General features: G+C 48.2%; 44 protein-coding genes (2 of these 44 cut by a window edge). 14 read left to right on the top strand and 30 right to left on the bottom strand.

Annotation, left to right across the window (positions count from 1 at the left end; translation table 11 throughout):
• The 4 genes from G8759_RS04715 to G8759_RS04700 form a co-directional block, all read right to left on the bottom strand.
• A protein-coding gene (locus G8759_RS04715) for a 3-hydroxyacyl-CoA dehydrogenase/enoyl-CoA hydratase family protein (protein WP_167205691.1) crosses the window boundary here: on the bottom strand, window positions 1-1,462 show its 5' portion. Its footprint begins 989 nt before the window's first position; 1,462 of the gene's 2,451 nt are visible here — the first part of the coding sequence; the start codon lies at window positions 1,460-1,462; its stop codon lies off the left edge, out of view.
• Window positions 1,463-1,523: 61 nt separating this feature from the next.
• Window positions 1,524-2,102 carry a nucleotidyltransferase gene (locus G8759_RS04710; RefSeq protein WP_232074130.1) on the bottom strand — a complete coding sequence of 193 codons (579 nt, stop codon included), beginning with the start codon at window positions 2,100-2,102 and terminating at the stop codon, window positions 1,524-1,526.
• Between the two features lie 23 nt (window positions 2,103-2,125).
• The gene (locus G8759_RS04705) at window positions 2,126-2,596 is read right to left on the bottom strand and encodes a MarR family winged helix-turn-helix transcriptional regulator (RefSeq protein ID WP_167205689.1); all 471 of its coding nucleotides are present in this window, start codon (window positions 2,594-2,596) and stop codon (window positions 2,126-2,128) included.
• A gap of 106 nt (window positions 2,597-2,702) precedes the next feature.
• A complete protein-coding gene (locus G8759_RS04700) occupies window positions 2,703-3,956 on the bottom strand; it encodes a TlpA disulfide reductase family protein (RefSeq protein ID WP_167205687.1) in 1,254 nt (417 codons plus the stop codon).
• Window positions 3,957-4,083: 127 nt separating this feature from the next.
• Between G8759_RS04700 and rsmH the strand changes: the two genes are divergently transcribed.
• Window positions 4,084-4,989 (top strand): 16S rRNA (cytosine(1402)-N(4))-methyltransferase RsmH, encoded by a 906-nt coding sequence (gene rsmH, locus G8759_RS04695; RefSeq protein ID WP_167205685.1) that lies wholly within the window; start codon window positions 4,084-4,086, stop codon window positions 4,987-4,989.
• Window positions 4,990-5,003: 14 nt separating this feature from the next.
• Here rsmH and G8759_RS04690 read toward each other — a convergent pair whose 3' ends face one another.
• The gene (locus G8759_RS04690; RefSeq protein WP_167205683.1) at window positions 5,004-6,359 is read right to left on the bottom strand and encodes a PrsW family glutamic-type intramembrane protease; all 1,356 of its coding nucleotides are present in this window, start codon (window positions 6,357-6,359) and stop codon (window positions 5,004-5,006) included.
• Window positions 6,360-6,606: 247 nt separating this feature from the next.
• Here G8759_RS04690 and G8759_RS04685 point away from each other — a divergent pair, with 247 nt between their 5' ends.
• Entirely contained in the window at window positions 6,607-8,148 is a 1,542-nt protein-coding gene (locus G8759_RS04685; RefSeq protein ID WP_167205681.1) for a YifB family Mg chelatase-like AAA ATPase, read from the top strand.
• A 140-nt stretch (window positions 8,149-8,288) separates the two neighbouring features.
• Window positions 8,289-9,197 (top strand): Nif3-like dinuclear metal center hexameric protein, encoded by a 909-nt coding sequence (locus G8759_RS04680; protein ID WP_167205679.1) that lies wholly within the window; start codon window positions 8,289-8,291, stop codon window positions 9,195-9,197.
• A gap of 149 nt (window positions 9,198-9,346) precedes the next feature.
• On the opposite strand, the gene G8759_RS04675 is transcribed toward G8759_RS04680, so the two are convergent.
• Entirely contained in the window at window positions 9,347-10,990 is a 1,644-nt protein-coding gene (locus tag G8759_RS04675; RefSeq protein ID WP_167205677.1) for an amidohydrolase family protein, read from the bottom strand.
• Between the two features lie 157 nt (window positions 10,991-11,147).
• On the opposite strand from G8759_RS04675, the gene G8759_RS04670 reads away from it, so the two are divergent.
• Window positions 11,148-11,624, top strand: coding sequence for a group II truncated hemoglobin (locus G8759_RS04670; RefSeq protein ID WP_167205674.1), 477 nt, complete (start codon window positions 11,148-11,150; stop codon window positions 11,622-11,624).
• A gap of 90 nt (window positions 11,625-11,714) precedes the next feature.
• Here G8759_RS04670 and G8759_RS04665 read toward each other — a convergent pair whose 3' ends face one another.
• The 14 genes from G8759_RS04665 to G8759_RS04600 all read right to left on the bottom strand — a co-directional run bounded on the left by G8759_RS04665 (window position 11,715) and on the right by G8759_RS04600 (window position 35,585).
• On the bottom strand, window positions 11,715-15,269 hold the full coding sequence (locus tag G8759_RS04665; RefSeq protein ID WP_167205672.1) for a ThuA domain-containing protein: 3,555 nt from the start codon (window positions 15,267-15,269) through the stop codon (window positions 11,715-11,717).
• A gap of 252 nt (window positions 15,270-15,521) precedes the next feature.
• Window positions 15,522-17,816 (bottom strand): DUF7133 domain-containing protein, encoded by a 2,295-nt coding sequence (locus G8759_RS04660; RefSeq protein WP_167205670.1) that lies wholly within the window; start codon window positions 17,814-17,816, stop codon window positions 15,522-15,524.
• 95 nt (window positions 17,817-17,911) lie between these two features.
• Complete coding sequence (locus G8759_RS04655) at window positions 17,912-18,550, bottom strand: 3-keto-disaccharide hydrolase (protein WP_167205668.1); 639 nt, start codon at window positions 18,548-18,550, stop codon at window positions 17,912-17,914.
• A 66-nt stretch (window positions 18,551-18,616) separates the two neighbouring features.
• Window positions 18,617-20,125 carry a RagB/SusD family nutrient uptake outer membrane protein gene (locus G8759_RS04650; protein ID WP_167205666.1) on the bottom strand — a complete coding sequence of 503 codons (1,509 nt, stop codon included), beginning with the start codon at window positions 20,123-20,125 and terminating at the stop codon, window positions 18,617-18,619.
• Window positions 20,126-20,138: 13 nt separating this feature from the next.
• Window positions 20,139-23,540, bottom strand: coding sequence for a TonB-dependent receptor (locus tag G8759_RS04645; protein WP_232074129.1), 3,402 nt, complete (start codon window positions 23,538-23,540; stop codon window positions 20,139-20,141).
• 130 nt (window positions 23,541-23,670) lie between these two features.
• Complete coding sequence (locus G8759_RS04640) at window positions 23,671-24,792, bottom strand: FecR family protein (RefSeq protein ID WP_167205664.1); 1,122 nt, start codon at window positions 24,790-24,792, stop codon at window positions 23,671-23,673.
• A 68-nt stretch (window positions 24,793-24,860) separates the two neighbouring features.
• Window positions 24,861-25,499, bottom strand: coding sequence for an RNA polymerase sigma factor (locus tag G8759_RS04635; protein ID WP_167205662.1), 639 nt, complete (start codon window positions 25,497-25,499; stop codon window positions 24,861-24,863).
• Between the two features lie 637 nt (window positions 25,500-26,136).
• Window positions 26,137-27,300 (bottom strand): aldose epimerase family protein, encoded by a 1,164-nt coding sequence (locus G8759_RS04630; RefSeq protein ID WP_167205660.1) that lies wholly within the window; start codon window positions 27,298-27,300, stop codon window positions 26,137-26,139.
• Window positions 27,301-27,386: 86 nt separating this feature from the next.
• Window positions 27,387-29,042 carry a sodium/sugar symporter gene (locus G8759_RS04625; RefSeq protein WP_167205658.1) on the bottom strand — a complete coding sequence of 552 codons (1,656 nt, stop codon included), beginning with the start codon at window positions 29,040-29,042 and terminating at the stop codon, window positions 27,387-27,389.
• Between the two features lie 77 nt (window positions 29,043-29,119).
• Window positions 29,120-29,818, bottom strand: a complete 699-nt coding sequence (locus G8759_RS04620; protein ID WP_167205656.1) for an L-ribulose-5-phosphate 4-epimerase — start codon at window positions 29,816-29,818, stop codon at window positions 29,120-29,122.
• Window positions 29,819-29,911: 93 nt separating this feature from the next.
• Window positions 29,912-31,453, bottom strand: coding sequence for an alpha-N-arabinofuranosidase (locus G8759_RS04615; RefSeq protein ID WP_167205654.1), 1,542 nt, complete (start codon window positions 31,451-31,453; stop codon window positions 29,912-29,914).
• Window positions 31,454-31,516: 63 nt separating this feature from the next.
• On the bottom strand, window positions 31,517-33,007 hold the full coding sequence (gene araA / locus G8759_RS04610; protein WP_167205652.1) for an L-arabinose isomerase: 1,491 nt from the start codon (window positions 33,005-33,007) through the stop codon (window positions 31,517-31,519).
• Entirely contained in the window at window positions 32,985-34,670 is a 1,686-nt protein-coding gene (locus tag G8759_RS04605; RefSeq protein WP_167205650.1) for a ribulokinase, read from the bottom strand. The genes araA and G8759_RS04605 overlap by 23 nt, the downstream gene beginning before the upstream one ends.
• A gap of 213 nt (window positions 34,671-34,883) precedes the next feature.
• On the bottom strand, window positions 34,884-35,585 hold the full coding sequence (locus G8759_RS04600; protein ID WP_167205648.1) for an NUDIX hydrolase: 702 nt from the start codon (window positions 35,583-35,585) through the stop codon (window positions 34,884-34,886).
• A 289-nt stretch (window positions 35,586-35,874) separates the two neighbouring features.
• Here G8759_RS04600 and G8759_RS04595 point away from each other — a divergent pair, with 289 nt between their 5' ends.
• The 3 genes from G8759_RS04595 to G8759_RS04585 all read left to right on the top strand — a co-directional run bounded on the left by G8759_RS04595 (window position 35,875) and on the right by G8759_RS04585 (window position 38,329).
• Window positions 35,875-37,308, top strand: a complete 1,434-nt coding sequence (locus tag G8759_RS04595; RefSeq protein ID WP_167205646.1) for a glycoside hydrolase family 125 protein — start codon at window positions 35,875-35,877, stop codon at window positions 37,306-37,308.
• Between the two features lie 63 nt (window positions 37,309-37,371).
• Entirely contained in the window at window positions 37,372-37,716 is a 345-nt protein-coding gene (locus G8759_RS04590; RefSeq protein ID WP_167205644.1) for a hypothetical protein, read from the top strand.
• Window positions 37,717-37,801: 85 nt separating this feature from the next.
• On the top strand, window positions 37,802-38,329 hold the full coding sequence (locus G8759_RS04585) for an ABC transporter permease (protein WP_162391478.1): 528 nt from the start codon (window positions 37,802-37,804) through the stop codon (window positions 38,327-38,329).
• 80 nt (window positions 38,330-38,409) lie between these two features.
• Here the strand turns inward: G8759_RS04585 and G8759_RS04580 are convergent, their stop codons facing one another.
• The 5 genes from G8759_RS04580 to G8759_RS04560 all read right to left on the bottom strand — a co-directional run bounded on the left by G8759_RS04580 (window position 38,410) and on the right by G8759_RS04560 (window position 43,585).
• Complete coding sequence (locus G8759_RS04580) at window positions 38,410-38,781, bottom strand: hypothetical protein (RefSeq protein WP_232074128.1); 372 nt, start codon at window positions 38,779-38,781, stop codon at window positions 38,410-38,412.
• A gap of 118 nt (window positions 38,782-38,899) precedes the next feature.
• The gene (locus G8759_RS04575; RefSeq protein WP_167205642.1) at window positions 38,900-40,177 is read right to left on the bottom strand and encodes a hypothetical protein; all 1,278 of its coding nucleotides are present in this window, start codon (window positions 40,175-40,177) and stop codon (window positions 38,900-38,902) included.
• A 501-nt stretch (window positions 40,178-40,678) separates the two neighbouring features.
• On the bottom strand, window positions 40,679-41,617 hold the full coding sequence (locus G8759_RS04570; protein WP_167205640.1) for a sugar phosphate isomerase/epimerase family protein: 939 nt from the start codon (window positions 41,615-41,617) through the stop codon (window positions 40,679-40,681).
• Between the two features lie 43 nt (window positions 41,618-41,660).
• Window positions 41,661-42,413, bottom strand: coding sequence for a LytR/AlgR family response regulator transcription factor (locus G8759_RS04565; RefSeq protein WP_167218693.1), 753 nt, complete (start codon window positions 42,411-42,413; stop codon window positions 41,661-41,663).
• 11 nt (window positions 42,414-42,424) lie between these two features.
• A complete protein-coding gene (locus tag G8759_RS04560) occupies window positions 42,425-43,585 on the bottom strand; it encodes a sensor histidine kinase (protein ID WP_167205638.1) in 1,161 nt (386 codons plus the stop codon).
• 305 nt (window positions 43,586-43,890) lie between these two features.
• Between G8759_RS04560 and G8759_RS04555 the strand changes: the two genes are divergently transcribed.
• Together G8759_RS04555 and G8759_RS04550 are read left to right on the top strand one after the other, a co-directional pair.
• On the top strand, window positions 43,891-44,232 hold the full coding sequence (locus G8759_RS04555; protein WP_167205636.1) for a hypothetical protein: 342 nt from the start codon (window positions 43,891-43,893) through the stop codon (window positions 44,230-44,232).
• Between the two features lie 120 nt (window positions 44,233-44,352).
• The gene (locus G8759_RS04550; RefSeq protein ID WP_167205634.1) at window positions 44,353-45,804 is read left to right on the top strand and encodes a Gfo/Idh/MocA family protein; all 1,452 of its coding nucleotides are present in this window, start codon (window positions 44,353-44,355) and stop codon (window positions 45,802-45,804) included.
• Between the two features lie 214 nt (window positions 45,805-46,018).
• On the opposite strand, the gene G8759_RS04545 is transcribed toward G8759_RS04550, so the two are convergent.
• Window positions 46,019-47,551 (bottom strand): capsule assembly Wzi family protein, encoded by a 1,533-nt coding sequence (locus G8759_RS04545; RefSeq protein ID WP_167205632.1) that lies wholly within the window; start codon window positions 47,549-47,551, stop codon window positions 46,019-46,021.
• A 212-nt stretch (window positions 47,552-47,763) separates the two neighbouring features.
• On the opposite strand from G8759_RS04545, the gene G8759_RS04540 reads away from it, so the two are divergent.
• The 4 genes from G8759_RS04540 to G8759_RS04525 all read left to right on the top strand — a co-directional run bounded on the left by G8759_RS04540 (window position 47,764) and on the right by G8759_RS04525 (window position 50,830).
• Entirely contained in the window at window positions 47,764-48,810 is a 1,047-nt protein-coding gene (locus G8759_RS04540; protein ID WP_167205630.1) for a class I SAM-dependent methyltransferase, read from the top strand.
• Window positions 48,811-48,908: 98 nt separating this feature from the next.
• Window positions 48,909-49,214: a (2Fe-2S) ferredoxin domain-containing protein gene (locus G8759_RS04535; protein WP_162388727.1), complete on the top strand. Its 306-nt coding sequence runs from the start codon at window positions 48,909-48,911 to the stop codon at window positions 49,212-49,214.
• Between the two features lie 54 nt (window positions 49,215-49,268).
• Entirely contained in the window at window positions 49,269-49,958 is a 690-nt protein-coding gene (locus tag G8759_RS04530; RefSeq protein ID WP_167205628.1) for a YjjG family noncanonical pyrimidine nucleotidase, read from the top strand.
• 80 nt (window positions 49,959-50,038) lie between these two features.
• Window positions 50,039-50,830 carry a 3-hydroxyacyl-CoA dehydrogenase gene (locus tag G8759_RS04525; protein WP_167205626.1) on the top strand — a complete coding sequence of 264 codons (792 nt, stop codon included), beginning with the start codon at window positions 50,039-50,041 and terminating at the stop codon, window positions 50,828-50,830.
• A 143-nt stretch (window positions 50,831-50,973) separates the two neighbouring features.
• Here G8759_RS04525 and G8759_RS04520 read toward each other — a convergent pair whose 3' ends face one another.
• From G8759_RS04520 to G8759_RS04505, 4 genes are all read right to left on the bottom strand, one after another.
• Window positions 50,974-54,048 (bottom strand): TonB-dependent receptor, encoded by a 3,075-nt coding sequence (locus tag G8759_RS04520; protein ID WP_167205624.1) that lies wholly within the window; start codon window positions 54,046-54,048, stop codon window positions 50,974-50,976.
• Window positions 54,049-54,282: 234 nt separating this feature from the next.
• Complete coding sequence (locus G8759_RS04515; protein WP_167205622.1) at window positions 54,283-55,167, bottom strand: FKBP-type peptidyl-prolyl cis-trans isomerase; 885 nt, start codon at window positions 55,165-55,167, stop codon at window positions 54,283-54,285.
• A gap of 86 nt (window positions 55,168-55,253) precedes the next feature.
• On the bottom strand, window positions 55,254-56,309 hold the full coding sequence (locus G8759_RS04510; protein WP_167205620.1) for an MBL fold metallo-hydrolase: 1,056 nt from the start codon (window positions 56,307-56,309) through the stop codon (window positions 55,254-55,256).
• A gap of 38 nt (window positions 56,310-56,347) precedes the next feature.
• Complete coding sequence (locus tag G8759_RS04505) at window positions 56,348-57,304, bottom strand: fasciclin domain-containing protein (RefSeq protein WP_167205618.1); 957 nt, start codon at window positions 57,302-57,304, stop codon at window positions 56,348-56,350.
• A 266-nt stretch (window positions 57,305-57,570) separates the two neighbouring features.
• Between G8759_RS04505 and G8759_RS04500 the strand changes: the two genes are divergently transcribed.
• On the top strand, window positions 57,571-57,671 hold the 5' portion of the coding sequence (locus G8759_RS04500; protein WP_167205616.1) for an isoprenyl transferase. The gene runs 637 nt beyond the window's last position; the window shows 101 of its 738 coding nt (coding positions 1-101); its start codon is at window positions 57,571-57,573; its stop codon lies off the right edge, out of view.

The raw sequence follows: 57,671 nt of genomic DNA, 5'->3' as shown, positions 1-57,671 counted from the left end.
TCGTGAACGCTTCAGTACCCGGGATCGCTTTGTAGCTTTTTGTTAGAATGTCGTAGTATTTCCGCTTCCCGCCTTCAATTTTATAAAAACTATCGAAGCCAGCATCGAGCAGGTCATATACCCATTGCGCGGGTTTCTGACCGAACGATTCAATAAGTTCGACGCCTTTTTTAACGCCAATGGCATCCCAGGTTTCAAACAAGCCCAATTGCCAGCCAAAACCAGCCGTGATGGCCGCATCGATCCGATAGAGTTCATCCGAAATTTCGGGAATACGATAGCTCGCATACCGGAATCCATCGGCAAACGTCTGGCGATAAAATTCACCCGCTTTGTCTTTGCCAGCGATCAGCACAGGGAAGCGTTTTTTCAGGTTGTCGATTGCCTTCGTGCTTTCCAGTGTTGCAAATTTGACCTTTTCCGACGGCTTATACTCAAACGTTTTCAGATCCAGCGCCAGAATCAGCGTCTGACCTTTCTCATCCTTTGTTTTCTTGTAATAACCCTGACCCGTTTTGTCGCCAAGCCACTTATTTTCCATTAGCTTCTGCACCGAAGCGGGCAGCGCAAACGACGACCGGGATTCGTCATGTTCCATTTTGACTAGGTTACTGGCTACGTTTACCGTCGTATCCAGACCCACTACGTCCGACAGTCGGAACGTTCCCGATTTCGGACGTCCAACGACGGGGCCAGTCAGTTTATCAACTTCCTCGACCGTCAAGCCGAGTTCTTCAGCAACCCGGATGGTCTGAATCAGGGATTGAATACCAAGTCGGTTCGCAATAAAACCCGGTGTGTCTTTGCACAATACCGTCGTTTTGCCGAGGTATAAATCGCCGTAGTTCATCAGGAAGTCAACAACGGCCAGGTCCGTATCATGGCCGGGTATGATTTCCAGTAACCGCAGGTAACGGGGCGGGTTAAAGAAGTGGGTTCCGCAGAAATTACGACGAAAATCCTCACTCCGGCCTTCAGTAAGCAGGTGCATTGGAATTCCTGACGTGTTCGACGTAATCAGCGTTCCGGGCTTGCGAAACTGCTCCACCCGTTCATAAACCGACCGTTTTATATCTAACCGTTCAACAACGACCTCAATCACCCAATCGTAGGTAGCAATCTCTTTCAGGTTGTCATCAAAATTACCCAGTTTGATCCGGTCGGCAAATTTTGGGCTGTAAAGCGATGCCGGACTGGCTTTCAGCATCGTCTGGAACGCATCGTTAACAATACGGTTACGAACCGCTGGATTGTCGGTGGTCAGGCCCTTTGCTTTTTCGGCATCAGTTGGCTCCTTCGGAACAATATCTAACAACAATACATCCACTCCGATATTGGCAAAGTGGGCCGCAATCCGCGACCCCATAATGCCCGAGCCTAATACGGCCACCCGTCGGATGGTGCGATTTTTTGTTTGATGAGGGCGACTCTCCGATTTGTTTTTTTCCAGGGTTGCTTCCATGGTTTTGTGGTAATTAGGAATACGTATTGAACAGGTTTAAACAGTCGAATGAATTCGTCATTCAATCCGCATTCCTGTCTTTTAGTTTAATTAACTCTTCTACATCACCGATATCTTTTGCCCGACCAGTAGCCAGCTTTTCGGTGATCAGATCATTCAATTGAATTACTTTAAACGACACCCCATCAAACGTTACATCAATAGCTCGTTGATAGCACGTATCGAAATCAACATCCCGGAAGGCTTTAAGGCTATAGCCCATATCCAGCGTAAAGCCATATTTACCAACCGAAACAGATGTCCATCCAAAAATGAGTGGAACGCCCTTCAAGTAAGCAGCACCAGCAACCTCGTTTTCCTCCAGGGCCAGAATCAGATTCACTTTATTCTGTTCATCTGATTTCAACCACAAATCCATATCCTGCGTTGTGCGAACATGGCCGTGAATGACACCCGCCATACCACCTACCAATAAAAACTGAACGTTATGCCGATTAAAACTTTCCAGCAAGGACTGCACATCGTCGTCGGCAATATCCATATTCTTTGGTGGGTTCTTTGGATTAGCGTGATACAGTTTTGACGCCGTTCTCATCAGCCGAGTAAATGCCTTCAGTCGATTCTCAGCGGTGTTGATCATAACGGACATCGAAGTCAACGAGATTAATCCAATGGCAATTCTTCTGGTTCAGCAGCTTTGATTTTCGCGTTCTCCTCCTCAACAATCCGGTTGATATCCTTAATCACATCAAAGAAGACGACCAGTTTATCGAGGGGAATTTTTTCGCGAATCATGTTATTGAACTGAATAACCCCTTCACGAGCCATCTCCCGCTTGGCTTTCCCTTCTTCGGTCAGGTAAATCCGGACAAATCGCTTGTCGTTATCGTCAACTTCCCGGCGAATCAGACCGCGTTCTTCCAGGCTTTTTAGCATACGAACCAGCGAACGGGGTTCCATGCCGAGCAATGGGCCAATTTTAGTAGCGGGCGTGCCTTCTTCGAGGTCAATATTCAGCAATACGTATCCAATCGCCATCGTAATGTCGAATCGGGATGCGTAGGCGTTATACATTCGAGAAATAGCATGCCACCCCCACTTTATATGGAAATCTACAGTTTTCTCTTTCTTCATAGCAGGTATCGCACGGTCCAATTTCTGGCCGTAAATCTACTATTTTTTTTGAAAATAGTATGCATGCATAATGTTCGAATAAGCCGAGTCGGTTTGATAGTTCAGTTTATTCAGACACCAGCTTATCAATCAGGCGGTTGAACTCATCAACATACTGATCGTAGTATTTGCCCGTGCCAGGGCCAGAGAAACCGGTATGAATGTGGCGCACCTTGCCTTTTTTATCGATGATGATTGTAGTTGGAAAAGCGACTACAGCATTCAGATCTGGCAATGCTTTCGAAGCCTGTGCCTTATCATTCGTACCCGCCAACGCAATAGGATAGTCGATTTTAAAACGTTGCTTCATCCGTTCGATCTTTGGGCCCGACACGGCCATTTCGGGCGAACGCTCAAAGGCCAGTCCCAGCACCTCAATCCCACGCTGTTTGTTACGCTTGTACCACGGGCTCAGAAAATTAGTCTCATCCATGCAGTTAGGGCACCATGAACCCAGAATCTGCACAATTGTCACCTTATCCTTAAAGCGGGGATCTGTCAGCGAAACAACTTTACCATTAGGTTCAGGAAAAGCGACATTGAGCGTTTTCGATTCCGGCTTCAGGTAGGTCAATTTGGCCGGATCGGGCAGGTCAGCTTTCGGATCAAACCGAGCCGCCCATGATTCATAGCCCGACACACCGGCCCATAAACCACCCGTTAACGTTTTAGTTGCCGGGTTATGTTTCGCTTTAAACAAATACACGTGTGAACCGTCGAAACAGGACAGAAATAAACTGTCGCCATCTACATTCCCATCCAGATAACGGTAGTCGCCGGTGGGTGTCAGGAACGTACCGGCTAGATGATTTCCTTTCTGATCAAATATGCCAACGGCATTAACTGTATCAACTTTTCCGGTTTTGCTACCGAGTTCAGTAGCCCACTTACCGCTTAGGTTGCCTGTAGCGGGTTTATCGCTCACCTTAAACCGATAGGTCAGGCCGTGGGTAGCTTCAAAAGGCAAGCTTTGCACCTGCTGACCGACACGACGCCGACGCCAGACGCCACGGAGCGTTTTATCCTCTATCTTTGCAACTAATTCTGACTCAAACAAGGCCATCGGAATTCGGATCGAGTCGTCCTGTACAGTAGACGGGTCCATGGGTAGCCGTTCGTTGCCATTAAGCACAAAAACGGTATACCCTTTGGAATCGCCTGCTGTGGGCTGAATATCTAATCCGAAGGGTAATTCACCACCTCGGGTTTTCAGGAAAGCCCGATAAATACCCGGTTTAACGGAGGCAGGGGCCGATTGGCCGGAGCAGGCAACTGGCAACGACAGCAGCAGGATGGCTGCGATAGGAAGGAGTTTTTTCATCTTTTTTGATAATTCAGGATGCAGGTTGTAGATACTAGACAAAAGTACATCATAGACTTACTTATAACGTCCAGTAACTGAGCTTCAACGTCCGAAATAACGACCTCTAGTGAAGGTTAGTTTCTGAATGACAAATTACCACGAACCCGTTTTATTACAAGCCTGTATTGACGGCCTGAATCTACAACCCGGCGGTACCTACGTCGATATAACGTTTGGCGGTGGCGGTCACAGCCGTGCGATCCTCGATCAACTGGAAGGCGGACGGCTTTTCGGCTTCGATCAGGATGCCGACGCCCGCGCCAATGCACAGGCGATTGGCGATTCGCGGCTGACCTTCGTTGCGTCTAATTTCCGGAACATCAAACGCTATTTACGGCTGTATAAAGCCGAACAGGCAGATGGGATCCTGGCCGACCTGGGTATTTCGTCGCACCAGATCGACACGCCCGAACGTGGTTTCTCAACCCGATTCGATGCTGACCTCGACATGCGCATGAACCAGCAGGCCGAGCGAACTGCCCGACAGGTTGTGAATGAATACGCAGAAGCAGACTTGCACCGGATTCTGGGCATGTATGGCGAGATTACCAATGCCCGAACGGCAGCTGGCGCCATTGTATCGGCCCGGTCAAACCGGCCGCTCAAAACGGTAAATGATCTGAAAGCAGCCTTACAGCGCTATGCACCACGCGGCAAGGAGAATAAATACTTTGCACAGGTATTTCAGGCGCTTCGTATTGAAGTGAATGAGGAACTACAGGCGCTGGAAGAGTTTTTGGAGCAGGTGCCGGACATCCTGAAACCAGGTGGTCGACTCGTTGTTATGTCCTATCATTCGCTCGAAGATCGGTTGGTCAAGAACTTCATTAACAAAGGCAAATTTCAGGGCGAGGTAGAGAAAGATTTGTTCGGCAATGAAATCAAACCCCTGCGATCCATCACCCGCAAGCCAATTGAAGCCACACCCGACGAGATTGCCCGCAACCCCCGAGCCCGAAGCGCAAAGTTGCGAATTGCGGAGAAATTGTAGGAAGCTTTCTGTTTTTATACTGCGGGCTGTAATACAGCCTGTTGTGCCTTTTTTATCTGCTTTAGTCCACTTTGAATGATACCCAGTACCATAATCCAGGCAATTGTTCCCAATATTAGTTGCTTGGTCGGCAAAAACCAGATATACGGCAGAATGGGCACTTCAAAAGGCGCATTCCAAATCATGTGGATCAGCACAACAGCGATAAACGTTCGTAAAAACCCTTTATCTTTTAGCATATCCCACTCAAATGATTGCTTTCCTTTGACCCGCCAAATGGCAGCGGCCGCGATGGCAGTCCAGACGACATGGCTAAAAGGAGCCAAAACGCCCCGCAAAAAAATGTTACTGATGGCCTGACTGAATCCACCCTGCATTAGAACAACAAACGCATAGCCCGACGATTCAAACGCTGCGAATCCGGTTCCGACGGCTGCGCCAAATAACAGTCCATTCAATATCCAGTGATACTGGTTTTTGTTGCGCATGAGTATCAGAACGGCGAGTAATTTACCTGATTCCTCCACAATTCCTGCGCTCGAAGCGCCTAGAAAAGTACCCAGAAACGCTGTATTGCTAAAGAAAAAGAGGGAAATCAGCAGCGAAGCCATTCCTCCCGAAAAGACCAGTTTGATCGTTTGGTATAACGAGACATTTTGCGGAGCATTCATTTCCCAGAAAAAGATCAGGCTACCAAAAGGCACCGCAAACGAGCCAACAAACAGCAATCCAGGAATCAATAATTCATTTTGAAACTGCGTTACGGCCAGAAAAAGACTGATGAAAAGTAATAAAGCACTTCCTCCAAAACGAACAAAGAGCCAGGGCTGGGGCCAATGAGAAGCAATGGTGCCAATGACCGGCGTCGTCTGGCGGGTTCCGACGGTAAAGGCACTTTCAATATCCTCATCGGATCGTTTTTCGCCCACTTTGGCAAAAATGGTTTTCAAACTGAAATCGCTGTCCAGCGTATCAACACCGGTCAGGGTTGAAATTCGATTTACTGAGTTCGAAAAATCGATACCAGCAAATGGGTTCACGGGAATGGGGCCGGTTGAGACAGGCTTACTAAGAAGTCGCCAGTGCGATGAGCCAATCAGCAGATCTGCAGCAGGGCTTAATTCGCCCGTAGTAACGGCTCTGCCATTTAATTCGACCAATTGCACACCGATGGTTTGGAAATACACGTGCTGACCATCGAAAACCATGGCCAGATGCTCATCGGCAACCTGGGGGTCACTGAGCGGAATTGTTGACTGAGGATTACGCCCGACCACTACGCGAACATGCGGCATTAGTACCGCAGACCGGCCCGTATCAGGTCCGCTTATACACTCAAAAACGGTTTGATGAGTCAAAAAAGAGGTCATGGGGTGCAGGCTTTCATTTCTGATTCTAAAATAAGCACATTACCGAAATACCTTTATCCACAATTTGTATTCTGCCTTTGAAAGCACCACTATCTGCCAATGTGCCGACAAAAATTTAGTTACAATTTATATATTTGATTGTTTAGTCTTTGCTCCATTGTTTCATACCGCTTAATTGGAGGCTTTTAATTCTCCATTCGTTCGTAGTTTTGACAACTAATTTCCAATCTGTTTACCGTAACGTTCTATGTTATCCAAGACCTTTGGGGCGGCCGTTTATGGCGTCAATGCCAGTTTGATTACGATTGAAGTGGTTGTCGCACAGGGCTTACATTTCCATCTGGTTGGCTTACCCGACAGTGCTGTTAAGGAAAGCGAACAGCGTGTTGAAGCGTCGCTGAAGTTTTTTGGTTATCGAATGCCCCGCCAGAAAATTGTGGTAAATCTGGCGCCCGCCGATGTCCGGAAAGAAGGGTCGGCCTATGACCTGCCTATCGCCCTCTGCGTGCTTCAGGCGTCTGAACAAATCACGACACAACGCAATCTCGAAGAGTATGTCATTATGGGCGAATTAGCCCTTGATGGGATGTTAAGACCCATAAAGGGTGTTTTGCCCATCGCTATTGAAGCCAGGAAACGAGGCTACAAAGGATTCGTCCTTCCGGTCGAAAATGCCCAGGAAGCATCCATTGTCAATAATCTGGATGTTATTGGCGTCGCTACCATGCAGGAAGCCGTCGAGTTTTTTGAAGGAAAGAAAGATATTGAACCCGTGGTGAGCGATACCCGCGATTTGTTCATGAGCCAGCTCAATGCCTATGAGGTCGATTTTTCGCACGTGCAGGGGCAGGAAAACATCAAACGGGCAATGGAAATTGCGGCCGCTGGTGGTCATAATGTGATCATGATTGGGCCTCCCGGAGCCGGTAAAACCATGCTGGCCAAACGATTACCCAGCATTTTGCCTCCATTGACGTTACAGGAAGCGCTGGAAACAACGAAAATCCATTCTGTAGCCGGTAAGCTCGGAAGCCGCGCCAACCTGATTGCCACCCGCCCCTATCGCTCACCACATCACACCATTTCCGACGCGGCCCTTGTTGGCGGAGGCAGTTTCCCGCAGCCGGGAGAAATCTCGCTCGCGCATAATGGCGTCTTGTTTCTGGACGAATTGCCTGAATTTAAACGCTCAGCCCTGGAGGTGATGCGCCAACCGCTTGAGGACCGTAAGGTAAGCATTTCAAGGGCGAAGTGGGCGGTCGAATTTCCGGCTAGTTTCATGCTTATTGCCAGTATGAATCCCTGCCCCTGCGGCTATTACAATCATCCTGAAAAAGAATGCGTTTGTGGGCCGGGCGTCGTACAAAAATACCTGGCGAAAGTCAGTGGCCCCCTCCTCGACCGGATTGATTTACACGTTGAGGTAACGCCCGTTTCGTTCGACCAGATGACAGCCAACCGTCCTGCCGAATCGAGCGAAGTTATCCGGGAGCGGGTAATTCGGGCTCGGGCCATGCAAACAGCCCGTTTTGAGCAACAGCCGGGCATTTACTCCAATGCCATGATGCCTTCACAAATGGTAAAAGAAATCTGTGTCATCAACGACGCCGGACGTGCTTTGCTCAGAACCGCAATGGAACGATTGGGCTTATCGGCAAGGGCATACGATCGCATTCTGAAAGTATCGCGTACCATTGCGGATCTGGCCGGAACCGACGAAATCCGGATCGAACACCTCGCCGAAGCCATTCAGTACCGGAGTCTCGACCGGGAAAATTGGGCGGGTTGATTACTGGTGAACAGTGGGCAATTTGGGTCGTAGCGTTAAGCGACAATCGGCTTCTACGTTCAACCTGCCAGTCAGGAATCGGTTACTGGCAAAGCTTGCCAAAATTGCGTATTATCGCCCACAAAAACTGGCAGGCGACTATGCACAAAGCACCCGGAAGACGACAATTTTTAGCAACCTTCACCAAAGCGGTAGGTACGTCTATGCTAATGAACGCTCCCTTTCTCAGTCAGGCGGGATCGCCAGAAGTCAGCCAGGCATCGTTTACGGTCGGCCAGGTGATGGATCTGATCCTGAAGACTATTCCCAATGCTCCCTTTCCGAAAACGGTAGACACCTTAAAATCAGGAAATGCGGCCCAAAAAGTAACGGGCATTGTGTCGACAATGTTTGGCACCATAGAGGTCATCGAAAAAACCATTGCCGCGGGCGCTAACTTCATCATTGCCCACGAGCCTACTTTTTATAATCACGCCGATGAGACCGACTGGCTAAGCAACGATCCGGTCTTTAAGTATAAGCATGAGTTGCTAACCAAAAATGGCATTGCACTCTGGCGATTCCATGATTACTGGCATTCACATCGTCCCGACGGCATTCGGACAGGGATGCTATCGGCCCTGGCGTGGGAAAATTATGTAGATCCTCAAAATCCACAGGTACTTATAATACCCGCAACCTCGCTAACTCAACTTATTGCCCATGCGAAACAAAAACTAGGCATCAAGCAAGTACGCGTTGTTGGCGACACGGCACAATCCTGTAAGCGCGTGCTGTTGCTGCCGGGCGCTGCAGGCGGGCGAAACCAGATTATGGCGATCGAGAAGGCGAAACCGGATGTGGTCCTTTGTGGAGAAGCCAGCGAATGGGAAACACCGGAATACATTCGGGATGCACGTCGTCAGGGCCAAAAAATATCCCTGGTTGTGCTGGGCCATATCATGAGCGAAGCGGCTGGTATGGAGTGGCTGGTTTCCTGGCTGAAGCCTAAACTGCCCGATGTGAAAATCTCGTATATACCTTCCGGCAATCCATTCAGCTACGAATAAGTTTGGGTAAACACAGCCCGGCCAGGAAAACCACCCGTTTTTTAGGGCTTTCGCTCTGAAGCGTGCCACCGCAACCGCGGACGGTGGTTACTGATGCTGCTCCTAATAACCGTGGCACATTTCAGAGCGAAAGCCCTATTCTTATACAATCATTTGATCAGGTTAGCCAAATCGACTTTCAATTGGTTGATCCTGCGCTGGTAAACAAAATCATCGGCAGAAAGCAACCGTGTTCGTTGAAGCCAAGGCTGATTAACGACTTTGTTCGTATAGTGCGACATCAACAAATCGGTTTGACTTATCGCCTTGACCAGATCGAAATTTAGACTTGAATTTATACTGACGACTTTTTGCGAAGCTATCTGCCCTTCACTGGCAGGAATTCGCTGATAATCGACTGATAGGCTGTTGTCGATCAGATCTTTGTCGCCATACACGATTCGTCCATTCACGATCGTACAACGTACCGAACGATCATCCTGCGTATGTAAAGCGGCCAAAGCCGGTTGCTCAGGTGTTTGCTTACGTAAAATGAAAAAATCGGCATTGTAACCCGGCTGAATAGAACCAACCTTGAGACTTCCTAAAGCCGTTGCCGGATTTTGCGTCATCATGGCCAGTAGTTGCGCGTCACTTACAGACAACGTCAGCATATCGCAGAAATGGCGGGCAAATTTAAATTCATCCCAAACGTGCTTACTGCCACTGGGTGCCCAGTCTGACCCTAGACAGACATTTATGCCATGATTCAGGAGCGTTTTAACAGGGATCGTGTCGCGATACAGGATCAGATTTGATACCGGCGACCACACCACACTTATCTGGTTCTCGCGCAGAAAATCGAGCGTTTCGTTGTCGGAATAATCTAATCCACACGCATGCGTAAGAGTTAAATTCGCTGTTTTCAGAAACGTGGTGTACGTTGAATCCGTAAGTGCCCGTCGAAATTCAGTGAACTCACGTCGACTGAACCCATCCGGGTTACCGCGCTGAAGATAACCCGCTCTGCCTTCAGCAATGTGAGCGATACAGGCATAATAACGATTATTTCCCTCGCGCACTGAGCTTAGAAAATCGTCAAAACTCGGATGGCGCATCATAGGCCATGAGCTGGTATCGTCATCAGCCAAGTTCGGCGAACCAGGTGCATCAAAATTCGGCCCTGGCCTTACGAAATCAACGACGGAAAATACTCTTTTTGTCTGAGGAATACCCAACTCGCCGGGGTCCGTCGTGTCTCGAATAATAAAATTGGGAATCTTTCCGTCATTCTCCAGTTTAATCGTCTGCTGAACGAGCGTAGTTCCACCGGCAACAGACTGTAATTCAGTAACGATGCCATGCAGCTTCTGTACCTCCTTCATCGCAGCATCTACGGAAGCGGTTGCTAATGGAGGATGATTCCCTGTATTGGGCGGTTGAAGTACCGATTTAATAAAGTCAAACGATTCCTGCTGCCAATTGGCCTCAATATACTCCTTGAAATTTTTTATATCCTTGATATATTGTTCATTGTTACGCCACTGAAAGCGATTACTCCAAACAGCAGGGCTTTTCCAAAGTGGAAAAACGTTATATTCCGAATGAACATGTAAATTGATCAACCCGGGCAAAATAGTCTCATTATCAGCCAGCTCCAATCGGATCAGGTTGGGCAAGTCGAAGGGGACTTTTCCAGGTTGCACAGCTGTAATTCGTCCGTTTTGAACAAGAATTGTTTTAACGGATTCGCGGCCCTGATCATCGACTACATTACCGATTATGCATAAAGGGCGACCAGAGGAGGTAAACATCGTAGGGGTGGCTGGGAAACGAATGAATTTCACAAAAATAGAAATTCAATTCATTAAAGACCTCATTTACAAATAGCTATGAGGATTATCCAGCATTAATAATTCTTTTTCCGAAAACAGACTACAATAAATTTTTCCCGAAAGCGACAATAGAATTATGGATCAGAAATCAATTCCTACTTTATATGAATGGGCAGGTGGCACCGATAAACTGGAACAGCTAACCACCTTATTCTACAGCAAGGTTTTTCAGGATGAATTGCTGGAGCCTGTCTTTCGGAACATGTCGCCCGAACACGCCCGCCATGTAGCGCACTTCCTTGGTGAAGTTTTTGGCGGGCCAGCTGCCTACACGCAGAATGACCACGGTAGCCATGCCGATATGGTAGCCCATCATGTTGGCAAACACCTTACCGAACCTATGCGCAAACGCTGGATGACCCTCCTGCTGGACAGTGCAGACGAATTGGGACTACCCGACGATCCGGAGTTCCGGTCGGCTCTGGTTGGGTATCTGGAGTGGGGAAGCCGGATTGCAGTATTGAACTCAACGGCGACCGAGAATCCCGTTCAACCCAATGAACCAATGCCTAAATGGGATTGGGGTGTTCCTGGCGGCCCCTATCAACCTTAATATGTCAATCAACCATAAAACCCGTGATCGCCTTATGACTACCACGGGTTTTATAGTACTCTTTTAACGTTGGCGTTTCAACCAATCGGCTCACTCATTGAACTGAATACTGTTTAGCTGAATGATGTTATCGTTCGGTTTATCGCGTTTCACGACCACAATGTAGACATCATGTTTGCCGGTGATCGGTTTGTCGAAACTACCCGTCACTTCCTTATTCGTTTTCCAGTCGCCAGTGGCTTTATAGGCTGTTCGACTCACAACCGGGGCCGCGTAGGAATCAAGCCGAATCTCAATTTCACCATCTTTGTTAACCGACGAATAGTCGTAGGTGAGCGACTTGATATTGGTCAGGTCAATATCTTTCAGCAGAACATAGGCTTTGTGATTACCGGCAGCCAGTCGATTACCCCACCGCGGAAAACCAACGTAAGCATCGGCATTCAGCGTTTTAACTTTAGCGTTCCGTAGCGTCACTACGTCGGTGCTGGTGAGTGGACCAACGGCTTTGCCGCCATTATCCGTGTAAGAAGCCAATAAGGTATACTGCCCACGCGCGTCTTCGGCTTTGTGCTCGTTTAAAGCCAGTGTTCCTTGCAGCGGAACTGCTTTCTGGTTTTGCTTATCAGTCAGGGAGAAAATGTACTTCACCATTTCCTGAGCGTCCTGAACCGGAATTTGCGGGTGAGCACTCATTAAATGATCTTTGCTCCAGCTACCGCCCCCGCCTTCAATGATTTTCCTGGCTAAACGTTCTACCGTTCCGGGCTGGCCTTTGTAACGACTGGCAACCGCCACAAACGTTGGTCCAACCGAGGGCTTATCGATGGTGTGGCAAGCTTTGCAGTCACTACTGGCAATGAGCGTTTTACCGAGTGTTCCGTTGCCAATTGCGGCCAGATCCTGATGCCCCTGCTGAGGGCCAGCCGTTGGCGCAGCACCCGGTTGCGGGCTGTAGGCATAAAGCACCTGTATCTTCTTCGGATCGATCTGTTTATCTTCTTTATCGGCCACTTTCACGCTGTAAGTGAAGGGTTTGCCTTCCCAGAAAAATGATTTATTACCCGTTGTCGTAATTGCTACATCAGGTCTGGCGTTACCGACCTTAACAACAATCGTGTCCTTGCCAACCTTTCCCGTCTGGTCCGTTACTTTCAGAATGGCATTATAGACGCCGGGTTGTGTATAAACATGAGTCGCATTGACCTGGGTAGCGCCGACGGTCTTGCCATCAAACAACCATTGATACGTGAGGGCATCGTCGTCCAGATCGGTTCCCCGTCCGCTGAACTTCACCCGCAGGGGAGCCTGTCCTACAGCTTCCCGAATTACGGGTGCATTGCGTCCGTCAGAAGTTAGGTAAGAACGGGCATTGCGTTGCGCTGTCGCTATCGAATCGATAACCATTGCTCTGGCGATGGGAGCCCGATTGCCCGTATTATACTCAATTTTTACCAGCCGCGCATCGTCGTTATCAGCTCCGTAAACAGAACCGTATTCGAGCATATACATCACGCCATCTTTCCCGAAGGCCAGATCGATGGGTCGCCGGAAATCGCCATTGGCCGCCATAAACGGCTCATTACGAACATAGTTTTCGTCTTTATCGAACCGAACATCTACTACCCAATTGCGCATCCAGTCGAATATAAACAACGCGCCATCGTAGTATTCGGGGAATTTGGTTTTGGATGGGGAGTTTTTGTCATACGTATAAAATTCGCCTGCCATTGCACTCCGTCCGCCAAGACTCAGCTCTGGAAATTCCTTGGAAGCCGCATAGGGATACCAGATCATTGCCGACGTCGTAGGTGGCAGATTTTTAAGACCCGTATTGTTGGGAGAACTGTTGACCGGTGCTTTGGGGTCGAAAAGCGGGCCGGTAACATTCGTTGCAAAGTCAAGATCAGGGTAAGGCTGGCTATTGCCAATAAACAGTGGCCAGCCATAATTGCCGGGCTTCTTGGCCTGATTGAACTCATCATAGCCGCGTGGCCCTATTGTACTGTCTTTACCCGCATCGGGGCCAATTTCACCCCAATACAATACGGACGTTTTCGGATTGACCGCAATTCGATACGGGTTACGCAGGCCCATCGTGTAAATCTCCGGGCGGGTTTGGGCAGTGCCTTTCGGGAATAGATTACCGTCGGGAACTGTATAAGTCCCATCAGGCTGAGGATGAATACGTAAGACTTTACCTCTCAGATCATTCGTATTGGCTGCTGTACGTTGCGCATCAAGCGTCAGATGATCGGCCCGTTCGTCGATAGGCGCATACCCATTCGATGGGAAGGGGTTGGTATTATCACCTGTCGACAGAAAGAGGTTTCCTTCCTTATCCCAGGCCAGAGAGCCACCGTGGTGTGCACTGGCTTCAAATTCGCCGGGAATTTTCAGTACTATTTTTTCAGAAGCCAAATCGAGCGTGTTATCGGCCTTAACCACAAATCGAGACAAGTGGTATGTTGGATCTTTATCGGTGTTGGGCGAATAATAAACGTAGAGGTAGTGGTTACTCGCGAAATTTGGATCAAGCGTAACCCCCTGAACACCAAAGCCCTGCTTGGTAGCCACGGCAAATTTATGCATCACTTTACCCTCGTTTGTCTTTGTGTTATAAACCGACAGGTTCCCGCTCCGCTCGGTAAAAAACACCCTGCCATCGGGGGCTACTGCTAGCTCCATTGGCTCATTCAGGTCATTGACCAGCACCGTTTTCACAAAGCGGTTTTCTTCCGGCATCACAACGGCATACGACTTGCTGTAATCCAGTGCCTTGCCATCGCCCATGGCCCATTTCAAACCACCCAGTATATGCTGAACAAACAGGGGTTCGCTAAAGCTGGAATCTTCGTGACCACCACCGGTATAAAATGCTCGTCCACCATCAAAATTATGATACCAGGCAATCGGGTGATTGCTGCCATTGATGCCACCGTCGTAGGTGTTCTCGTCCAGATTGGCCAGCACTTTCAGATCAGAGTAGAACGAACGATAGTTATACCATTCGTCGGTGCGCTCCCAATGATCGGGCAGATGAGCCGTGGAAATATGACTTTTATCGGTTACGTCCACAGTAGCTTTGCGAACGTTGGAGTTGCTGGGATGGCTCGCAAAATACCCGCCCACCAGCTTATTATACCATGGCCAGTCATATTCCGTATCAGCGGCTGCGTGAATACCCATATAACCGCCACCGGCCTGAATAAAGCGCTCAAACGCAGCCTGTTGGGCCTGGTTCAGCACATTACCCGTTGTGCTCAGAAACACCACGGCCTGATAGTGTTTCAGACTATCGTCGTTAAAATAGTCGGCATTTTTAGTCGTATCGACCTGAAAGTTATTTTCCTTGCCAAGTTTCTGAATGGCTGCAATCCCGAACGGAATGGACGTGTGTTTCCAGCCTTTCGTTTTTGAGAAGACCAGCACACGGGGTGGATTGGCCGCTCCTGGATTGGCCAATCTAGGAGCGATAGGTTTTGTTGATTCAGATGATGTTGGGGCAACGGTTGTTGCTAAGGAATTACTTCCGGCCTGGTTCGTAACTGCCTGCGTACTAAGGCAGGCGTAGAGGCCAACAGAAGCTCCGGCCGCTCCAAGCAGACGGAGCCAGGTTTTACTGGATGTCAATGGGGAAAACATGGGCAATTTAGGTTGAGTAGGCGCTTAGGATATGACCTGCATAGAATTTGGTAAAGCTTATTCCATGATCTAATACAGATTGTTACCCAATAAGTCCTAATTCGCAACAAACTACCCTGGACTTGCTACATTTGACTAGAGATTTTTCTTAGGCAGATTTGAGATAAACATCAATTTGATTGTGACTTAGAGACATGTGTTTGACGAAAAAGCCCCGTATTCAGTAGAAGCAGAGCAAAAGATGGCAAGTCCTCACTTCCTGCTCTGCCGCAACAGATCGCGTTCTTTGATCAACTCATCCCAGGTCCAGGGTTTGGTTCGATTGGCCGTTTGCTCCCGGATTTTTTTGACCTGCTCCGGTTTCACCAACACGAAGTTGTTCATATAGCCCGATGACATTTCCGGGAAGCTCTGCATGCCCAACTCCAACCGAACATAGGTAAGGACCGATGCAATCCATTCATCACTGTTGGTGCCCATGGGTGGCATTAGCTCATGGTAGGTAACACCTTCAACAGGGCCAGTCAAGCCCTGAAGCAGGATCTTGATCACTTCGTCGCGATTTTCCAGTAATTTGAATTTTCCAGCCAGATGGGGAGCAATTTTCGTTGGGGTTCCCTGCCCCTGCGATCCGTGACAGGTAGCACAGAGTGCCGTAAAAATCTGAGCGCCTTCCCGCACCAGTTGCCGATCGGCCGGGTTCAACGCTGCCAGCCGGCTGCTGCCGATTTTTCGGGTCTCTTCCGCTTTTTTTAACGTACGCTCAATGCCAGTTAGTACGGTATTGTCTGCATGCCCGGTCAGAACGGATTGCACAATAGCTTTTGCTTGATCGGCTTTGCTATACGAAAGTGATAACACCAGTTGAGAAAGTACATCGTAGCTCTCGTCGTTTTTTAGCGACTCCAGTTTATCGAGCAGTTGACTATCATTCTTTTTGAGCCAGGGTTCACTGAGCCATACGGCCGTTTTTCGCACCTCCTGCACAGGATCGTTCAATGTGGCCAGGATGATCGGTTTGTCAATGGCATCCAGGCCTTCCAGTGTCCAAAGTGCATGCATTCGGGTAATGGTCGTTGGCTGTGCGGCTAATGGGCCTTTTTCGCCCAGGGCAATTTGCTTGAGCAATGCGACCACAGATTTGTCGTTTCGGACAATGATTTCTTTCTGGGCATTGTCTCGCCACCAACCATTCGGATGAGCCAGATAGGTGATCAGTTTTCGGGTCGGGTCGCTCAATAGGCTGGGCGCTGGGCCGGGCTTCAGGCCATCGTAGACCAGGCGATAAATCCGCCCCCGTTGTACGTTCTTGTCCAGCCTTTTGGTCATGATCTGGTCGTAGAGATAACTGCCCGGCTGAGCCCAGGTCGACTCCTGAATGATGCCCCGGTACATATCCACGATATACAGACACCCATCCGGCCCTGTATAGGTGTTGATGGGCCGAAAATTCATATCGCTCGATGAGATGAATTCGTCCTGATGATAGACATTAGACAGCAGAACTTTCCCGTCTTTGTTCTGAATATTAGCCCGTCGAATAACTCTGGCAACGGGTTCAGCCACAATATAATCACCGAAAATACTGTTTGTTAACCGGTCTCCCCGAAAAACGGACTGTCCGCAGATGGAGGTAAAATCGGCCATAGTACTATCAGGACGAAGAGTTTTTGGGCCACCGTTCACATCGGGCGTTTTGATTGCCGACCAGACATGGTTAAAGCCTTCCTCAAAGGCATCCGGAAAATCAAGCTGACCATAGGCTGGGTTGATCTGGAAGCCCGAAGCCGCAATGCCGGCAGCTGCCCGGCTGAAAAATACCCGTCCGTAATCGTCATGAGTCAGTCCCCATTGACCAGCGGCATTCGGCAGTGTATCGGCTTTCAACACACCATTTTTGTACCGATAGCGAATCGGATCGATGGTTTCATAAACCCAGTTATCCAGATTCCAGTCCAGACCACTACGCTGGTGTTCTACGTTGCCAAACGCTTTCCGTTTACTCTGAAACACGGGTCTTTTTTTATCGGCTTTGCCGTCGCCGTTGGTGTCCCGATAGGCATAAATGTCGTAGGAATCCGTTTCGTTGACCAGTAACTCATGGCCAACGGTCAGAATGGCGCGAGGCATCAATAAATGATCGATAAACACCGAACGCTTGTCCATTTTGCCGTCTCCATTGGTATCTTCCAGAAGTATGATCCGGCTTCGAGGCTGACTTTGGCCCGTGGCCAGTACGGTTTGCATGTAGGTTTCCATCTGCGCCACATATAAGCGGGCGTTGCCATCCCAGGCCAGAGCCACAGGCTCCGAAATCATCGGCTCACTGGCAACCAGTTCAAGGTGATAGCCTTTGGGTAGCCGGAACGTTTTCATGCTTTCCTGCGGAGAAAGCGGAACGGTCGATGGGGTCTGGCTAACCGTACGGGGCGTTTCGAACGGGTCTTCCTGCGAATTGTCATTGATTCGATCCGAATACCGGGCAGCAGAAAGGCACAATACGGAAATGAGAAGACTACTGGCAGCAATCCAGAAATTACGTTTCATACTATTCTAGTGGTCAAGGTTGTAGGCGTAGTTTTTGGGGCAGGATTTGTGGTGTCAGCTGTGAGCAGCTGACACCACAAATCCTGTCGAAGATATTAAGGAAGTTCGTCGAGCGTAATCTCTTTATAGGCAACCTGCGTTATGCCAGCCCCGTGAATCTGCAGGCCAATTAGCCCCGATTGCGGAATGGTTTCGTCCGACTCGGTATACTCGACGGTTTGATGACCATTGACGTACAAGCGAATACGGCGATTTTCGGCCCGAATTTCGTATGTATTCCAGTCGTCAATTTTCACCCACTTAGCAAGTTGGACAGAATCGGGTTGAACCAGCGTTACCTTCCGGCGCGATTCATCGTACAGGCTCCCCCAGTATTTAGGACCCCAATCGGCCTGATAGCCAATCATTTCGTAGGGTGGGTTCGTGAGCCGTTTGCTGCGAAACTGTATACCCGCGTTGACAAATCCTTTTGTGCCCGTCAGTCTGACTTTTAGCCGCATCGCAAAGTTGGCGTAGCTGCGGGTGGTGCACAAAAAATCGTTGTGTGGTACCATATGGCCGGGTTGTCCGGCGGCAATGGCACCATTCTCGATTCGCCAGGTGTTTACGGTGTCGCCTTCCCAACCCCGAAAGGTTTTGCCATCAAAAAGGGAAACATTTTTTTTGGCAGGAACAGGCAAAAAGCCCACGAGAAACAGGGTAGCAATCGCGGAAACAAACAGAAAAGTTTTCATACGTGTAAACGAAATGATCAGAACCCGTATCACCCTTTACCCAAACGTGATACGGATTCACTCTAGTCAATACCCTGGATTCTGTTTCAGGTCAGGATTGGTAATGATTTCACTCACCGGAATCGGGTAAAGCAGATCCCGGTCCGTAATGTTAAAAGCGGTGGCGATGGGTGCGCTACCCGCCGGATAGTAATAGGCCTGCGGATTAGCTTTGATTTTAGCAGCTTTGGCGGTCATTACCTGAACAGCCAGTCCGCTTCGTACCAGATCGTGCCAGCGTTTATTCTCAAAAGCCAGCTCGATCTGACGTTCCTTCAGAATACTGGCCCGCATATCAGCCTGACTACCAGGGACCAACGGCGGCAGGCCCGCCCGCGCCCGAACCTGATTCAGATAGCCAGCAGCATCTGCCTGCCGGCCTTGCTCGTTAGTGGCTTCAGCCAGCATTAACAGTACTTCGGCATACCGGTAGATCGGTCCATTGTCAGCCGTTTGCCCATAAACAGCGTGTGGATGCAGGTATTTTTTGATGTATGGTGTACGGTTATACGACGTTATTCCGATCAGGGGTGAGGGGCCCGTATAGAAGCCGATGGACGCCGAAAACCGCTGGTCTTTAAGCGTATCTTCATATACCTTCAGTAAATCGGGCGTTGGCACATTGTAACCGCCGTAATTCTGTTGCGTTGCCGGTTTTACACCCGTGAGGATCGACGGGTCTGCCAGGATGGGGATAAACAGATAAGGCAGTGCGTTATAGATTGCCTGCGATGTTCCCTCGGCGTATTGCACATCGAAAATTAGCTCGCTGTTGCCTTTGTTGGTCGGTTTAAAAATATCCGCATAGCTGGGCAAGAGTTTGTACCCAAGCATTGTCACTGTTTTCAGGGCGGTTTCGGCATCGGCCCATGATTTTTGATTGATATAGGCGTCGGCAAGGAGTGTGTAAGCGGCCCCCGACGTAGCCCGCCCTGGAGCCGAGGCTTTGGCGGGTAAGAGTTTGGCCGCTGCTGCGGCATCGATAATTAGCTGCTTATAGACATCGGTGGCTTCTGCCCTTGCTTTAAAGGTATCTTTATAGCCCGTAGCTGGTTCCAGAAATAGCGGAACACCGCCGAAGTTCTTTACCAGATCGAAATACGCAAAAGCCCGTAAAAAAAGTGCCTGTCCTTTCAGGTTCGATTTGACAGCTTCATCGAAACTGGCGGCATCAATTGTTTTTAGTATCTGATTCGCCCGGGCTATAATCAGATAACAATTCGTCCACTTGCCCGCCGTATAGGTGTTGTTTGTTTCAATCGTAAACGTTGCAGGGTCTTCCTGTGGCTTTCCGCCACGCTGGGCAACATTATAAATAAAGAACGTATTGTCGGAACGCATCTCGTTCAGAATCCAATCCTGATTGTAAATCCCCTGGAGGGGAGCGTAAATACCTCCGACTGCCTGTTCAAAGTCTGCCTGCGACTTGTAGAAACTATCGGACGTCAACGACGTTTCTGGAATAACATCCAGAAAGTCACGGCAGGCGCTTAGCGAAAAAAACAGGACACTTAAGGCTATGAGTTTGATTTTCATGACGAATCCTTATTTAAAAACCAATATTTACTCCGAAACTGACCGTGCGGGGAACGGGGTACGATCCTTCATCAACACCCGGCGAACTACCGCTGGATACGTTTCGCGTGTTCACTTCTGGATTTCCCGGATACCTGGTAATGAGCCAGGCATTCTGGATGCTGCTGTATACCCGCAGGCTACGGATGGTCTTTATTTTTAGCGGAAGGGTATAGCCCAGGGTGATGTTCTTGAACGACAGAAAGCTGCCGTCTTTAAGGTAGCGGGTACTCCAGCGGTCGCGTTCCAGGTAAGTAGTTCCCTGTTGCACACTGCCGTATTTGCCAGCACCGGGATCGGTGGGTGATTTCCAGCGATCTTTTACTTCTTCCAGCACGTTAAACGGACCATCGAGATTGGTGAGCCAGTTTTCGTAATGAGCCAGAATCTGGTTTCCATAATTCCCCGTAATTGTCAGACCCAGATCAAAATTTCTGAAATTGAGTTGATTAGTCAGGCCAAAGATAAATTTGGGCCAGGGCGATCCGGTTGTGGTATAATCTTCCGGAAACGTAATCTTGCCATCGCCATTGAGATCCCTGAACTTGATGGTTCCTATTTGTGAGTCAGTGTATTTGGGCGAATTGTCAAAATCCTGCTGATTTTTATAAACGCCATCCCAGACAGCTCCGTAGAACAACCCAACGGGCGACCCAACCTGCGATACGTGGCTATAGAAACCATAATTGACCATACCCTGGTAAATCGCACTGGTTTTTTCGGTCGATAGTTTTTCTACCCGATTTCGGTCGAAAGAAAGATTGAGGGTAGTCGTCCAGGTGAACCGGCTATTACGGATATTGGTGGTGCTAAGACCAATTTCATGACCCCAGAATTTCAGCTCACCAATGTTAGTCTGTATGCTACTAAACCCCGACGACACGGGAACCGAAACGTTATAGAGCAGGTCGCTGGAGGTGGTACGGTAATAATTATACGTCAACTGAATCCGATCGTTCAACAGATACACATCAGCCCCTATATTAAACTGCTTTTTTCGCTCCCAACCCAGGTTATTATCGCCCAGATTGTTGGCAGCTCTACCCTGAAAAAGTGTATTGCCGAAGTCGTAGTAAACCGGTCCAACCGTCGATCGGAAGGAGTAGTTACCAATCTCGAAGTTACCCGTGATACCGTAGCTAGCCCGCAGCTTTAAAAAGGAAACAGGCGTTACGCGCCAGAAATTCTCTTTTGAAACAATCCAGCCCACCGAAGCCGACGGGAAATTGCCCCAGCGATTGTTGGGCCCAAAACGCGACGAACCATCACGACGAATCGATGCCGTGAAGAGGTATTTACTTTTATAATTGTAATTCAGTCGGGCCAGGAACGACAGCAAGGCCCATTTCTGTACATCGCTGGTAACAACGGCTCGCCCGGCTGCACTAACTGCCTGCACTTTATCATCGGTGTAATTGGTTGCCGTGATCAGGTTGTTCTCGCTCCGAAACTGCTGAGCGGTGAAATCGACCAGCCCATCGATATTATGACCGTTAAATTCGTTCTGATACGTTAGTGAATTCTCATTCACCCAGTTGTACATCCGGGTCGTATTATCGGAGCCACTCGGAATGCGGGGCGGAGGAGTGAACAAAACGCCTATGGTAGACGGGTTAAACTGGAATATGTTGTTGTTGCTTAGCTGAATATTAGCCGTTGTTTTGGCCTTTAAGCCTTTTATGATCTCGTATTCAACGTAGGCGTTCGAAAGCAGCCCCTGCGTTTTGTTCTTATACACTTTTTCCTGGGCAACCCGTAGCCAGTTTGGGTTGCCAAATGAAGCTGGATCAGAAGCGGTCAGCGCCAGACTCCCATCGGCATTGTAAGGACTGGCCAATGGACTCGTTGCCAGCGCTCCGGATATGATATTTTCGGTGCCATACGGCCCGCCATCGGTTGCAAAATTGGTATTATAGGAATAGTTAGGCGCCAGATTGAAACCAATTTTGATTTTATCGCTGGGCGTAAACAGGGTATTTATCCGCAGCGAAAGCCGTTGAAAACCCGTTCCAATCACTACCCCGTCTTCTTTAAAATAGCCACCGGTAACGGAGGTAAGGAAGTTTTTCGCGCCGGAACGAAGGCTGAGATTATAACTCTGAACCGGCGCGGTTCGGGTAACAACATCAAACCAGTTGGTGCCTTTTCCGGCGTATTGCGCCGGATTCTGGAAAGCCGGATTCACGGCTCTGCCATTCGATTCGGCAATTTCCTTCTGAAACTGAGCATACTCCTCTGCGTTCATCATTTTCAGCTTCCGGGCGTTGGGAATCGTTTCAAAGCCATAGTACGAGCTAAAGTCGATTTGTGTTTTGCCCGCTTTAGCCGTTTTCGTCTGAATCAGTACGACCCCATTCCCTGCCCGCGATCCGTAGAGCGATGAGGAAGCCGCGTCTTTCAACACGCTGATGCTTTCAATTTCGGCCGGATTGATCGAATTGATATCACCGGTAATCGGCATTCCATCGACAACATACAGTGGATTAGCACCAGCAGTAATCGAAACCGAACCCCGAACTTTGATATTCATTCCCTCGCCAGGCCGGCCGCTCACCTGGTCAATACGGACACCGACCAGTTTACCCTGTAGCATTTGCGCAACCTGCGCTACAGGCGGGTCTTTGAGTTCTTTTGCTGAAGCAATGGCAATGGCACCGGTGATATCTTCTTTTTGCTGCGTACCATAACCAACCACAACCACTTCATTCAGCGATTTCAGGTCGGGAACCAGTTGCACATCCACTGTGGTACGGTTGCCAACCAGCACTTCCTGATTGCTGTAGCCAACAAATGAGAAAACCAGCGTTGTAGTCGCCCTGCCACCCGGATCATCGGGAACGACAAGCTTGTAGTTGCCAGACGCATCGGTGGTGGTGCCGCGCGTAGTGCCTTTGAGTACGACGCTTACACCCGGCAATCCTTCACCCGTTTCGCTGGTGACAACCCCGGTGATGGTTAGGTCGGCATACTCAGCGGACGCTGAATAAGGAGCGGGGTCCAGATCGCCAACGTCCTCTGTTGTTGGTCCACGTACAATGGCAATCTGGCTACCCGTAACCACATACCGAAGTTGCAGTGGCTTCAACAGCCGTTCGAGCACAATGGCCAGTTTTTCCTCTGAGGCCGACAAAGAAACCTTCCGGTCGATCTGGACAATCTGCCGACTATACACGAACTTGACATGGGCGGTTTTTTCCAGCGTCAGCAGGGCCTGCCGTATCGTGTTATTATCCAGCCGAAGGCTGATCCGTTGCTCCAGAAGCTCCTGACCCTTAGCTGCCAGCGCCCCATTCGCCAGCGCAACCGTAAGCAACAATTGGAGTAGCGAAATTCGCATAAGCATCCGAATCGTTTCGTGGTTTGTAAACTTGTACATAACTTGTGGTAGGTTTAGTTATTCCGGGCAAAGGAGTAGCTACACCGATCGGCGGTGGCCCGAAATTGCCGCCCGATCGGTCAAATACCCCCGCTATGTTCGCAGCATAGCGGGATTTTTTAAACTGGGTTCAGGAGCAGCCTTTGCTCGTAATGATGATGCGCGTATCGACTACTTCATACGATGCGCCAATGGATGCGCACAGCAATTGAAGCTGATCATACAGCGAGACACCCGCCAGTGAGGCCGTCAGGGTGCAATGCCGCAGGGCCGAAGCATCATAGATGATTTCTACACCATAGGCTTTTTTTAATCGGTCGAAAACGTTTGTAGCGGCTACATCGTCGAAATTGAACGTTTCCGGACTTTCGGCTACGGAAACAATAACCATCGGTCTGGGTACTAATTCTTTCTGATAGCTATGCTGGCCCGGATCGTAGGTTACCTGTTGATTGGCCGTTAATACCACGCCCGACACAGGGTTACGGCTCGACGTTCGGGAAGCCGCCCAGGCTTTTTGATCCATGACCGATACTTTGCCGGATATAACCGACACCCGCATGTGGGTTTCACCAGGGCGCGCCTGAACGCGGAATCGTGTGCCCAGTACGCGGGTAACCAGGGTGCCACTATAAACCAGAAAAGGCCGTTTTCCTTCGTGAACAACCGAGAACACGGCATCGCCTTTCAGATAAACCTCCCGTTTATCGGCATCGAACGAGCGCGGATACGATGCCTGGCTATGCGCCATCAGTGTCATCTGGCTCCCGTCGGGTAGGGCTAAAACTACCGGTTGAGAGGTGCCATTGACCTGATTAAACCACTGTTCGCTTGAGCGATTTTCCTGACCGGAGAACCGCTCCGTTTGGGCCAGTTGCCTTACCGGCGACCGATGTTGACTAACCCACCAACCCGCACCCAGAATCATGAATATCAGAGCCGCAGCCAACCAGCGATACTGGCTCAACGATGCCTTTAGCACAACCCAGCGTGAGGGCGTTGGTACATGGCGGGTCAGTTTAACAATCCGTTCCACTTCCAGAAACTCCTGCTCAACAGATAAGGTATGCGGGCGATTTTTGAGGGCTTCGGCCATGTCTTTAGCCAGCAGCAGCGTATGTCGCCGGGCAGGATTCTGCTTTTGCCATTCCTCCCAAAACTGCCGGGCGTCGGGTTGATCATGTTTTACCCAGGCCAGAAACCAGTTATCGGTCAGAAAATCCTCGACGGTATAGTGTTGATACGTGTTCATAGCGTATGAGAGTCAACCATCTCGTTCGTTAATAGGGGCGTTTTGTTGGACAATACTCAGTAGCAGGGTTATTTAGGAAACCACGCGTTCAATAACCAGCTTCCGACCAATGCCAGCAAGGATGGCCAGCTTTCCCGTAAACGGGTTAACCCACGATGTAGGAGATTCGCTACCGATTGTTTGTTAACCGCCAGTACATCAGCGATTTCATCGTTCGATAATTCGGCGTAGAACTTCAGGTGAATGGCTTCCCGCTGTCGATCAGACAGAGTTGCCAAGAGTGCGTTTAAGCGGGCTGTTTGATATTCAGACAGTTCAGTGCGAATCAGGGCTTGTTCGGCGGTAATTTCTTCAGAACATACATCATCGAACGGGACACTGTCATCACTGACAATGGTCGAATGGCGCATCACTTCCCGGTAGATTTTTCGCCGTAGGGATTTGTAGAGATAAGGCCGAATATAGGACGTTTGCACAATCTTGTGCCTGTAAGTCCACAAATCCAGAAACAGGTCTTGCAGACAGTCTTTCAGCAAATCAGAATCGCGGGTGAAGCGGCCCCCGTAGAAGTGAAGCTCGCGGTAAAAGTGCTGCACCAGTCCCTGAAAAGCATCCTGCCGGCCTTCCCTGAACTGCTGCCAGAGCAGAGTTTCGTCCGTTTTCTCCCACGTATTTTGGGCTTGCTGGCTTATATTGAGTTTCAGCATGATCTCTTCCCATTAAGAGCGATTCGATAACTAGTCAGGTACGTCCGGACGAAAGTGTTTTCACTCGTTAATAGGGGAGATAATTCAAATAATACTCAGTATTATACAAATAAATTGTAGAGCCAGAATTCTATATGGTAAAGTGTGGTTTCATTAGACGAATAGCTTCGCTTTTGCCTATATCTTCAGAATTCTTAAACAAGACATGAATGGAATACACTGCCTATACCGTATTCCATTCATGTCTTGTTTAAGTTCTACCAGCGTCCTTCTTTTCAGTGGGAAGGTTTAAATGACGCTCTTATCACCTGTCCCATCCGTGTTCGTTAAGCATCCAGTCCTTTACACACCCTAACAGGCCTGAAAGCAGCTAATTCAAAAATCATTGTATTCATGATGTGGGTGTTATCAAAAGCCTCCCGGAAAACCAATGTGATTGAGCATTTCCGCGGAGGGATGCTGATGCAACTGATGTAAACAACGATCTTACTTTTTCAAAACGATGGGTCCCCTAAACAAACATCGGCACCGAATCATTTCGGTGCCGATCTACAGATTGCGCATGGCCATCTCCTGGGTGTTGATGATGGATTTTGCCTTAGTTCAACATTCGGAATGGCTCACGCTGGTATGTACTTTATTTCGTAGAGAATCGATATTCGGTGGTTGTCTTATACGTTTGGCCCGGTCGGAGAACAGTGGTCGGGAAAGACGGCTGATTCGGCGAATCGGGGTAATGCTGGGTTTCCAGGCATAGGGCATCGCGCTTTTTATAGACAATACCGCCTGGTCCTATCGCTTTACCACTCATGTTATTACTGGTATAAAATTGCACAGCAGGCTCCGTAGTAAGGACTTCCATAACCCGACCACTGGTTGGTTCATAGACGGTAGCTGCCAGTCGCAATGAATCGCTCGGGCCGTTTATTATCCAGCAATGGTCGTAGCCTTTCCCATATTTAATCTGCACATCGCTCGAATCATTGATGCGTGCGCCAATTACCTGGGGTTTAGTAAAATCGAACGCTGTACCCGCAACCGGCTTCAATTCGCCGGTTGGAATCATGGTTTTATCGACGGGTAGATACCGGTCGGCATTCAGCGTTACTACATGATCAAGAATGTCGCGTTTGGGGCCACCGGTCAGGTTAAAATACGTGTGATTCGTTAGGTTAACGACGGTTGGTTTATCGGTTGTTGCCTGATAATCGATCTTCAGCGCGTTGTCTTTTGTCAGTGTATAGGTAACCTCAACGGCTAAATTTCCGGGATAACCTTCTTCGCCATCTTTTGATGTATAGGCCAGCTTGAGTGCGGGCTCCTCGCCATCTACGGGCGTAGCTGCCCAAAGCACTTTATCGAACCCAACTTTACCACCGTGCAGATGATTACCCATGTTATTGACAAGCAGGGAATAAGGCTTTCCGTCAAGCGTAAATTTGCCCTTGGCGATCCGGTTGCCATATCGTCCGACCAGTGCGCCAAAGAACGGATTTCCTTTTACGTACGTCGCCAGTGAATCAAATCGTAAGGTAACCTCCTCAAATTTTCCAGCCTTATCGGGCGCCAATAACGACACCACAATGCCGCCATAGTTAGTGATCTGGGCCGTCATACCGGCTGCGTTGCGGAGCGTGTACAGATCAGCGGTCTGCCCACCGGGCAATTGACCAAAGGCTGCTTTTTCAATACCGGCTTTCTGGCTCTCGTCAGTTGTTTTTTTCGTAGTAGAAGAACAGGAGGTCATCAGGAAACAGCCCGTTAGCAGGGCAACAGCTACTAGTTGAATTAAGATTTTCATGAATGATCGAGGGGATTTAGGACGCAGAGGCATAATGCAGAGCCATATTGTCTCTCTGCATCATACTCCTTGCTAAAGACCAGTAGCTACCAGAATATAACGTATACCAGCGCTAATAATGCACAAACAGCTATTGCCCCCAACCGAAATGATGCTGTCGTTTTAAACCAGTTGCTGTTGACAACAAAGGCCTTCGGATTCGATTGGCCCTTCGATTCGATCAGGCTTATTGTGACATGAACGGCCACACAAATCCAGAATACAGTACCCATACGGTTCAGGAACGGCATATCGGGTAGTTGATATTTAAACAAAGTCGATAGCGGTATGCTGAGCACCGCAGCAGCCAGCGCCCCATTCGCGGTGGCCCGTTTCCAGAACATCCCCAGCAGGAAGATGCACAGAATACCCGGTGAAATAAATCCTGTATACTCCTGAATGTACTCAAAACCCTGTCCGAAGTTTTTCAGGAACGGGCTAATGATCAGGGCAATGATAAACGACACCACAATGGCCACCCGACCCAGCCAGACCGTCTGTTTTTCGCTGATATTCGGATTTATATACTTCTTATGGATATCAAGCATATAAATCGTTGAGATACTGTTTGCCTTTCCGGCGAGCGACGCGACAATAGCCGCCGTCAGCGCAGCAAAGGAGAGCCCCTTCAGACCCGTCGGCAGGATATTGAGCAATACAGGATAGGCGTTGTCAGGTTTGACAATGTTGTTATCGGTAATGCCCTGTACGATAGCCGCATCGGCATTTTCCTGAAAGAGTACATAGGCCGCCAAACCCGGCAGAACCACAATGAATGGCATCATCAGTTTCAGGAAGGCCGCAAATAAAACACCGTTGCGGGCGGTACTCAGATCGGCCCCCAAAGCCCGCTGGATCATGTATTGATTGCAGCCAAAGTAGTTGAAATTGACAATCCACTGACCGCCAATCAGAAACATCATCAGGCCGGGAAGCTGGTTATAGGCATCTATTTTGCCCCCACGTCCGTCGTGAACAAAATACGTACCTTTCTGGAAAACCATATGCAGGTGGTGATCTGCCTTCTGGCGGATCAGGCTTAATCCTTCAAAAACCCCTTCGCCCGTTCCGACTTTATCGGATAGCAAACTCAGGGCCAGATAGGTCGTTGCCAGTCCGCCCACAACCAGACAAACCACCTGAATAACATCGGTATACCCGATCACTTTCATACCACCCAGAGTAATGAAAACAGCAAAAACCGTCAGAAATACGGCACAGGCCATGAAATCGAAGCCCGTCATCTTCTCCAGACTCAGTGCTCCCAGATAAATAATGGACGTCAGGTTGACCAGAATGTAGAGAAACAGCCAGAATACCGCCATAATGGTTGCGAGCCGCTTGTCGTAGCGCATCTGCAAAAACTGCGGCATGGTATAAATCTTGTTGTTGATGTACATCGGCAAAAAATAAATGGCGATGATCACCAGCGATAAGCCCCCAACCAGTTCATAGACCGAAATAGCCAGCCCTAACTGAAAAGCCTGCCCACTCATTCCAATAAATTGCTCGGCCGAAATATTCGAGGCAATGATGGACGCTCCAATCGCCCACCACGTCAGCGACCCTTCGGCCAGGAAAAAGTCCTTCGAGTCGGCGGTTTGCTTGCCTTTGTGCTTGTATACCCAATAACCGTAGGTGGCTACGATAATGAAATAGACCAGGAAGATAACGTAATCGACGGTTTCGAGTCCGAGTTTCATGTTGGTTTAGAATTTTGCTATGCCTGGTTCCGATGGGTCGGGGTTATCAGCACAAGAGAAATGACTAGGAAAATGGCTTAACATCCCTGCCCATAATAGGCATTCGTACCGTGTTTTCGCTCGTAATGCTTCAGCCGAAGCGTGTCTTTAATGCGAGGTGTATTGGGATTGATCTGGAGAGTCAGATAAGCCATTTTGGCTAATTCTTCGAGCACAGCCGAATTATAGACAGCTTTCTGGGCGGTCTTTCCCCAAGTAAATGGCCCGTGGTTCTGCAAAAGAACCATCTCCATTTCGCTGTATACCAAACCCTTATCGGTAAAGCAATTAAAAATCTGGTGCCCCGTTTCGTGCTCATAATCGCCCTGGATCATTTCGTCGGTTAGTGCCGGAGCACACGGAATGTCCTGATGCGTATGGTCGGCATGGGTCGTTCCAAAAATCGGAATGTCCAGACCCGCCTGCGACCACGCAACGGCATAGGTACTGTGCGTATGCGAAATACCACCGATTTTATCCCAGGTTTTGTAGAGCAGCGCGTGGGTTTTGGTATCCGACGACGGTCGCATAGATCCCTCCACAATCTTTGCATCATAATCGCAGATAACGATATCGTTGGGCTGGAGTTTTTCATAGGGCACTCCGCTCGGTTTAATGGCAAATAAGCCACGATCACGGTCAACTGCACTGACGTTACCAAACGTAAACAACACCAGGCCCAGCTTTGGCAGCTGCATGTTGGCCTCGTAACATTCTTCTTTTAAGGACTGATACATGGTTAATGAGTGAATAATAAATGAGTGAAAGAGCGAATGGTGAATGAGTGATCTGAAAGCTTTGCACTCATTTACATTTCTTCCTTTCGCTTATTAAAGTTCTACTACGACTACGGATACGGGTGGCAGACTTACGGTCAGATTGTCGCCATTCAGTTTAGCACCGTTGAACGCTACGGGCTTTACTTTGGTCAGATTCTCGAACGTGTTGTGGTCGTGGACATTGGCGGAAGTCAGGATACGCCCCGTTACGCCAGTAGCTTTCAGACCTTTCAGATCAACCGAAATTTCCTGCGGCTTCGTCGGATCGATGTTTACGAGCGATACATGAATTTTACCCGCTTTGTCGCGGGAAGCAGAGACGGACACGGCAGGCAGTTTATCTTTATCGAGCGTAAAATCATCGGATTTTACAGTAACCGGCAACATTGTCGCATCCTGGTGTACGTTATACATTTCCAGTACGTGATAGGTCGGCGTCAGTAGTACCTTATCGCCTTTTGTCAGAATTACCGCCTGCAATACATTGATCGCCTGAGCCAGATTGGCCATCCGCACGCGTTCGCAGTGTTTATGAAAAATGTTGAGCGTCGCACCGGCCAGAACGGCATCGCGCATGGTATTCTGCTGGTATAAGAAGCCAGGATTTGTACCCGGCTCAACATTGTACCAGCCGCCCCACTCGTCGACGATGAGCGCTATTTTTTTCTCCGGATCGTATTTATCCATGACTGCCGAGTGTTTTTCGATCAGCTCGTCCATCAGCAACGCCTGTTGCATGGTTTTGAAATACTCCTGATCCGTAAACTGCGTAGCCGATCCTTTTTTGCCTTCGCCCCACGACAGTACCGAATAGTGGTGCATGGCCAGCCCTTCCATCATGTTACCGGGAATGTTTTTCATGAGCGTTTCGGTCCAGTTGTAATCGTTATCGCTGGCTCCCGAAGCAATCCGAAAAATTTTCTCATTTCCCACTTTCGGGTTCATGAATGTGCTGTACTGCCGGTAAATGTTCGCATAGTAGTCGGGCTTCATGTTTCCTCCGCAACCCCAGGCTTCGTTTCCAACGCCCCAGTACCGTACATTCCAGGGTTTATCGCGGCCATTCTGCTGACGCAGATTCGACATGGGGCTATTCTTCTCGAAGTTCACGTACTGTACCCACTCGGTCAGGTCCTGCACCGTACCACTGCCGACGTTACCGGCCAGATAAGGTTCTGTACCCAGCAGTTCACACATATTCAGGAAATCGTGCGTTCCGAAGCTATTGTCTTCCGTGACCCCGCCCCACCAGGTATTGACAATTTTGGGGCGTTTTGCTTTTGGCCCGATCCCATCTTTCCAGTGGTAGGTATCGGCAAAACAGCCGCCCGGCCAGCGTAGATTCGGTATTTTAAGCTTTTTCAGCGCAGCGACAACATCCAGCCGAACCCCATTTTTATTGGGAATTTTAGCATTGTTTTCGCCTACATAAAAGCCATCGTAAATGCAGCGACCGAGGTGCTCGGCAAAATGACCATAGATATGCCGACTGATGATGTGCTTGCCTTCATCGGCATGAAGCGTCACTTTATTCTGAGCCATGGCAGTAAGACTCAGGCAGGCAAAAGTAAGGGGTAGGATAGTTTTTTTCATAGGAAAGGTGACTCGTAATGCCCCTCTCCTTACGTCAAAGAGAGGGGGTGAGGTGAGTACGTATTACCGATAAGCTGCTTCGCTCCAGCGTAATTCGTTTTTCAATTGCCGCAAGGTTGTGTTCTTATCAATCACAACCAGTTCGACACCGAAGATGTCGGCAAAGTCTTCAATATGCTCCGTTGTCATGTTTTGGCTGTAAACGGTATGGTGCGCTCCACCCGCCAGAATCCAAGCAGCACAGCCCGTTTGCATATCGGGCATGGGTTTCCACAAAGCGCGGGCCACCGGTAGTTTTGGCAACGCTTCCAGTACATTTACCGCTTCCACTTCGTTGACAATCAGCCGGAATCGATTTCCCATATCAACCAGCGACACATTGATGGCCGGACCTGCAGGGGCATTGAACACCAGCCGAACCGGATCAGCTTTACCACCAATTCCCAACGGGTGAATTTCGCAGGTTGGTTTATCGGCGGCAATGGATGGGCATATTTCGAGCATGTGTGAGCCCAGAACCAGCGGATTGGCGGGGTCGAAATGGTAGGTGTAATCTTCCATGAATGAATTGCCGCCCGGCAAACCAGCCGCCATAACTTTCAGCGTACGAACCATGGCGGAGGTTTTCCAGTCACCTTCGCCACCGAACCCGTATCCGTCGGCCATCAGGCGCTGTGAAGCAATTCCCGGAAGCTGGGTCATGCCATGCAAATCTTCGAACGTATCGGTATAAGCGCCGAAATTGCCGTCTTGCAGAAAAGCCCGCATTCCCAGTTCTATTTTGGCCGCATCGCGCAATGAACTGTGTTGCGACTGCCCTTTCAGCAGGGAATCCATCAGCGTATAGCTATCGGCATACTCCTCAACCAGCCGGTCGACCTCTGTATCGGTTACCTGATTGATCACCGCCACCAGATCACCGATTCCGTAGGTATTGACCGACATGCCAAAGGTAATTTCAGCCGCTACCTTATCGCCTTCCGTTACGGCCACCTGACGCATGTTGTCGCCAAAACGGGCCACTTTCATCGTCTTCAGTTCATAAGCCGCTACCGACACCCGCGCCCAGGCCGCAATCTTGTCAATAACATCCTGCTGCTGCCAGAACCCAACAACTACCTTACGATTCAGGCGCATTCGGGATACCATAAACCCAAACTCCCGGTCGCCATGCGCCGATTGGTTGAGGTTCATAAAGTCCATATCGATGCTGCCCCAGGGAATATCCCGATTGAATTGGGTATGCAGATGAAGCAACGGCTTTTTGAGGATAGTCAATCCCCGAATCCACATTTTTGCGGGCGAAAATGTATGCATCCAGGTGACAATACCCACGCAATTTTGGGCTACATTCGCTTCCTGGCAGATGGCATAAATTTCATCCGGAGTTTTTACAACGGGCTTGAATACAACCCGTACCGGAATTGCCGGTGCATCGTTTAGAAAGCCAGCAATGATTTGCGAATGGGCGTCTACCTGCCGAAGGGTTTCTTCACCATACAGGTGTTGACTGCCCGTGACAAACCAGACTTCATAGTGATTCAGATTGAGCATACTGGGTAATTGATTGGGAACTGCTTACTTGTTTATTTTCGATGAATGCACCGAGTTTAAGATACTTCTGATACAGCTTTTCATAGACGGATACCTGCTCTGGCCGGGGCTGGTATTCGGCGTCGAAACCAGATCCCATAGCCTGTTGAGCGGCCTCCATTGTTGGGTGAACGCCAGACGCTACAGCCGCACACATGGCCGCACCGAGTGCACAAGCCTGATCGGAGTTAGCAACCTGAATGGGTTTATTGAGCACATCGGAGAGGGTTTGCATCACAAAGGGCGACTTCTTGGCCACCCCGCCAATGGCAATGACTTTTTTGATCGGAACCCCTTCCTGCACAAAACGATCGACAATACTGCGGGAACCGAAGGCCGTAGCCTCTACCAAGGCTTTGAAAATTTTTGGCGCATCCGTTCCCAGATTCAGCCCGGCAATGGCTGCTTTAAGCGTATGATTAGCATCGGGAGTACGGCGGCCGTTGATCCAGTCCAGTGCAATCAGATCATTCTCCGTAACGGGCAATTGAGCAGCCTGCGCCGAAAGATGCGGTATAAGCTGGCTACTAAGTTTATCGGCGGCTTCGTCGCCCAGCAACTCGCGCACCGGACCGGTTATCAGCCGAGAAAACCAGGCATATACATCTCCAAAAGCCGACTGACCGGCTTCCAGACCCAGCATTCCCGGTGCTACGGAACCATCTACCTGCCCACAGATTCCCCGGATCAGCCGATGGCCGATTTCTTCGTTGGGAGCCATCAGGATATCGCAGGTAGACGTACCAATGATCCGGACGAAGGCATACGGTTCTATTTCAGCGCCTATGGCTCCCATGTGCGCATCGAAAGCCCCTACTCCAATGACAACATCAGTAGACAGCCCCAGTTTTTCGGCCCACTCTGCCGATAGTTTCCCCATCGGCTGGTCAGCTGTGTAAGTGTCGGTGAAAAGCCGGTCGCGCTGACCGCTCAGTAATGGGTCTAGTCGGGTCAGGAATTCATTGGACGGAAGGCCATCAAACTCACTATGCCAGAGCGCTTTATGACCAGCAGCACAACGCGACCGACGGAGTGTAAGCGGATTTGTGTTGCCGGTCAGGACAGCCGATATCCAGTCGCAGTGTTCGACCCACGAAAAAGCGTGCTGCCGAATCGCTTCATCAACCCGAAGGGTTCGCAGCATTTTTGCCCAGAACCATTCCGAGGAATAAATTCCACCCACATATTTGGTGTAATCTGTATCCCAATGATGGGCGAGATTATTAATCTCCTCCGCTTCAGCATTAGCCGTATGGTCTTTCCAGAGGATAAACATACCGTTCGGATTCTCGGCAAAATCGTGACGTAATGCCAAAGGCAAGCCTGTTTCATCAACGGGGCCTGGCGTAGAACCCGTCGTGTCGATCGAAATGCCGACTATGTTTTGTCGAACATCGGCGGGCGCTTTGGCCAGCGCACCCGTAATGGTGGCCTCCAGCCCTTCCAGGTAATCGAGCGGGTGCTGCCGAAACTGCGACGTGGCCGGGTTACAATAGAGGCCTTTTTTCCAGCGAGCGTATTCGTGAACATGCGTTCCAACGGCTTGACCGGTCTGCGTATCGACGATCAGCGCCCTGACCGAGTCGGTGCCAAAGTCAACACCGATAACGTATGGATTGCTCATAATGATGACTGATAACTTCGTGCAAATTCGTTGTCAACCGGGGCTTTTTTCAAGCCCAGTACAGGGTGATTTCTTGAATAGTGTTTATCTGACACAATACTACAAATTCGTTGTGTTCTTTCAACAAGAAATAGTAATTAATTTTTATTTAACACCGATGAAAGCTAGCTGTGGCCTGGTTGGTATCGGAATATTTCATGGGAAAAGTCATCCTTACGCCAGTGTTAATTCGGGGAAGAAGCTAACATAGTCTGTCAGGTATTGCTGATACTTTTCGGAATTGAGCCGATACAGTTGCCCTTTCTTGGTAACCGAATTGGTGTCTTTCTCACCAGTACTGACTAAAAGTCCCGTCGACATGATCTTTCGGCTGAAGTTCCGACGATCAAGCTGCGTCTTATAGATTGCCTCATATAACTTCTGGAGCTGAGGAATCGTAAATTTTTCGGGTAACAGTTCAAAACCGATCGCGTGAAGAGCGGCTTTATAGCGTAAGCGATGCAGGGCCTGTTCAACCATTGCGTTATGATCAAAGATCAATTCAGGCTTGTTATTCAAGCTGAGCCAATACGCATTGTGTGCCTTTATGGTATTTACGTCCTGCTGTTCAATGTTAACAAGTGCGTAATAAACGACCGAGATCGTACGCTCAACCGGATCGCGGTTCACAGCACCAAAGGTTTGAAGTTGCTCCAGGTAATTATTGGTCAGTCCGGTCAGCTCGTATAAAATGCGCTGAGAAGCGGCTTCCAGGTCTTCTGTGTCGTTCAAAAATCCGCCCATAAGCGACCACTTCCCTTTTTCGGGCTCAAAGTTGCGCTTGATCAGAAGCAATTTAATCTCTTCGCCATCGAAGCCGAAAATAATACAGTCAAGCGCTACCAGAATCCGGCTAGGGTGCGTATAATGAATCATGGTCTGTCAATCAGCGGCTCTTTCGAACCAAATAGTGTATTCGGCACACAATTATAGGAAAAGATATTTTCTCTCCGAAAAAAGTGCTAAAATAATTTAGAGTCAGCCATATACGCATAAATAATCCGGCAGGAATCTAGGCATCTACTCAACCGCTTCCTTTTCTTTGTGATTGATACGAATTATTTCAACAGGAATTTTGCAGCAAAAACATGCCTCGGTTTAACTGAACATCATCAAGAACCATGTCAAGCCTTTCTGCAAGGTCCCTATTCAATTCTTACTTTTCATGGATCGCCGTCAGTTCATTCAACAGGCCAGCATGGCCAGTGCAGGCTTACTCATCAATTATTCGTCCGTATTGTCAGCGTCAGCCCCTGATTTTCCTGTTGTTCGGACAGCAGCAGGCCATCGTAACTTCACGAGCACGGCCGTTGAACAAACCATCGGGCGGATGCACAAAACCATTCGCGATCCTGAATTAGCCTGGCTGTTTGAAAACTGTTTCCCCAACACGCTTGATACCACCGTGCAGTTTAGCACTGCGAACGGCAAGCCTGATACGTTTGTCATTACCGGCGATATCGACGCCATGTGGTTACGTGACAGCACAGCGCAGGTGTGGCCCTATCTGCCGCTAATCAAACAGGATAAAGAACTTCGGCAACTGATTGAGGGCGTCATTCGACGGCAGGCCCGGTGCATTATCCGAGACCCCTATGCGAACGCGTTTTATGCCGACGCAACCAAAGAGGGCGAGTGGAAAAAAGACGTTACGGCCATGAAACCGGGACTCCACGAACGCAAATGGGAGCTAGATTCCCTATGTTACCCTATTCGATTGGCTTACCACTACTGGAAAACGACCGGCGACACGAGCCCATTCGATGCTGATTGGCTAAAGGCTATGACGTTAGTACTGCAAACCTGTCGTGAGCAACAGCGCAAAATAAACCGAGGGCCTTACAAGTTCGGGCGTGAGACTTCCTGGTCTACAGACACGGTTCCGGGCAACGGATATGGCAACCCAACACGACCGATTGGCTTAATTCACAGCATTTTCCGGCCTTCTGACGATGCGACAGTTTTCCCGTTCTATGTCCCATCCAACTGGTTTGCAGTCGCATCATTCCGGCAGTTAGCTACGATGATAGACCAGATACAACCCGGCGAAGTTGCCTTTGCGAAAGAATGCCGGACATTGGCCAACGAAGTAGAAGGCGCCCTGAAACAGTATGCCATTTATGATCATCCGAAATACGGCAAAATTTACGCACTGGAAGTTGATGGGTATGGAAATCGGTTGCTTCAGGATGATGCCAACGTACCGAATCTGCTGGCGCTGCCCTATCTGGGAGCCTGCCCGGTTAGTGATCCAGTCTATCGAAACACCCGTCGGTTTGTTCTTAGCCCCGACAACCCGTATTTTTTCAGTGGAAAAGCCGCAGAAGGTGTCGGTAGTCCACATACGCTGGTCAATAGCATCTGGCCAATGAGCCTGATTATGCGGGCGCTTACCTCCACCGACGATCAGGAGATCGTGGCGCAGCTTCGTCAGTTGAAAAAAACTCATGCCGGTACGGGGTTCATGCATGAATCTTTCGATCAGGACGAACCGACAAAATTTACCCGCAAGTGGTTTGCCTGGGCAAACACGCTCTTTGGTGAACTCATACTGAAATTAGCTGCCGAACGACCGCATTTACTGAGCAAACCGGTATAACTGAATACCGGCAATTTCATTTCCTTCTTTTATCCGTAACGTACATCATAACCCTATATATCAATGCAATACTATAAAATAGCGCTATCTACCCTGCTGTTTCTGATCGGTTCGATAGGGCATTGGTACATCATGTATTGGCAGTTTAAAAACAACAAATGGATTCAGTCGCCAATGCCCTACCTGTTGGCTGTAGGCTGTGCCTGGTTATGGATACAAGCCTCAAAATTTGGCGTCGAGGGCTTTAATGGCTCCATGTGGTCGAATCGATTTCTGTTTTTTGTAACGGGTGTAATCGCCGGAGCCATTCTCTACCCGATTCACTACGGGCAGGCCTTTACGCTAAAAGTATTCGTACAGTTACTGTTGGCGTTATCAATTATTCTGGTTTCCATATTGTGGAAATAGGTCTCTATGGCCTTTCTTCCCAGCAATCAGCTTGCGTAATATGTCTCCCGCTATGTATTTTTATGCCTTTAACCATTTTAGCAACATGATCCGTTTTTTGAGCTGTTGTCTGTTCTTCGCAGCAGTCTATTGTCCGCTTTTTGCCCAGCAGTCTTATGATATTGAAGCCGGCAAACCAGCCCAGCTCAATGGCATCGACTATGGTTTTGAGATCAATAATGAGCGTCGTATCGAAATCAGCGGGGAGTCTTTTATGCGGTATGAGGTAACCATTTACGTCACCAACAAGAGTAATTGTACGAAACTATTTTTTCCACGACAGACCGTTTTTGGTCAGGAAAACCTCAATGAACTTGCCTCGTTCGATTGTCTAAACGCCAACGGGAAACGATTAACATCTAAAGGCGGCAAAATCATGGCAAGACCTTTTACAGTACCCTACCAGCAGAAAATTAAAAACGCAGAGGGAAAAGAGGTCACGACGACAACCAATATTCAGGCAGGCCATATGATCCGGAACGGCGAAACGGTCAATAACACATTCATTGCGATTGTTCCGAACGGCGAACGCCCACAGATGAAAGTCCGAATCCGGGAAATTCCGGATTTATAGCTAGTTGTTACTTTTTCAATAAAAGCACGAATGCCATAACTCAGCTTATGGCATTCGTGTATTCAGACTTGCTTAGGCTCTTATTTTGCCCGGCTTACCTGCCAGGTACCGACCGATTGGCCCCCATCTGCCTTCCATGTTCCTTTCAGGCCTGGGTCAGCGAGTTTTCCCGTAAAGCTCACCTCATCTCCATCCGACGGATCAGCGTACGAAGCGCTCAACTGTTCTTTTTCCCAAACGGCAGTTTTCAGGTCAATTGGGTATCGGTTTCCATCGTCGGTTATCATAATTACCTGCCCGGTAAGCTTGCCATTGCTGTCCTGATTGAGCACCAGTTCAAATTTTCCTGAAGAAGCCCCGTCAAATGAACCGACCCATTTACCGGTAACCGTCTGACTATTGGCCGATGCCGTTGTCTGCGCTGTAGCCGCCTGAAATGTAGCGACAATCATAAGAATGGATGCAAGTAGTGTCTTGATAAACATCAGAAAATCGTTTAAATGGTTTTGTTGGTTCAATGATAAGAGGATGATTTATGGTGAATCGTTGCATAAATTATTTATAAAATATTTATCGCAGCGTGATAGGCTGTTCCAATTTAGAGTCAAAGTCATCGGCTAGTTTTTGAGCCACCCGTCTATAAGCCTCTCCATCGGGATGCATACCGTCGTAGGCTGTTTTCCAGGTAAGCAAGTTTGAATAATCAATTAATTTTATCCGGGCCTGATTAAATAGCTGACGGAGTTCGGTATCCATCGGATACATTGGAAAGATAACCACGTAGAAATTATCATTCCCAAATTGCTCATTATATAATTCTTTTGACTTCCTGACGATATTGACAAATCGGCGGTACTGCTCTGTACTGTATTTTCCGGGAAAATTAAGTTTAAAAAGCCTGGCCACGTTGCTTTTATACATCCACTGGATAAGCTTTAAACGGACTGGGTGTTTTTGTGCATACGAGCCGTCAACCGTCAACTTATCGGCATTCACGTGCGGCAAATAGCCGTCTGAATTATAAGCCCATCTTGTACTGGGAGCCACTCGGGCCAGATGATCTTCGATATAGGTATAGAAAGCTACTCCATTTTTTTCAGCTACTTCTTTTCGAATGTTAATCGTTTGCAGCAACGCCAGCATATGGGCTGGTGAATGCCCGGACACACCATAATTATAGGGATGATAACCCGTTTGTCGACCAAAAAAATAAGGAATCGTACTCGTATCCGAAACCGATTCGCCGTAGGTAAATGAGCATCCCAGAAATAAGGCATACTTCCCGACAGACTGGCCTTTATCGAAAGGAGTAATCCGTCTGGATAAACTATCAATATGGTAGGCAACCGATCTGTTTTTTTCTAAAGCGGTTGGCTTTCCGTGAATCAAACGATTCTCCTTAATTGAATAAATCGTTTCATATTGACCCGGCGAGGGGCGACTCATTCCCAGACTATCATACCTGATCAACGAAAAATTAGTGCGTCTGGTCGCAATCGGATCTCGCTGGAGTACGGTTCTTTGGGGCGATATCAGTGGCGTTCCGTCTTTCCAGTGCAAAACAACCGCGCAAATACCCTCTAGGATAAACCAGCTCAGGACAAAACTTAGCAGTGACAGGATACTTCCTTTCGCCCACGATTTACCGTACAGTAAGACATAACTAACAACACTGATAACGCTAAATCCAATAATGATGTAAAGGATTGAGTAAATACTGGCAACTTCAGGTGGTGCTCCCGGTGGCTTCTCCCGCATGAGCTGAGCGCATAAAACGGGAATACTTCCCAGAAGGAGTAAAGTAATTGCCCAATAAAAGAATCGGTAAAATTTAAGCTGAGTATTCATCAATTTAACTACAAACAATAACTTAGGACTTTCGCTCAGAACCGTGCCACGGTTACTAATGCTTGATGGATAAACCGTGGCACGGTTCTGAGCGAAAGTCCTAAAACTAACTGACTTCCAGACTCCGGCAATGAGGTAAATAGTTGTAAATCACATTTTGTGAAGCACCTATTTCTCCCATTCATCTACGTACCTTTTTAATTTACTTGTGAGAATGAATTCTGCTCTTTTTAGCCATTAACGGTACCGATCAATAAAATAGTATCACTAATCTATATAAAAATCCACAATTAATATCAATAAAATCCACATAATTATTCATTTGCCAGGTGCACAAACAAGTTCACAAAGTAATTAACCCAGGCAATCAAACAGGACGTCAATCCTGATAAGTTTTGAGTACACTTGATTCTTACTCAACCAGGGCGCTACTGTGCATAATGAAGCCGTAAAAATGTATCGACTGAATTATCATTGACAGGCCACGTTTATGTTTATACGTTAGGCCAAAGATATCTGCGCTTTAACGGCCCGATTGATGACGAACTGCCGGGCTTCGTCGTATTCTTCAGGCGTTCGCAAATGTTCGAGCAGCAACGGCACCTCCTGCGGCAAGGCTGTTACATTTCGGAGGTATGTACCATAATCCATTTCGCCACGGCCAGGCATGGTTTCAGCAAAATGCCCATCCTTGCCATAAACATCTTTCGCGTGAGACGAGACGATCCAACGGCCTAACAGACGGAATGTCTCATTGATCAAGGCTGTATTGTTGTAATAGCGCGCAGGACTATTAATGATGTTGGCAATATCGATATGGGCCCCAAACGCCGGACGGTCAATTGCTTTGATAAATTTCAGGTATGATTCTGGGCCGTCAGGCAAGCTCCATCCCATCATTTCAAGTGCAAATCTGGCTTTTTTGGGCTTCACCCCGTCAATCACTTTGCGGCAGTTCTCGACCGTAGCGTCGAAATATTCGCGGGTTAGGTTGCGGGTATCCGGACCGTCCCATTGTTTGGGATTATAGGAGCCGCCAATATTGACACACGTCAGTGCGCCAACAGCTTCAGCTAAAGCCAGCCGTTCGGTAACGTAGTTCAGGTTTTTACGACGCTTTTCGGCATCCTGATCCAGCATATTGACCCAGGCACCTACCTCGGCAATGATCACATTCTGCCCCGCAAATGCTTTCCGAATGGCATTGATTTTTGTAGAATCCTTAAAGTCAACGGCAGGAACATAGGCTGAACTGTAGTTTAACCGTCGATGCTCCCTTGCCAGCTCCTCCGGATCGTCGCTTTTCAGGAAAATAGGCCCGCCTAACCGCAATGGCTTTCGCGATATGGTGTCTGGTGTAACTATAGACGGCGTAGTCAGCAGACTCCCCGACAAAATGGCCGACGACCGCAGGAAGGCACGACGCGAAACAGGATTCATTTTCTCTTAGCGCTAGATAGTGTCTGTTTTAGCTGCTCCGGTCTTACTCCATGCCCATTTTTAGCACTTGCCCTACTTCTTTGTGATAGAGTCGGCCAATGGGTAGTTCCTGTCCCGCAACGTCGACATAACTGGGCGTATAGGCCGATATTTTGTCGACCGCTACGATAAACGAGCGATGAATTCGTAAAAAAACCGCTTCAGGCAACATCTCTTCCAGCGAGCTAATGCTTTGTTTAACCACCAATGGACGAGCGTCGGCCGTTACAATTTTAACGTAATCCTTCAAACTCTCGATGTACAGTATGTCGCGGGTAAATACTTTAACCATCTTGCGATCAACCCGAAAATAAAGAAACGTATTAGTATGCAGAGCCTCGGCGGGTTTCTCGACGGATAAAACAGAAGGTGGCTCTGCATGTCCGGCTCGGATCGGTATTTGCTCTGCTTTCATGACCTTGGAAACCGCCCGCAGAAATCGCTCAAAAGGAATAGGCTTGAGCAGGTAATCAACCACATCGAGTTCGTAACCTTCCAACGCATAATCACGATAAGCCGTTGTAAAAATAATTTTAGGTGGTTGTCGTAAGCTACGCACAAAGTCGGTTCCGAGTAGCTGAGGCATTTTGATGTCCAGAAACAATAGATCAACCGATGTTGCCTGCAATACGCCAAACGCCTGAATAGCATTATGACACTTACCCACGATCTCCAGCCCATCTACCATGCCGACATAGGTCTCAATCACTTCCAGTGCGTGAGGTTCATCATCAACTAGTAAACAGCGTATTTTCATCATGATTTCTGTTAAGCGACCGCTACCAGCTGGGGGTTTGGCAGGGCTATGCTGGGTTGGGCTGGCACCAGTTCCAGTGACAGCATGACCATAAACGTTTCTTCACCAGCTACAATGCGTAATTCGTGTCGGTCGGGGTATAACAATTGCAGGCGTTTCTGAACATTCTGCAACCCAATACCTCCTACATAGACCTCATCCTGGGCTACTAGCTCCCGGCTATTAATGACTTTAAATTTAAGAATCGTATCCTGAATCGATACGTCCACATGCATCCAGGCCTGTTCGAGTTGCTCGCTGGTACCGTGTTTGAACGCATTCTCCAGAAATGGAACCAGCAACAAGGGCGCAATCAATTTATTCTCATAATCGCCTGAGATATTGAGCGACATATCCAGCCGGTCGCCATAACGCAATTGTTCTAAACCGATGTAGTTGCGCATAAACGTAATCTCTTTCCCCAAGGGCACTTCAGGCACATTGCAATCGTAGAGCATGTACCGAAGCAAATCTGACAATTTTAGCACTACCGCTGGCGACCGGTCTGATTTATTAAGTGTGAGCGCATACAGGTTATTCAATGTATTGAACAGAAAATGAGGATGAACCTGCGATTTAAGCAGTTGCAATTCTGCCTGAAGTTTCTCTTTATCAATCTGCTGATAGGCCTGTTGTTTCAGATACCAGACTTTTACCAGTTTGATAGCGGCCGCAAAACCGCCAATTGTGATGGCCCCGCGCAAACCCGCCATCATGGCAAAGAAAAATGTATTTCCTGATGTTCGCAGTTCCAGGCACACACGAATAGGATCGACAACATAGGTGGTTAATGAAGCTGAAACAAAGGCTGTGACAAGTACCAGCAGGATAATATTGATCAGCATCCACCCGTACCGACCCTTAAACAAAAACTGGGGTATTAGCCAGTAAATGAGGCCATAAGCAAAAAACATGTGAGCAGGCATAAATAATACAGCGTCCAGACCTGCACTACCGATGCCTTGAAACAGAGCCCGCGGCCAGGAAGCGCCCTGGCGAATAAAATAGCCGACCGGTAGAAATCCGTACGTAAACGCAAAAAACAGCGTCCAGACCAACCAGTACAAACCATGGCGGGCTAGCCGTATACGAGGCTGGTTTGAGAAGACAAATTCTCTGGTTAAAAGTTGCATACATCTGCCGATTGCTTACCCGAAATTAGATAAACGGAAGCAGTTCACCTACAAGCCACGACAATAGTCGACAAACGACTCTCTTCCGTCGCTGAACAACAGAATTTGGTCGCAAATAACATTGATAGACAGTTGATTGCTGTCTGATGGCCTACCAGCGTTACCGGGCGATATTCCAGGCAGCCTATAACTGAGGTTTCTACATTTGATTCAGTTATCGGCTAAAGTAGACCGCAGAGACATAGTCCGGCTAAAAGCTGAAATGTGCTCCAGGAAAGTACCACAACCAAAAACACAACAATACAATGAACACCATCTCACAAATCCGCCTGGCTTTCGTAGCCATCATGCTTGTCGCATTTTCGTTTGCCGCAAAAGCGCAGATGAAATCGGAACCTCCTGTAGCTAAAGAAGGATTCTGGGTAGTTGAAACGCCCGCCAAAAGCCATGAATGCACGGTACGGTTCTATACCAATGATCACAAATTAATTTATGAAGAAACCGTAAATCGCAGTCTGAACATTAAACGCCTTCAAACCAAACGCCTGTTAAACATCGCACTGGAGCAGGCAATGTTTGTCTGGAACGCCACCCACCAGATTCCAACCGACCGGCAATGGGTAGCAGTCCGTTTCGAAAAAAAGTAATCTAACCCGGTCCGGCAACGAACGAGCTATTTGTTCGTTGCCAGACTGATTAATACAGGATTGAGAGGTAAATTTTTGTCGTCGCGCGCTTTGATCAGCACACGTGTAAAGCTTACCTTCATGCAATCCAACAGACGCAAATTCATCAAAAACCTGTCGGCGGCTTCGGCGCTGGTCGCAACAGAGAGCGTAGCCCGACCATTCGGGATGCCGTCCTACATTCCGAATTTGATGAAAATCAGCCCGAACGACAAAATTCGGCTGGCCACAATCGGCATGGGAATTCAGGGCAACTTCGATACCAGAGCGGCTCTGCGCAACCCCGATGTCGAATTGGTTGGTGTGTCTGATCTGTATGATGGTCGGCTTGAGCACGCTAAAACTGCATTCGGTAAAGACAAAGAGCTTTTCGCCACCCGCGATTACCGCGAAATCCTGGCCCGCCCCGACATCGATGCTGTTATTGTCGTTGTGCCCGACCACTGGCACGATCACATAACCATTGCTGCCCTCAAGGCAGGCAAGAACGTCTATTGCGAGAAACCGATGGTACAGCACCTGAGCGAGGGAAAAGCGGTAATCGATGCTTGGAAGAAATCAGGGAAGACGATGCAGGTGGGTAGTCAGCGAATCAGTAGTGCCGCCTTTCAGGAAGCCAAACGGCTCGTTGATGCTGGCGAAATTGGCCCGATTAACTACATCGAATCGAATAACGATCGTTTCAATGCCATTGGCGCCTGGCAATATTCCATTCCACCCGACGCATCGACCCAAACCCTTGACTGGGATCGCTTTCTGGGCGACGCACCGAAGCGTCCATTTGATGCCAAACGATTTTTCCGCTGGAGGAACTATAAAGACTACGGTACGGGCGTCGCAGGTGATTTGTTCATCCACTTAATTACGGGCGTTCATTTTGTAACAAACACACTCGGCCCAACGCGCATTTACTCATCAGGAAATCTTGCCTACTGGAAAGATGGGCGTGATGTACCTGATGTCATGTCGTGCATTATGGACTACCCCAAAACCGATCAACACGAAGCCTTCCAGATGGTTTTGCGGGTGAATTTTGCCAATGCAGGTAAAATCAACGACGTAACACGGATTATTGGTAGTGAAGGACAGATCGAGTTTTCGGAAAACAACCTTATCATGACCAAGAAGAAACTGCCAGTTGCTCCGGGTTACGGTGGCTACGATAGTTTCTTTACGTTTACCGAGCCTGTACAACAGGAGTTTGTGAAGCAATACGACGCACAGTATCCGCCCGAAACACGCGCTGCAGAACCCGTAAAGGAAGTGAAGTTTGAAGCACCGAAAGATGACGATGCCCATGCTAAACACTTCGCCAATTTCTTCGAAAATGTGCGTCTTGGAAGCCAGGGAACCGTTGAAGATCCGGTGTTCGGTTTCCGGGCAGCGGCTCCGGTACTGGCCTGTAATGAAAGCTATTTTGAGCAGAAGGTCGTTTACTGGGACCCTGTCACGATGACCCAGAAAAATCCAGCGGCTAAAACAGCACCTAAGAAAACGCTTGCCTCAGCCAAAGCAACAGCAAAAAAATCGTAACCCACTCTTTTTTCAGGAAGCACCCCGCCCAAGATTCATATTTTCTGGTGGGGTGCTTTTGCATTTTAAACCTCTGAAAATCAAACCTTAATTTTTCATCCTTTCGTTCCTCTAGCTATACTAACATTGACTGGCAGCATATTGAACAGGAGTTAGATCAGACATGGTTTGCCCTGCATAATGCCGTTCAGCCTATTCATTAATCAGAGACTCTCTAAAAACCGGATGTGTTGGCGTTCACAAATCGTGCTTGTGCGAAACCCCACGTCTTACGAAGACTAAAATAGATTCCGGTACTGTTTGGCAGCAATTTGCCCCGATCGACAGCAATCATTACACGGGCAATCCAGTCCGGCTTTCCCTTAAATGGGGCACTCACCGAAAGCAACGCTGATAATTGCCGGGTATTTTTCGGAAAGGCAATGGCATAGGTGCCCAGATTATCGCTTAGTGAACACAACAACCGAAATGCGTAGTGCGTAGCTACCGTACCCGCTAAACCTACGTGCAAAACACGCACTCGATTATTATTGGTAAAAAGTCGGTAAGCGCCATTGGTATAATTTGCTTTGACAGCCGCCGGTAGTTCTACCCGGCTTTCGCCATAATAGCCGATAAACGGGGTTCCAATACCCCGACCGCCGTATGACCAGCCATCAATATATTGTGTGTGGTTAAAATAATTATCGGCTCCTCGTTCGGCAGGGAGATTACCAAATGTTGGCCCGCCCTGACTAAGCGTGTATAAAAACTCTGCGACAATTTCACGAATCTGAAATCTACGGGTTTGGGCGCCAGATCGTTGGATTCGGATTCCGTTCAGACCATCGGCAATATTAATCAGGTAAAACAAAGAGCCATCTTCGTAATAACTCTGCCGATACACCCATACAGAAAAGTGTTTTCCTGTCCATTCAGCTCCTAAATCAATCGTTCCCAGATGGTTTCCAATGCGATTTTCGCGGTCACCTTTGCTGATGCGTGAGGTATCTGTGTCCTCTTTGGCCCCTAAGCTTGTACCTGATATAATGTCAAAATAATCAGCCAGCGAGGTTGGGAAGCGGCCGTTTTTAATGACCACATCACTCGTAAACACATCGCTACGCCCTCCCCATTGTACCTGGTGGTTAAAGCCTGCGTAGAGTTTTAGCGACCAGTTTGGTTTGCCCAATCGCCCATAAAATGCTTTCTGATGGAGAAAGGAGCCTTTCACGGGCCCACGATTATCGAACCAGCCATGTGAGTAAAATCCTTTGAAAGCGATCAATCCTTTCGTAAAACCGATCGGCACGTATTCAGGTAAACTAATCTGTATTTCCGGGATGGGTAGCGCATTACCCGACCAGGCCATTGGACCCACGCCAAGCAGTGTATCGGCCAATCCGACAACCTTGCGCCGACGGCCAGCCATGAATTCCAGCACCCCTACCCTTCCCTTAACGTATAATTCTGGTAGGATAAAGCGACGACTTTGCCCAATGTTAACTACAGCTTCGACGCCTAAACCCCAATCCAGTTTTCGTACAGGCTGACTGTAATGTCTGGAGAAACCCGCCCGCAATTGATCAAAACTTATTTGATCAGGAACAATTCCATATTGTTTAGCCCGTAACCAGAAAGGCGTTTGTGATGGTGTGCCCACTGATAAGCCCGTTTCAACAAATCCAGCAATAGGTTTACGAACCGAATCAGATTGCCCGAAAGCGGCTGTAGACCAGATAAACAACAATAAGAAATACGAACGCATGAAGTAGACGGTGAGGCACCGATAAGCAATCAACCCACCTTCATCAGGGCTTTAGTTTATTGGCCTTACAAATATAAATACAATAGATATTTTAGTGACTATTTTAGTATCATTTATAACCTATATGGCACAAATTTATTTCATGAAATAATTTACCTGCGGCAAGCCAATTTTAACTTTAGTGAGTTGTAAGAACAGACGCAACATTCTCTATGCAACTGACGATCTCACCCGAAAACCCACTTGAATGGCTTGCCCTCCGTGCTAACCTCGCCCCTATTCCTCTCCTTCATGTTCAGATCATGCCTGTTTTGGCCAAGGCTGTACTCGAAGCAGCCGATAAGGGGGTATTTGAGGCCGTTAAAGATGAAGACCAAACACTTGATGAGCTAGCTACCAAACTCCGGCTGAATCAAAAAGCACTGGGTGAATTAATGGGACTTTTAACGGCAATGGGCTATTTTACCTACCAGAATAATCGCTTTGCGCTGACTCGAATGGCCCGGAGGTTTACGCTCAAAGACGATCCATCATCGGTATATGGCATGATGATTTTTAACAACCGCGTCGTTTGGGAATGGATGGATCATCTGGGTGAGTACTTACAAACCGGTATTGGCATTCAATACCACAATGCCCTGTCCAATGAGCAATGGCGCTATTATCAGGAGGCCATGCTAGCTGCCACCAATACTGAAGCACGTGAATTTGGCCGACGGGCACCCGTCCCGAAAGTAGCCACCAGCATGCTTGACATTGGCGGTTCCCATGGTCAGCATTCGGCTGCGCTCTGCCGGAGACTCCCCGCACTATCATCTATCATTCTGGATTTGCCGCAGGCTATTGAGCAAGCGTCTCCCTTATTGGCCCGGCAAGGTCTGGGCGACCGGGTAACCTACCGGCCGGGCAATGCCCTGATCGATGATTTTGGGGAGAATGCGTTCGACATTATTCTGTTGTCAAGTCTGGCCCACCATTTTACGCCGGAACAAAATCAACTCGTTACGGATAAAGTTGCCCGAGCGCTACGGTCAGGCGGAGTGTTCATTGTCAATGAGTTTATCCGACCCAAGTTAGGATCAAAACCTGATTTGATTGGTAGTAGTACCGATTTATTTTATGGTCTGAGCAGCACGGCGGGGAATTATTCCGTCGCCGAAATCCAGCAGTGGCAGCAAACCGCCGGCCTGAAACCTCACAAACTAGTGAAGTACTACACCATGCCGGGCCGGGTAATGGTCGTGGCCAAAAAGAAATAGTTGACAATAGTGCGATCATACATCAACGTTATAGTCGCACTTGTTGCCAGCACCTCAGGTTCGTTGCGTACCTTTGGGATTAGATTTAATGCAACTCCATGAAATACAAAAAGCACGTTTTCATCTGTAATAACCAGAAAGCAGCCCCGAAAAAATCCTGCGGGGAAGCCCACGGCAACGAATTAGTCGACGCATTTAAAGCGGCTCTGGCCGAGCGTGGTCTGTTGAAAGAAATGCGGGCACAACGCACTGGCTGCCTCGATGCCTGCGCGTTCGGACCAACACTGGTTGTTTACCCGGAAGGGACTTATTATGGTAATGTTCAACTGTCAGACGTTAATGAAATCGTAGAAAGTCACTTAATCAACGACCAGCCAGTAGAACGCCTGAAGCTGGATTTTTAACGGTTTCGGTTTACGGTAGTTGGATTAATACTGTAAACCGAAATGCCATATCCAATGTACAAGCACCTTTTCTTCGACCTTGATCATACGTTATGGGATTTCGACCGCAATTCGGCAGAGTCCCTGACCGAGTTGTTCGAAACGTTTCGGCTGAGCGATTTAGGCATTCCATCGGCGGAAGAATTCAGTCGTCACTTTATTGCCATAAACCGGCAATTGTGGGCTGATTATGACAAGAATCGTATTGAACACAGCTACATCCGAAAGCATCGTTTTCCGCTGGTGTTTCAGTCGCTTGGCGTCGATGAGGCAACCGTCCATACCGATCTAAATGCCGAATACCTGCGATTGCTTCCCCGAAAGCCCCATCTGCTGGATTCGGCCAGGGAAATTCTGGATTACCTGAAGGGCCGTTATACAATGCACATCATCACCAATGGCTTTGCCGAAATTCAGGCCATCAAGATGGATAGTGCCGAAATCGCGCATTATTTCACTCATGTGATTACGAGTGAAAACGCGAACGCCAAGAAGCCCGATCCGCTCGTGTTTCAATACGCACTGGAAATTAGCGGAGCCACAACCAGCGAAAGTCTGATGATTGGCGATAACTACGAGGCCGATATTATGGGCGCCAAGGGGGTTGGTCTGGATACTGTGTTCTATAATCCGCAAGCAATCGCCGTCGATGATCAGCCAACGTACGACATTCGCCACTGGAAAGAACTCATGGCCATTCTATAAACCGGCTCGGGTATGGAAAATCATTTCCCAATAGCCCGGTAGCGATTAATTCGGGCAGGAATAGAATCAACGACTATTGTATGCACCTAAACTCATCAACCGCACTGGTCACCGGAGGAGCTTCCGGCCTGGGCGAAGCCACTACCCGCCTGTTAGCATCGAACGGCGCGAATGTTGTTATTGTAGACCTAAACGAAGAACGAGGTCATGCCCTTGCCGAAGAATTAGGGGCAACCGTTCGATTCATCAAAACCAACGTCACCGATGAAGCTGATGTTCAGGCAGCAGTCAACCTTGCCATTGAAACATTCGGCGGTTTACATATTACCGTAAACTGTGCGGGTATTGCCGAAGCCCGCAAAACAGTGGGCAAAGTCGATGGTGTTTACGGCGCACATTCACTGGCGGCTTTTCAGAAAGTTATTTCCATCAACCTAATCGGCACGTTCAACGTGATTCGGCTGGTCGCTCTGGCTATGGAACATAACGAACCCAATCCTGAGAAACCGTTTGAAGGTGAGCGTGGGGTGATCATCAACACGGCATCCGTCGCGGCCTACGACGGACAAATAGGGCAGGCTGCTTACTCGGCATCTAAAGGAGGTATTGTAAGCATGACGTTGCCCATTGCCCGCGACCTGGCCCGCTCAGGCATTCGGGTAATGACCATTGCACCAGGCTTGTTTGAAACGCCCTTATTGATGGGATTGCCGGAAGAAGCACGTCTGTCTCTTGGCCAGCAAGTACCGTTTCCTTCGCGACTTGGCCGACCGGACGAATACGCTATGCTGGTTAAAAGTATTATTGAGAATCCAATTCTGAACGGAGAAGTGATTCGACTGGATGGAGCCATTCGGATGGCTCCCAAGTGATTTAATCTGGTTTCATTATACAGAAGCCTTTCGTCGTGCGATGCCACTGCTGAGTGAAAGGCTTTCTACAATAGAAAAAGAGTCGCCTGCTTAGCGACTCTTTTTCTATTGTAGTACTATCCCTTTTCGAATGCGTCAGTCAATTAAAATGTAAAGTTTAAACGGGCGAACAGGAATCGGCCATTCATACCAAATTGTGAAGTATTTCTCGAATACACGAATTGATTGGCATTGGAAAGATCAACCGAAGTGGCGGCCGCACTATAAACAATGCTACCATTGGCATCTACGCCAGTTGGTCTTTTAGCTGATACAGGACCATAGTTTTTGTCTGGATAAATATCAAAAATGTTATTTGCTCCCACAACCACTTTTAAGGCATTATTGACTTGATAACCAATTGACAGATCAGTAATTACCCTTCCTCCCCAAACCGGGTGTTCATTTTCAACCGCCTGACCATTCACAATAATGGCACCGATAATGCCATCTCCATTCACATCAACCGTGTTGGGGTCTGTAACTTTACCGAAATACACGTTTCTCAGGAAGAAATCAAATTTATTCAGAGTTAGCGTATTGCTCAGGTTAAATTTAGCTCTTGGCACCGCTTCCTGTAGATAAACTCTTGACATTTCTGAGTAATACCGGTTAATCTGACCATTGTCGGCCAGAATTTTAGATGCCTTGATGTCGCCAACCTGTTTTGTTTGTGACACCGTACCGGCTAAATCACTTCTCAGAGAAATACCACCGCCAAACGTAGCCCGATGTGAAATCACTAAATCAATACCTTTTGATTCGGTGTCAATCGCATTTGAGAAGAACGTAGCTGCAGTAGCATTGGCCTGATCAAATAGATTTTGTAATTGTCTTTGAGGGGTCCCTTCCGGAAAGAAGAATGTAGGAGAAGGAGCTGCACTATTCGAAGGTCTTGCAAATTGATCGGTCAGGATTACCCGATCATTAATTCGTATAAAATAACCATCCGCCGTAATTGTTAAATTGGCGCCAGGTATTTTCGCGGTGAAGCCTGCGCTAATACTTCTTGACTCTTCCTGTTTTAATTTCGGAATTCCCAGCAATTCGGCGGGCCTGGACGCATTACTGAATGTACCCACCTCGAATGGAACGCCCCCTACAAATTGAGTAGACGTTGAGTTAAAGTAAATCTGAGCCAGCGAAGGGGCGCGGAACCCGGTTGAAGCAGCTCCACGAATGTTGATGTTGTTGGTCAGTTTATAGCGTGTAGCTAATTTGAAATTGGTTGTGCTGCCAAAATCCGAATAATTCTCGAACCGAACTGCCCCTTCTACCAGCCATCGGCTGGTTACGTCTAACTCAGCGTCGGCATACAGAGCCATGCTTTGCCGGTTAGCATCTTTTGTGGCACTCTCGTTTTCCGGCCTGAACCCAGGAAACACTTGTGAACCACCGGGACGAGCACTGCCAAAGAAATCAGAAGGCGCTACCTGAGTCGACGTCGTAATTACCTGCCCGTTCACGTCGTATCTGGCCCACGAGTTTTCATCACCCGCCTTTATCCGGTAGCTTTCAAAACGACCTTCTGCCCCAAAAGCCAGGTTTAAGCCAGAAAGTACACCGAACTTGCGACTCAGGTCGAAGTTAATCGTGTTTTGCTTGAAGTTTAATCCGCCTGCCTTGAATACAGTTGGCGACTTATCTAATAATGTAGCATTTACCGTATTTTCTACACCATAGTTAAAAGTGTTTGATCCAAACGTATTGCTCAGGTCATAATTAAATGAGCCCAATTTTCCCCGAAAACCGGCGGCAAATGAAGCATCAATAATTTCAGAATGAATTTCTGGCAGGAACCCATTGATGAAAATACCTGTGTAGGCACGTGCCTGGTTAGGATTCCGGTAGAAACCAGCGGCATCTCCGGTCCGTCTACCATAGCCACCAAACGCATAGAACTCATGATTCTCATTGATGGGAATAGCAGAATTGGCGAAAAACTGGATGCTCTTTAAATTGGACTGACCGACACGCATGTTGAAATCACTTCGTTGCAGTCCACGGGCCGCCAATTCATTGTCGGTTACGTCGGGCGCAAGAATTGTACGTAAATCGGCAATCGTACTTGCCCCTGCAATGCTGGCCTGCGTAGCTGCATCGAAATAAGTTACCCCTAAAGCGCCTTTCTTGATCGCGTCGATAGAAGTAGGCAATGTATTCACATTTCCACCTGCCTGTAGTGTTCTATATTCAATGGCATTGTAGCGGTTGAAAAGCGTACTGGTTGTTGGCATGGCGCGACTCGTTGAATTTCTCATTTGTGCCGACCCCGTAACGTTAATGAACCCAGCTTTACCAATGCGAACGCCATAGTTTGCGTCTATTTGCAGATTTCTGCCATCCATTCCGCCTTTAAAGTTGTTTGACCCTTGCGAAAAGTTACCACCTCCATATACGGATAAGGCTAACTTCCCGGTCGATTCTTTCATTTTTACGTTGATGATTCCGGCAATGGCATCAGATCCATACTGTGCGGCAGCTCCATCCCGTAAAACTTCGATTCGATCAATAGCAAAGGCAGGAATTGCATTTAAGTCCGTACCTACCGAACCACGGCCAGGTGTACCGTTCACGTTTACCAACGACGATGTATGTCTTCTTTTGCCATTCAGTAACACTAACACCTGATCAGGGCCTAAACCTCTTAATTGTGCAGGATCGATGTGGTCTGTCCCGTCGGCCACTGTTGCCGTGTTGGACGTAAACGAAGGAGCAACCATATTCAGAATTTGATTCAGGTTGTTCTGCGGAGCCTGTGTCGTTAACTGTTGCATGCTGATGATATCAACAGGAACAGGGCTTTCAGTTTTCACACGGCCTGCACTTCTTGTTCCTGTTACAACCACTTCGGATAAAGATGCTGTTGTTTCTGTAAGAGCAACATCTACCGTTTCATTACCGCTAACGTTTACAGTAACGGATTGGGTTTGATAACCGACAAAACTAACACGGAGGCTATAGCTCCCCGGATTCAATTTGAGCGTATAGTCGCCACTGGCATCAGCAGTAGTTCCAACGTTTGAATTCACAACGACAATCGTTGCTCCTGGGATGGACGCTTTGGTCATTGCATCCGTTATGCGGCCCCGAACGCCCTGAGCCAGGGCTGTTGAAAATGTCACCAGTAACAAGATGACACTTAACATACAATGATTCATAGAATAGTTGTAGCGCATAGTTTATATTTTTAAGATAAAACGTAATGTAGAATAATATTTCATTAACGCCTACTTAATCACGATCTATTACAATTAAAATTAGCATACGCCAAATACCTGCTTTTTACAAACCAGAAACTGTCTATTGCTTTGTTGAATCGATTCATCAGAAAACAGGCTTGTCAGACAACATAAAAAATGGCCTGCGCTCATGCGCAGGCCATGGAATAGACCAACTATTAGGTCAGAAATTTACTTCGCAGAAACTACTTCCAGATCAAAACGCAGTGGTGCATAAGGCGTTATGACATATCGATTATTGCTAACAACACCCGTTGTTCCATACCCAATCGATGAAGGAAATAATATCGTTGCTTTTTCGCCAACCCGAAGCTTTGATAAACCTTCCTCAAAGCCTTTAACGTACTTATTCTGCCCTAAAACAGCGTCAAATGTACCTGTTCCGGTACTATCGAAAGCAGAAGCCGCACGAAGCTGTTTGCCTAAATACCGTATGGTAATTGTCTGACCAGCGGCCAGTGTTGCACCAGTTGGATTGGTTACTGTTTTAACGATTCTCAGCCCCGTCCCTGAAGAATCAGTCACGGTTAATTTCTTTTCGGCAATATGCTGCCTGATCTGCTGATCTTCTGTACGGGATTTGTTCATTTGCACGTCAAATCGAACAACCGAATAAGCCGGCAGATTAGCACCATTGGCGCTATTGCCATAAGCCAGATACGATGGAATCAGAAAGGTAGCTTTTTCGCCTTCGTGCATTAGCGTCAAGCCTTCCTCCAGACCAGCCAGAATCGATTGAATTCCGAGCGGATAGTAGACAGGCCTATCTTTTAGCGTACTGTCAACAAAGGCACCGCTCAGGTTATAGGACTTGTATGTGAATTCTACTTCTTCGCCAGGAACAGCCAGCTTACCAGCCGTATTAGGTTGTGTTATGGCATAATACAGCCCTGTGTTTGTTGTCTTACCGTTCAAGCCTTTAGCGGTAGCATAGGCCTGAATGTCGGCATCGTTCTGATCATAGTAAGCACTCGATGGGTCAACATTTTGCGTTGAACAACCGGCTAGTCCACTGATCAATAAGGCACTGAAAATAGTTAAATGAAGCTTACGCATGGAATTAGATTAACAAAAGAGATACTAGGTAATACGCATAATGACCCTCTATCGTGGCGTAACGTTGGGAAGACGCGTATTTTTTTTCAGTTTAACACGAAACTTGTTCCTGCTTTTAACGCCTTGAAGCGATCCGCCGGTATGTTTTTCGCTACTAAAGCCTTTACCAAATCGTCTACCGGTTCGGTTGCTCCGTCATCGGCCAGTGGGAACGTTCCGAAGTGAATCGCCACACTTTGTTCTGATCGAACATCGGTATGTATCTGCACAGCTTCGACCGGCGAACAGTGAATTGGCGACATAAACCACGGTGGTTTATAAGCGCCAATCGGTATCAATGCCAGCCGTAACGGGCCAAACTGTCGGCCAATATCCTTCAAAAAAGGACCATACCCCGTATCACCCACAAAATACAATTTTCCGGCGACTTTGCTGTCAATTATATAGCCAGCCCATAGGGTAGCATTCCGATCAAACAGTCCCCGCCCTGAAAAATGCTGTGCCGGAACACAGTGAATTTTTGTGCTGTCGTTCACAGCAAGCGACTGGTGCCAATCCATTTCCTGAACGTTACGACAACCCTCTTTTTCCAGAAATGCCTTTACGCCGAGCGAGCAAAATACCCTTGGCTGGTCTCGGTTACAGAGTTTCCGGACGGTTCCAATATCCAGGTGGTCCCAATGATTGTGGCTTAACAGCAGCACATCGATTTTAGGAAGATCATCAAACCGAATACCGGGCGGGTTGTTGCGCTTTGGTCCGGCAAACTGAAACGGGCTGGTCCGTTCGTAATAAATGGGGTCAGTCAGTACGTTGAGTCCATCGAACTGAAGCAACACCGTTGAATGGTTGATAAATGTTACCCGTACCGTTCGACCATTTACGCGTGCCGGTGGTGGCGGACCAGGCTGGTCATCATGATAAGCGGGCCAGGGTCCCTGCTGGCGGTTTATCATCCAGCCAATGACTTCCCGAAATCCTTTGGCTTGCACATCATTAAGATTATGAAATTCCTTTCCGTCGAAATGATCGCTCACTGGCCCCCTATACCGGGGACCCGAAACCATATAGCCTACTACTACGGCCATTATGATAACTACCAGAATCAATAACCCCAGTATAAGTAGTAGTTTAGACCACATAGTGAGAAGCAGGTAAATCGGTGAATCAACCGATTTGATCAGGGTTGCAACACCTGGTCAATAATATGAATGACTCCGTTGTTGGCAACCAGATCGGCGGTTTTGATTGTGGCCGCCGTTGAATTTTTATTCCCCTTAACCGTCACAACACCATTAGTGGCCGTTAAATTAAGCTTGCTATTGCTCAACAAGGTGTTAACCGAACCCGTCTGGATCTGGTAGGTCAACGAGGCTCCAGGTAAAACATGGTAGGACACTAATGACGAAAGCGCCAATGGCGCAGCCGTCTCGACTGAAGATAGCGTTTTATAACCAGCGGCAATAAAGGCATCATCATTCGGCGCAAAAATCGTCAGTGGATTTCCAGACGACGTATTACTGAGCGAAGTCACGAGCGTTGAATTGGTAGCACCAATCCGTTTTATGGCAGCTGCCAGAAAGGTTAGTTTAGAATTTCCCTGAATTGTTGTCAGAACCGAACCCGTAGAAGGAGTCAACACCCGATCAATAATGTGAATAATTCCATTAGCGGCTTTGATATCGGGCTGTGTAATTTTCGCATTATTGACGTAAATCGTTCCTCCACCCGTGTTGTTTATGTAGGCCACACCCTGGCTAGCCGTCTGAACGGCATTCTGACCAGTTGGAATCTTGGCGATCGTAACGGGTGCGTATAGCACATGATACAGCAGAATATTCTTTACCTGATCTTTAGTCATGGCCATGATCATGGCTTCGGATGTTATTCCGGACGCCTGAAAGGCAGCATCATTTGGCGCGAAAAATGTCAGGTTAGCCGCTTTAAGCGCATCACCGGCGCCAGAATACATCATGGCTGAGCGCAGTAATGTATACTGCTTATCTTCCAGGATCTGATCCGTTATGGTTTTCGGATCAGCAACCGTATCATCTTTTTTAGTACAACTCAGCGATGCCGTTAGCAACAGCCCGAAAATAGCCAATCGGCTCAGGAGCAACGAAAAAGGGGTATTCATACAGAATGAACGATGAAATAATAGGTCTACGTGCGTTAAACGTAACGGATCGGGTTATGTTTCCTTTCAGCAAAGATAAGAGAGTTGAGGAATAGTGGACCGACCATAGACAAACGCGGGTAGTCAATAGCAAGTGGCCGAATCAATACCGTCTGCCGATGACCGCTACTGGCTATCGCAGAACTGTCAATTAACCTACTGACTTACTGACTAAATTTTCGTACCTTCGCGGTCTTGTTAAATAAAGTTAAAACTCCCCAATTGGGATGAAGGAACTCATTGACCCGAGCAATCTGCCTCAACATATAGCCGTTATCATGGACGGAAACGGACGTTGGGCAAAACGGCAGGGAGCTGCCCGGGTGTT

It is taken from the genome of Spirosoma aureum (genome assembly GCF_011604685.1).
GTDB lineage: Bacteria > Bacteroidota > Bacteroidia > Cytophagales > Spirosomataceae > Spirosoma > Spirosoma aureum.
The sequence above is the reverse complement of the archived record's forward strand: the minus strand, read 5'-3'. Positions and strand labels throughout refer to the sequence as shown.

Bases quoted from the DNA above. Each gene is read 5' to 3' on its own strand.
- G8759_RS04710 (WP_232074130.1), bottom strand. From the start codon at position 2,102: ATGATCAACACCGCTGAGAATCGACTGAAGGCATTTACTCGGCTGATG.
- G8759_RS04705 (WP_167205689.1), bottom strand. From the start codon at position 2,596: ATGAAGAAAGAGAAAACTGTAGATTTCCATATAAAGTGGGGGTGGCAT.
- G8759_RS04700 (WP_167205687.1), bottom strand. From the start codon at position 3,956: ATGAAAAAACTCCTTCCTATCGCAGCCATCCTGCTGCTGTCGTTGCCA.
- rsmH (WP_167205685.1), top strand. From the start codon at position 4,084: ATGACAAATTACCACGAACCCGTTTTATTACAAGCCTGTATTGACGGC.
- G8759_RS04690 (WP_167205683.1), bottom strand. From the start codon at position 6,359: ATGACCTCTTTTTTGACTCATCAAACCGTTTTTGAGTGTATAAGCGGA.
- G8759_RS04685 (WP_167205681.1), top strand. From the start codon at position 6,607: ATGTTATCCAAGACCTTTGGGGCGGCCGTTTATGGCGTCAATGCCAGT.
- G8759_RS04680 (WP_167205679.1), top strand. From the start codon at position 8,289: ATGCACAAAGCACCCGGAAGACGACAATTTTTAGCAACCTTCACCAAA.
- G8759_RS04675 (WP_167205677.1), bottom strand. From the start codon at position 10,990: ATGTTTACCTCCTCTGGTCGCCCTTTATGCATAATCGGTAATGTAGTC.
- G8759_RS04670 (WP_167205674.1), top strand. From the start codon at position 11,148: ATGGATCAGAAATCAATTCCTACTTTATATGAATGGGCAGGTGGCACC.
- G8759_RS04665 (WP_167205672.1), bottom strand. From the start codon at position 15,269: ATGTTTTCCCCATTGACATCCAGTAAAACCTGGCTCCGTCTGCTTGGA.
- G8759_RS04660 (WP_167205670.1), bottom strand. From the start codon at position 17,816: ATGAAACGTAATTTCTGGATTGCTGCCAGTAGTCTTCTCATTTCCGTA.
- G8759_RS04655 (WP_167205668.1), bottom strand. From the start codon at position 18,550: ATGAAAACTTTTCTGTTTGTTTCCGCGATTGCTACCCTGTTTCTCGTG.
- G8759_RS04650 (WP_167205666.1), bottom strand. From the start codon at position 20,125: ATGAAAATCAAACTCATAGCCTTAAGTGTCCTGTTTTTTTCGCTAAGC.
- G8759_RS04645 (WP_232074129.1), bottom strand. From the start codon at position 23,540: ATGTACAAGTTTACAAACCACGAAACGATTCGGATGCTTATGCGAATT.
- G8759_RS04640 (WP_167205664.1), bottom strand. From the start codon at position 24,792: ATGAACACGTATCAACACTATACCGTCGAGGATTTTCTGACCGATAAC.
- G8759_RS04635 (WP_167205662.1), bottom strand. From the start codon at position 25,499: ATGCTGAAACTCAATATAAGCCAGCAAGCCCAAAATACGTGGGAGAAA.
- G8759_RS04630 (WP_167205660.1), bottom strand. From the start codon at position 27,300: ATGAAAATCTTAATTCAACTAGTAGCTGTTGCCCTGCTAACGGGCTGT.
- G8759_RS04625 (WP_167205658.1), bottom strand. From the start codon at position 29,042: ATGAAACTCGGACTCGAAACCGTCGATTACGTTATCTTCCTGGTCTAT.
- G8759_RS04620 (WP_167205656.1), bottom strand. From the start codon at position 29,818: ATGTATCAGTCCTTAAAAGAAGAATGTTACGAGGCCAACATGCAGCTG.
- G8759_RS04615 (WP_167205654.1), bottom strand. From the start codon at position 31,453: ATGAAAAAAACTATCCTACCCCTTACTTTTGCCTGCCTGAGTCTTACT.
- araA (WP_167205652.1), bottom strand. From the start codon at position 33,007: ATGCTCAATCTGAATCACTATGAAGTCTGGTTTGTCACGGGCAGTCAA.
- G8759_RS04605 (WP_167205650.1), bottom strand. From the start codon at position 34,670: ATGAGCAATCCATACGTTATCGGTGTTGACTTTGGCACCGACTCGGTC.
- G8759_RS04600 (WP_167205648.1), bottom strand. From the start codon at position 35,585: ATGATTCATTATACGCACCCTAGCCGGATTCTGGTAGCGCTTGACTGT.
- G8759_RS04595 (WP_167205646.1), top strand. From the start codon at position 35,875: ATGGATCGCCGTCAGTTCATTCAACAGGCCAGCATGGCCAGTGCAGGC.
- G8759_RS04590 (WP_167205644.1), top strand. From the start codon at position 37,372: ATGCAATACTATAAAATAGCGCTATCTACCCTGCTGTTTCTGATCGGT.
- G8759_RS04585 (WP_162391478.1), top strand. From the start codon at position 37,802: ATGATCCGTTTTTTGAGCTGTTGTCTGTTCTTCGCAGCAGTCTATTGT.
- G8759_RS04580 (WP_232074128.1), bottom strand. From the start codon at position 38,781: ATGATTGTCGCTACATTTCAGGCGGCTACAGCGCAGACAACGGCATCG.
- G8759_RS04575 (WP_167205642.1), bottom strand. From the start codon at position 40,177: ATGAATACTCAGCTTAAATTTTACCGATTCTTTTATTGGGCAATTACT.
- G8759_RS04570 (WP_167205640.1), bottom strand. From the start codon at position 41,617: ATGAATCCTGTTTCGCGTCGTGCCTTCCTGCGGTCGTCGGCCATTTTG.
- G8759_RS04565 (WP_167218693.1), bottom strand. From the start codon at position 42,413: ATGAAAATACGCTGTTTACTAGTTGATGATGAACCTCACGCACTGGAA.
- G8759_RS04560 (WP_167205638.1), bottom strand. From the start codon at position 43,585: ATGCAACTTTTAACCAGAGAATTTGTCTTCTCAAACCAGCCTCGTATA.
- G8759_RS04555 (WP_167205636.1), top strand. From the start codon at position 43,891: ATGAACACCATCTCACAAATCCGCCTGGCTTTCGTAGCCATCATGCTT.
- G8759_RS04550 (WP_167205634.1), top strand. From the start codon at position 44,353: ATGCAATCCAACAGACGCAAATTCATCAAAAACCTGTCGGCGGCTTCG.
- G8759_RS04545 (WP_167205632.1), bottom strand. From the start codon at position 47,551: ATGCGTTCGTATTTCTTATTGTTGTTTATCTGGTCTACAGCCGCTTTC.
- G8759_RS04540 (WP_167205630.1), top strand. From the start codon at position 47,764: ATGCAACTGACGATCTCACCCGAAAACCCACTTGAATGGCTTGCCCTC.
- G8759_RS04535 (WP_162388727.1), top strand. From the start codon at position 48,909: ATGAAATACAAAAAGCACGTTTTCATCTGTAATAACCAGAAAGCAGCC.
- G8759_RS04530 (WP_167205628.1), top strand. From the start codon at position 49,269: ATGTACAAGCACCTTTTCTTCGACCTTGATCATACGTTATGGGATTTC.
- G8759_RS04525 (WP_167205626.1), top strand. From the start codon at position 50,039: ATGCACCTAAACTCATCAACCGCACTGGTCACCGGAGGAGCTTCCGGC.
- G8759_RS04520 (WP_167205624.1), bottom strand. From the start codon at position 54,048: ATGCGCTACAACTATTCTATGAATCATTGTATGTTAAGTGTCATCTTG.
- G8759_RS04515 (WP_167205622.1), bottom strand. From the start codon at position 55,167: ATGCGTAAGCTTCATTTAACTATTTTCAGTGCCTTATTGATCAGTGGA.
- G8759_RS04510 (WP_167205620.1), bottom strand. From the start codon at position 56,309: ATGTGGTCTAAACTACTACTTATACTGGGGTTATTGATTCTGGTAGTT.
- G8759_RS04505 (WP_167205618.1), bottom strand. From the start codon at position 57,304: ATGAATACCCCTTTTTCGTTGCTCCTGAGCCGATTGGCTATTTTCGGG.